Origin of the sequence: Corynebacterium sp. LK2590, assembly GCF_040946105.1 — a bacterium.
In the GTDB taxonomy this organism is placed as follows: domain Bacteria; phylum Actinomycetota; class Actinomycetes; order Mycobacteriales; family Mycobacteriaceae; genus Corynebacterium.
Genome location: NZ_JAYWMH010000001.1, coordinates 512851 through 569026, shown reverse-complemented (window position 1 = coordinate 569026; position 56176 = coordinate 512851). Strand labels below are relative to the sequence as shown.

At 66.4% G+C, this 56176-nt stretch carries 54 protein-coding genes, 1 tRNA gene and 1 riboswitch (1 of these 56 cut by a window edge); of the genes, 28 read left to right on the top strand and 27 right to left on the bottom strand.

Features of this window, described 5'->3' with window-relative positions; all coding sequences use genetic code 11:
- From recN to VVR85_RS02630, 7 genes are all read left to right on the top strand, one after another.
- Positions 1–53: the 3' end of a DNA repair protein RecN gene (gene recN / locus VVR85_RS02660; RefSeq protein WP_368519400.1), read on the top strand. 1684 nt of this gene lie to the left of the window's left edge; only the last 53 of its 1737 coding nucleotides appear in the window; the start codon falls outside the window, past its left edge; it ends in the stop codon at positions 51–53.
- A 26-nt stretch (positions 54–79) separates the two neighbouring features.
- Positions 80–1273, top strand: coding sequence for a putative cytokinetic ring protein SteA (gene steA, locus VVR85_RS02655; RefSeq protein WP_368519399.1), 1194 nt, complete (start codon positions 80–82; stop codon positions 1271–1273).
- The gene (locus VVR85_RS02650) at positions 1270–2202 is read left to right on the top strand and encodes a copper transporter (RefSeq protein ID WP_368519398.1); all 933 of its coding nucleotides are present in this window, start codon (positions 1270–1272) and stop codon (positions 2200–2202) included. Before steA ends, VVR85_RS02650 begins: the two co-directional genes overlap by 4 nt.
- Positions 2203–2217: 15 nt before the next feature.
- Complete coding sequence (locus VVR85_RS02645) at positions 2218–2856, top strand: NUDIX domain-containing protein (protein ID WP_368519397.1); 639 nt, start codon at positions 2218–2220, stop codon at positions 2854–2856.
- 31 nt (positions 2857–2887) lie between these two features.
- Positions 2888–3796, top strand: coding sequence for a site-specific tyrosine recombinase XerD (xerD, locus tag VVR85_RS02640; RefSeq protein WP_409338168.1), 909 nt, complete (start codon positions 2888–2890; stop codon positions 3794–3796).
- A 144-nt stretch (positions 3797–3940) separates the two neighbouring features.
- Entirely contained in the window at positions 3941–4822 is an 882-nt protein-coding gene (locus tag VVR85_RS02635) for a ParA family protein (RefSeq protein WP_368519434.1), read from the top strand.
- A gap of 40 nt (positions 4823–4862) precedes the next feature.
- Positions 4863–5657: a ScpA family protein gene (locus VVR85_RS02630; protein ID WP_368519433.1), complete on the top strand. Its 795-nt coding sequence runs from the start codon at positions 4863–4865 to the stop codon at positions 5655–5657.
- 32 nt (positions 5658–5689) lie between these two features.
- On the opposite strand, the gene VVR85_RS02625 is transcribed toward VVR85_RS02630, so the two are convergent.
- Positions 5690–6259: a GNAT family N-acetyltransferase gene (locus VVR85_RS02625; protein ID WP_368519395.1), complete on the bottom strand. Its 570-nt coding sequence runs from the start codon at positions 6257–6259 to the stop codon at positions 5690–5692.
- Positions 6260–6368: 109 nt separating this feature from the next.
- Here VVR85_RS02625 and scpB point away from each other — a divergent pair, with 109 nt between their 5' ends.
- The 4 genes from scpB (at position 6369) to der (ending at position 10237) form a co-directional block, all read left to right on the top strand.
- Positions 6369–6923, top strand: a complete 555-nt coding sequence (gene scpB, locus VVR85_RS02620; RefSeq protein WP_368519394.1) for an SMC-Scp complex subunit ScpB — start codon at positions 6369–6371, stop codon at positions 6921–6923.
- 97 nt (positions 6924–7020) lie between these two features.
- A complete protein-coding gene (locus VVR85_RS02615; RefSeq protein ID WP_368519393.1) occupies positions 7021–7956 on the top strand; it encodes a pseudouridine synthase in 936 nt (311 codons plus the stop codon).
- Positions 7957–8655: a (d)CMP kinase gene (cmk, locus tag VVR85_RS02610; protein WP_368519392.1), complete on the top strand. Its 699-nt coding sequence runs from the start codon at positions 7957–7959 to the stop codon at positions 8653–8655.
- Positions 8645–10237: a ribosome biogenesis GTPase Der gene (der, locus tag VVR85_RS02605; RefSeq protein ID WP_368519391.1), complete on the top strand. Its 1593-nt coding sequence runs from the start codon at positions 8645–8647 to the stop codon at positions 10235–10237. Before cmk ends, der begins: the two co-directional genes overlap by 11 nt.
- Here the strand turns inward: der and VVR85_RS02600 are convergent.
- Positions 10234–11043 carry a class I SAM-dependent methyltransferase gene (locus VVR85_RS02600; RefSeq protein WP_368519390.1) on the bottom strand — a complete coding sequence of 270 codons (810 nt, stop codon included), beginning with the start codon at positions 11041–11043 and terminating at the stop codon, positions 10234–10236. The genes der and VVR85_RS02600 overlap by 4 nt on opposite strands.
- A gap of 49 nt (positions 11044–11092) precedes the next feature.
- Between VVR85_RS02600 and VVR85_RS02595 the strand changes: the two genes are divergently transcribed.
- The 3 genes from VVR85_RS02595 to VVR85_RS02585 are packed head-to-tail and all read left to right on the top strand — an operon-like array spanning position 11093 to position 15221.
- Positions 11093–12529, top strand: a complete 1437-nt coding sequence (locus VVR85_RS02595) for an ABC transporter transmembrane domain-containing protein (protein ID WP_368519389.1) — start codon at positions 11093–11095, stop codon at positions 12527–12529.
- Complete coding sequence (locus tag VVR85_RS02590; protein ID WP_368519388.1) at positions 12529–14271, top strand: ABC transporter ATP-binding protein; 1743 nt, start codon at positions 12529–12531, stop codon at positions 14269–14271. The genes VVR85_RS02595 and VVR85_RS02590 overlap by 1 nt, the downstream gene beginning before the upstream one ends.
- Positions 14268–15221, top strand: a complete 954-nt coding sequence (locus VVR85_RS02585; RefSeq protein ID WP_368519387.1) for a PHB depolymerase family esterase — start codon at positions 14268–14270, stop codon at positions 15219–15221. Before VVR85_RS02590 ends, VVR85_RS02585 begins: the two co-directional genes overlap by 4 nt.
- Positions 15222–15377: 156 nt before the next feature.
- Here the strand turns inward: VVR85_RS02585 and VVR85_RS02580 are convergent, their stop codons facing one another.
- Positions 15378–16634 carry a septum formation initiator gene (locus VVR85_RS02580; RefSeq protein ID WP_368519386.1) on the bottom strand — a complete coding sequence of 419 codons (1257 nt, stop codon included), beginning with the start codon at positions 16632–16634 and terminating at the stop codon, positions 15378–15380.
- Between the two features lie 371 nt (positions 16635–17005).
- Between VVR85_RS02580 and VVR85_RS02575 the strand changes: the two genes are divergently transcribed.
- A complete protein-coding gene (locus VVR85_RS02575) occupies positions 17006–17200 on the top strand; it encodes an Rv0909 family putative TA system antitoxin (RefSeq protein ID WP_368519385.1) in 195 nt (64 codons plus the stop codon).
- 139 nt (positions 17201–17339) lie between these two features.
- A complete protein-coding gene (locus tag VVR85_RS02570; RefSeq protein ID WP_368519384.1) occupies positions 17340–18719 on the top strand; it encodes a hypothetical protein in 1380 nt (459 codons plus the stop codon).
- Positions 18720–18726: 7 nt separating this feature from the next.
- Here the strand turns inward: VVR85_RS02570 and VVR85_RS02565 are convergent, their stop codons facing one another.
- From VVR85_RS02565 to VVR85_RS02550, 4 genes are all read right to left on the bottom strand, one after another.
- Positions 18727–20424, bottom strand: a complete 1698-nt coding sequence (locus tag VVR85_RS02565; protein ID WP_368519383.1) for a hypothetical protein — start codon at positions 20422–20424, stop codon at positions 18727–18729.
- 133 nt (positions 20425–20557) lie between these two features.
- A tRNA-Pro gene (locus tag VVR85_RS02560) sits at positions 20558–20631 on the bottom strand.
- A 98-nt stretch (positions 20632–20729) separates the two neighbouring features.
- Positions 20730–21125: a YchJ family protein gene (locus VVR85_RS02555; RefSeq protein WP_368519382.1), complete on the bottom strand. Its 396-nt coding sequence runs from the start codon at positions 21123–21125 to the stop codon at positions 20730–20732.
- Positions 21122–22279 carry an alpha/beta fold hydrolase gene (locus VVR85_RS02550; RefSeq protein WP_368519381.1) on the bottom strand — a complete coding sequence of 386 codons (1158 nt, stop codon included), beginning with the start codon at positions 22277–22279 and terminating at the stop codon, positions 21122–21124. Before VVR85_RS02550 ends, VVR85_RS02555 begins: the two co-directional genes overlap by 4 nt.
- Positions 22280–22370: 91 nt before the next feature.
- Here VVR85_RS02550 and secA2 point away from each other — a divergent pair, with 91 nt between their 5' ends.
- From secA2 to VVR85_RS02525, 5 genes are all read left to right on the top strand, one after another.
- Positions 22371–24668 carry an accessory Sec system translocase SecA2 gene (gene secA2, locus VVR85_RS02545; RefSeq protein ID WP_368519380.1) on the top strand — a complete coding sequence of 766 codons (2298 nt, stop codon included), beginning with the start codon at positions 22371–22373 and terminating at the stop codon, positions 24666–24668.
- Between the two features lie 75 nt (positions 24669–24743).
- Positions 24744–25178 carry an oxoglutarate dehydrogenase inhibitor Odhl gene (odhI, locus tag VVR85_RS02540; RefSeq protein ID WP_368519379.1) on the top strand — a complete coding sequence of 145 codons (435 nt, stop codon included), beginning with the start codon at positions 24744–24746 and terminating at the stop codon, positions 25176–25178.
- Between the two features lie 185 nt (positions 25179–25363).
- On the top strand, positions 25364–26095 hold the full coding sequence (locus VVR85_RS02535) for a MerR family transcriptional regulator (protein WP_368519378.1): 732 nt from the start codon (positions 25364–25366) through the stop codon (positions 26093–26095).
- A 45-nt stretch (positions 26096–26140) separates the two neighbouring features.
- Entirely contained in the window at positions 26141–26854 is a 714-nt protein-coding gene (locus tag VVR85_RS02530; protein ID WP_368519377.1) for a bifunctional nuclease family protein, read from the top strand.
- Between the two features lie 168 nt (positions 26855–27022).
- The gene (locus tag VVR85_RS02525; protein WP_368519432.1) at positions 27023–27583 is read left to right on the top strand and encodes a MerR family transcriptional regulator; all 561 of its coding nucleotides are present in this window, start codon (positions 27023–27025) and stop codon (positions 27581–27583) included.
- Between the two features lie 191 nt (positions 27584–27774).
- Here VVR85_RS02525 and VVR85_RS02520 read toward each other — a convergent pair whose 3' ends face one another.
- The 4 genes from VVR85_RS02520 to gndA form a co-directional block, all read right to left on the bottom strand.
- Entirely contained in the window at positions 27775–28635 is an 861-nt protein-coding gene (locus VVR85_RS02520) for a VWA domain-containing protein (RefSeq protein WP_368519376.1), read from the bottom strand.
- A gap of 63 nt (positions 28636–28698) precedes the next feature.
- Positions 28699–29559: a 3-methyladenine DNA glycosylase gene (locus VVR85_RS02515; RefSeq protein WP_368519375.1), complete on the bottom strand. Its 861-nt coding sequence runs from the start codon at positions 29557–29559 to the stop codon at positions 28699–28701.
- 3 nt (positions 29560–29562) lie between these two features.
- Complete coding sequence (locus VVR85_RS02510; protein ID WP_368519374.1) at positions 29563–30942, bottom strand: DEAD/DEAH box helicase; 1380 nt, start codon at positions 30940–30942, stop codon at positions 29563–29565.
- Positions 30943–30980: 38 nt separating this feature from the next.
- Positions 30981–32441, bottom strand: a complete 1461-nt coding sequence (gene gndA, locus VVR85_RS02505; protein WP_368519373.1) for an NADP-dependent phosphogluconate dehydrogenase — start codon at positions 32439–32441, stop codon at positions 30981–30983.
- Positions 32442–32498: 57 nt separating this feature from the next.
- Between gndA and VVR85_RS02500 the strand changes: the two genes are divergently transcribed.
- Positions 32499–32972, top strand: coding sequence for a PaaI family thioesterase (locus tag VVR85_RS02500; protein WP_368519372.1), 474 nt, complete (start codon positions 32499–32501; stop codon positions 32970–32972).
- Positions 32973–32976: 4 nt separating this feature from the next.
- Here VVR85_RS02500 and VVR85_RS02495 read toward each other — a convergent pair whose 3' ends face one another.
- A complete protein-coding gene (locus tag VVR85_RS02495) occupies positions 32977–34050 on the bottom strand; it encodes a magnesium and cobalt transport protein CorA (protein ID WP_368519371.1) in 1074 nt (357 codons plus the stop codon).
- 88 nt (positions 34051–34138) lie between these two features.
- On the opposite strand from VVR85_RS02495, the gene VVR85_RS02490 reads away from it, so the two are divergent.
- A complete protein-coding gene (locus VVR85_RS02490) occupies positions 34139–34741 on the top strand; it encodes a class I SAM-dependent methyltransferase (RefSeq protein WP_368519370.1) in 603 nt (200 codons plus the stop codon).
- Positions 34742–34759: 18 nt separating this feature from the next.
- Here VVR85_RS02490 and VVR85_RS02485 read toward each other — a convergent pair whose 3' ends face one another.
- The 4 genes from VVR85_RS02485 to VVR85_RS02470 form a co-directional block, all read right to left on the bottom strand.
- Positions 34760–36346 carry a bifunctional hydroxymethylpyrimidine kinase/phosphomethylpyrimidine kinase gene (locus VVR85_RS02485; protein ID WP_368519369.1) on the bottom strand — a complete coding sequence of 529 codons (1587 nt, stop codon included), beginning with the start codon at positions 36344–36346 and terminating at the stop codon, positions 34760–34762.
- 89 nt (positions 36347–36435) lie between these two features.
- On the bottom strand, positions 36436–37077 hold the full coding sequence (gene thiE, locus VVR85_RS02480; RefSeq protein WP_368519368.1) for a thiamine phosphate synthase: 642 nt from the start codon (positions 37075–37077) through the stop codon (positions 36436–36438).
- Positions 37074–37877, bottom strand: a complete 804-nt coding sequence (gene thiM / locus VVR85_RS02475) for a hydroxyethylthiazole kinase (protein WP_368519367.1) — start codon at positions 37875–37877, stop codon at positions 37074–37076. The genes thiE and thiM overlap by 4 nt, the downstream gene beginning before the upstream one ends.
- Positions 37866–37968, bottom strand: a riboswitch (TPP riboswitch). Its footprint overlaps the gene before it by 12 nt.
- 219 nt (positions 37969–38187) lie before the next feature.
- Entirely contained in the window at positions 38188–39543 is a 1356-nt protein-coding gene (locus VVR85_RS02470) for an NAD(P)/FAD-dependent oxidoreductase (RefSeq protein WP_368519366.1), read from the bottom strand.
- 245 nt (positions 39544–39788) lie between these two features.
- On the opposite strand from VVR85_RS02470, the gene VVR85_RS02465 reads away from it, so the two are divergent.
- Together VVR85_RS02465 and VVR85_RS02460 are read left to right on the top strand one after the other, a co-directional pair.
- Positions 39789–41114 (top strand): class I SAM-dependent methyltransferase, encoded by a 1326-nt coding sequence (locus VVR85_RS02465; protein ID WP_368519365.1) that lies wholly within the window; start codon positions 39789–39791, stop codon positions 41112–41114.
- 90 nt (positions 41115–41204) lie between these two features.
- Positions 41205–41732, top strand: coding sequence for an SRPBCC domain-containing protein (locus VVR85_RS02460; protein ID WP_368519364.1), 528 nt, complete (start codon positions 41205–41207; stop codon positions 41730–41732).
- A gap of 588 nt (positions 41733–42320) precedes the next feature.
- Here the strand turns inward: VVR85_RS02460 and VVR85_RS02455 are convergent.
- The 3 genes from VVR85_RS02455 to VVR85_RS02445 all read right to left on the bottom strand — a co-directional run bounded on the left by VVR85_RS02455 (position 42321) and on the right by VVR85_RS02445 (position 43499).
- Positions 42321–42494, bottom strand: a complete 174-nt coding sequence (locus VVR85_RS02455; RefSeq protein ID WP_368519363.1) for a hypothetical protein — start codon at positions 42492–42494, stop codon at positions 42321–42323.
- A gap of 126 nt (positions 42495–42620) precedes the next feature.
- The gene (locus VVR85_RS02450) at positions 42621–43328 is read right to left on the bottom strand and encodes a YceI family protein (RefSeq protein WP_368519362.1); all 708 of its coding nucleotides are present in this window, start codon (positions 43326–43328) and stop codon (positions 42621–42623) included.
- A 6-nt stretch (positions 43329–43334) separates the two neighbouring features.
- A complete protein-coding gene (locus VVR85_RS02445) occupies positions 43335–43499 on the bottom strand; it encodes a hypothetical protein (protein ID WP_368519361.1) in 165 nt (54 codons plus the stop codon).
- Positions 43500–43811: 312 nt separating this feature from the next.
- Here VVR85_RS02445 and VVR85_RS02440 point away from each other — a divergent pair, with 312 nt between their 5' ends.
- The gene (locus VVR85_RS02440; RefSeq protein WP_296203648.1) at positions 43812–44192 is read left to right on the top strand and encodes an RNA polymerase-binding protein RbpA; all 381 of its coding nucleotides are present in this window, start codon (positions 43812–43814) and stop codon (positions 44190–44192) included.
- Between the two features lie 92 nt (positions 44193–44284).
- Here the strand turns inward: VVR85_RS02440 and VVR85_RS02435 are convergent, their stop codons facing one another.
- The 4 genes from VVR85_RS02435 to VVR85_RS02420 all read right to left on the bottom strand — a co-directional run bounded on the left by VVR85_RS02435 (position 44285) and on the right by VVR85_RS02420 (position 48612).
- The gene (locus tag VVR85_RS02435; protein ID WP_368519360.1) at positions 44285–45457 is read right to left on the bottom strand and encodes an ABC transporter ATP-binding protein; all 1173 of its coding nucleotides are present in this window, start codon (positions 45455–45457) and stop codon (positions 44285–44287) included.
- An 89-nt stretch (positions 45458–45546) separates the two neighbouring features.
- Positions 45547–46443, bottom strand: a complete 897-nt coding sequence (locus VVR85_RS02430) for a polyprenol monophosphomannose synthase (RefSeq protein ID WP_368519359.1) — start codon at positions 46441–46443, stop codon at positions 45547–45549.
- A gap of 16 nt (positions 46444–46459) precedes the next feature.
- Entirely contained in the window at positions 46460–48013 is a 1554-nt protein-coding gene (gene lnt / locus VVR85_RS02425) for an apolipoprotein N-acyltransferase (protein ID WP_368519358.1), read from the bottom strand.
- Positions 48013–48612 (bottom strand): FxsA family protein, encoded by a 600-nt coding sequence (locus tag VVR85_RS02420; RefSeq protein ID WP_368519357.1) that lies wholly within the window; start codon positions 48610–48612, stop codon positions 48013–48015. The genes lnt and VVR85_RS02420 overlap by 1 nt, the downstream gene beginning before the upstream one ends.
- A 95-nt stretch (positions 48613–48707) precedes the next feature.
- Here VVR85_RS02420 and VVR85_RS02415 point away from each other — a divergent pair, with 95 nt between their 5' ends.
- Positions 48708–49544: a hypothetical protein gene (locus tag VVR85_RS02415; protein ID WP_368519356.1), complete on the top strand. Its 837-nt coding sequence runs from the start codon at positions 48708–48710 to the stop codon at positions 49542–49544.
- Here the strand turns inward: VVR85_RS02415 and VVR85_RS02410 are convergent.
- Both VVR85_RS02410 and VVR85_RS02405 read right to left on the bottom strand, forming a co-directional pair.
- A complete protein-coding gene (locus VVR85_RS02410) occupies positions 49541–50350 on the bottom strand; it encodes an SDR family oxidoreductase (protein WP_368519355.1) in 810 nt (269 codons plus the stop codon). The genes VVR85_RS02415 and VVR85_RS02410 overlap by 4 nt on opposite strands.
- On the bottom strand, positions 50347–51501 hold the full coding sequence (locus VVR85_RS02405) for a M24 family metallopeptidase (protein WP_368519354.1): 1155 nt from the start codon (positions 51499–51501) through the stop codon (positions 50347–50349). Before VVR85_RS02405 ends, VVR85_RS02410 begins: the two co-directional genes overlap by 4 nt.
- 21 nt (positions 51502–51522) lie before the next feature.
- Here VVR85_RS02405 and VVR85_RS02400 point away from each other — a divergent pair, with 21 nt between their 5' ends.
- Positions 51523–52257 (top strand): serine protease, encoded by a 735-nt coding sequence (locus VVR85_RS02400; protein ID WP_368519353.1) that lies wholly within the window; start codon positions 51523–51525, stop codon positions 52255–52257.
- Here VVR85_RS02400 and VVR85_RS02395 read toward each other — a convergent pair.
- Together VVR85_RS02395 and tatC are read right to left on the bottom strand one after the other, a co-directional pair.
- The gene (locus VVR85_RS02395) at positions 52254–55031 is read right to left on the bottom strand and encodes a DEAD/DEAH box helicase (protein ID WP_368519352.1); all 2778 of its coding nucleotides are present in this window, start codon (positions 55029–55031) and stop codon (positions 52254–52256) included. The genes VVR85_RS02400 and VVR85_RS02395 overlap by 4 nt on opposite strands.
- A gap of 21 nt (positions 55032–55052) precedes the next feature.
- Positions 55053–56036 carry a twin-arginine translocase subunit TatC gene (gene tatC, locus VVR85_RS02390; protein ID WP_368519351.1) on the bottom strand — a complete coding sequence of 328 codons (984 nt, stop codon included), beginning with the start codon at positions 56034–56036 and terminating at the stop codon, positions 55053–55055.
- Positions 56037–56176 lie beyond the last annotated feature (140 nt).

The following is a 56176-nucleotide window of genomic DNA, read 5'->3' as shown; positions in this document are numbered from 1 at the left end:
CGGAATTATTTGACAAAGCGCAAGCGGAAGTCGCATCTTTCCGCGCGCCTTGACCACTTTTGCCCCGGGACAGGGAACAATGCCACACATGAGTTTGTTTTCCCGCAACGACGACCTGCCGGGGCTGCAAGGCGCATTGCGCGATTGCACCCCGGGCGGCAAAGGCATGAAGAAGTTCCATGCCGGTGATATTGCCGTCATTAGTGCCGCAGATATCTCCCGCCAGGAGGCCCAGGCCCTGGTGGATATTTCCCCTGCTGCCGTAATCAATCTCAACAAGTTCACCACGGGCGCGATCCCGAATTATGGCCCGCACATGCTGCTCGACGCCGAGGTTGTTCTCCTCGAGGACCTGGGCGAGGCCTTCATGACGGAGTTCCGCGACGGTAAGAAGGCGCGGATCACCGACGACGGGACCGTGTACCTCGGCGACAAAGCGATCGGCACGGGCAAGCTTGTCGAGCGTGCCGCGGCCGAGGACGAGTTCGCCAACGCCCAGCGCGGTCTCATCGACCACATGGAGGCCTATTTCGGCAACTCCATCGAGTTCATTCACTCCGAGGGCCCGCTGCTTATCGACGGCCTCGGCGTTCCGGACGCGGGATCCGAAATGCAGGGCCGGAAGGTCGTCGTGGTCTCGGACACTGAGGGAAACCGCGGCAAGGTCAAGGACCTACACAACTTCATCCGCGAATACGAGCCGTACCTCATCGGCGTCGACGCCGCCGCCGACACCCTGGTGGAGCTCGGCTACAAGCCGGATCTCATCGTGGGCAACCCGGCGGGTATCGCCGCCGAGACGCTGCGCTCCGGCGCGCGCGTGATCCTGCCGGCCGAGCCGGACGGGACCGCCGAGGGCCTGGAGCGCATCCAGGACCTGGGCATCGGTGCGATGACCTTCCCGGCGGCCACCCAGTCGGCGACGGACCTGGCGCTCCTGCTGGCCGATTACCACGACGCCCAGATGATCGTGCAGGTCGGCAACGCCGTGGATCTGGACGACGTCTTCGCCGACCGGCCGCACGCCACTCCGGCCGCACTCCTGTCGCGGGTCAAAGCGGGAACCCGCGTGGTGGATGCGGACGCCATCATCAACCTCTACACGGTCTACCGCGGCGGCGGGAGCGCGTGGCTGTGGGCCATCCTGGGCATCCTGGTCGCCCTGGCGGTCATCGTGCTGGTGGTCGGCCTCGGCGGCGACGCCGGCTTCACCGACAACCTCGTCGACACCTGGAATAACCTGGCGCTGACCGTCCAAGGGTGGTTCAAGTGAAAGGCTCTAGCGCAGTTCCCGGCGGCGTCATCGCCGGGCTTGGTTTCGGCGTAGCCGCCGGCGTTGCCCTGGGCGCACTGGTGTTGGCCCCGTCCATGGATACCACCCAGGCCGGAGGCGGCACTAGCGATAGCAGCGACTACGAGAAGGCCGTCCAGGACAAGGAGATCGCTCGTGCCCAGGCCAATTCCTCTGACTCGGTCGTGCGGGAATTTAGCGCGGATACGGTGCGCGAGACCCTGAGCGATCGCCCGGTGCTGGTCATCAGCACCCCGGACGCCGCCGACGGCGATCTGCGCGGCCTGCAGTCCCTGCTGCACAGCGCCGGCGCGCCGAAGGCCGGCCACCTCAAGCTAACCGAAGACTTCTTCACCCAGGACAAGGCCGACGAGCTCAAGTCCATCGTGGCCAACACCCTGCCCGCCGGGGCGGAGCTGAGCGAGGACAAGATCTCGCCCGGCACCCACGCCGGCCAGGCCCTGGGGGCGGCCATGCTCATGGACCCGGACGACGCGCAGCCGCTGGCCAGCGTCGATGATCGGGCACAGCTGCTGCAGGCGCTGCGCAAGGCCGGCTTCATCGACTACGAGGACGGCACCATGCGCCCGGCGCAGGCGGTGCTGCTGGTGACCGGCTCGGAGAAGGAAGGCTACGCCACGGAGACGCTGGGCACCTTCGCCGAGGCGCTCGAAGAAGTAGGCGGTAATACCGTCGTGGCCGGCCGTGTGGAGCAGGCCGCCCCGGACGGCGTGATCGGCTCGCTGCGCGGTTCCGATTCGCAGGTGTCCACCGTGGACTCGGTGGACCGCTCCTTCGCCCGGATGGCGGCGGTCCTGGCGATCGCCGAGCAGCTCGACGGCGGACACGGCGCTTACGGCTCCGCGGCCTCGGCGGAAGCCGCCGCGCCGGCCAAACCCGAATCCAACTAGCACGAGAGGGGTACCGTGGCCCACGAATTTACAACGCTCGATTCTGAGCTCCTTCTGGACGCTCCGATCATCGCCGTCCGCAAGGACCTGGTCTCCATGCCGGATGACCACCAGGCCTACCGCGAGGTCGTCGAGCACATGGGCGCGGTCGCCATCGTGGCACTCAACGATAAGGGGCAGGTAGCGCTCATCCGGCAGTACCGCCACTCGGTGGGGCAGCGCCTGTGGGAGATTCCCGCCGGGCTGCTCGACGTCAAGGACGAGCCCGCCTTCGACGGCGCCCAGCGAGAGCTGCAGGAAGAAGCCGGCCTCACTGCCGAGGACTGGGCGGTCCTGGCCGACATCGTGACCTCACCCGGCTTTTGCGAGGAGGCCAGCCGGATCTACCTGGCTCAGAACCTGCGCGAGGTGGAGCTGCTGGACGCGGTGGGCGACGAGGAGGCGGACATGGAACGCGCCTGGGTCGACCTGGGGGAGGCCGTCGATATGGTCTTTTCCGGCCAGGTGGTCAACTCCATCGCGGTCGCCGGCATCCTCGCGGCCTTCGCCTACCAGCAGGGCGGGCGTACCCTGCGCGGGGTCGATGCCCCCTTCGAGCTGCGCCCGACCTCGATCGCGGCGCGCAGGCCCGGCCCCGATCTCAAGAAGCTGTGAGTAAGCAGCGGTGAGTGAGCACCACAGCCCGCTGCGCGAGGTGGCGGATACCTGGCTCAACCACCTGGCCGTCGAGCGCGGCGCCGCGGGCAATACGCTGAGCAACTATCGCCGGGACGTCAACCGTTACCTGGAATGGCTGGAGCAGGCCGGGGTCAGTGATCTTCGGGAGGTCACCACCAGCCAGGTCGAGGCCTATATGGCGGATCTGCGCCGCGGCTATGCCGGGCACAAGCCGCTGGCCGCCTCCTCGGCCAACCGCGCGCTGGTGGTGGCCCGCGGGCTGCACAAATTCGCGGTGACCGAGGGGGAGGTGGCCGTCGACGTGGCCGCGGAGGTCTCGCCGCCTGCGACGGGCACCCACCTTCCCGCGACCCTGTCCGTGGACGAGGTCGCCGCGCTCATTGATGCCGTGCCGCACGGACCGGAGGCCACAGCGCTGGATCTGCGCGATCGCGCGCTGCTGGAGATGCTCTACGGCACCGGCGCGCGCATCTCGGAGCTCATGCGCGTGGACGTGGATGAGGTATCCGGTGGCGAAGGCATCCTCAAGCTCGAGGGCAAGGGCGGCAAACAGCGCCTAGTGCCGGTCGGCTCGATGGCCCAGGCCGCCGTAGACGCCTACCTGGTGCGCGGGCGCCCGGCTCTGAGCCGCGGACTAAGCCCGGCGGTGTTCTTGAACACCCGCGGCAAGCGCCTGTCGCGCCAATCCGCGTGGGCGGTGATCCAACAGGCCGTGGGGCGGGCCGGGTTGACCAAGAAGATCTCACCGCATACCCTGCGCCACTCCTTTGCCACTCACCTCCTAGAGGGCGGCGCGGACGTGCGCACCGTGCAAGAGCTGCTGGGGCATTCTTCGGTGACGACGACGCAGATCTACACCCACGTCAGCGCGGATTCGCTCCGCGAGGTGTGGCGGACGGCCCACCCACGTGCGTAAAATCAACCAGATAGCCTTGACTGTGACGGTTGGGTGTCGCCGCGTTACGGTCTAAGGGTAATGTGTTAATTACAAGCGTGTAATTGCTAGTTGCGGTACCGGCGTTGCGTGGCGCGCTAGCTAGTCAAGGAAGCAGGTGTGACTGTGAGCGACGATGGTCTGTTCGATGCCTCTGAGGTCGAAGTGGGCTTGACGGGCCGGCCGGTTCGTGAGCTGCCCGAGCCCGCACCCCTTGATTCCCATGGGCCCGCGACCATCATCTCCATGTGCAACCAGAAGGGCGGGGTCGGCAAGACCACCTCGACCATCAACATGGGGGCGTGCCTCGCGGAGCTCGGCCGCCGCGTGCTCCTCGTGGACCTAGACCCGCAGGGCGCGCTCTCGGCGGGGCTGGGGCTGACCCACGACGAGATTGAAGACACGATCTACGACGTCATGCTGGATAGCCAGACCTCTATCCACTCCGCCATCAAGCACACGGCGGTCGACGGCCTGGACCTCGTGCCCGCCAATATTGACCTGTCCGCGGCGGAAATCCAGTTGGTCAACGAGGTCGGCCGCGAGCACACCTTGGCCCGCGCTCTGCGCCCGGTGCGCCGCGACTACGACTTCATCATCATCGACTGCCAGCCTTCCCTTGGCCTGCTGACCGTCAACGCGCTGGCCTGCTCCCAGGGCGTCATCATCCCGATGGAGTGCGAGTTCTTCTCCCTGCGCGGGCTGGCCCTGCTGACGGACACCGTGGAGAAGGTCTCCGACCGCATCAACTTCGACCTGGAGATCCTGGGCATCCTGGTGACCATGTTCGACCGCCGCACCAAGCACGCCCGTGAGGTCATGTCGCGGGTGGTCGAGTACTTCGGCGACAAGGTCTTCGACACGGTCATCACGCGCACCGTCCGCTTCCCGGAGACCTCCGTGGCCGGCGAGCCGATCACCACCTGGGCACCGAGCTCGCAGGCGGCCTCGCAGTACCACAACCTGGCGCTAGAGGTCATTGAGCGCACCAGCCCGTCGCGTGGCTAAGAACGAAGCCGCGGTAGCCGAGGCGCCGGCGGGGGAGCCGGTGCAGCCCGAAATCACCGGCTTCCGGATCGCGCTGGATAACTTCGAGGGCCCCTTCGACCTGCTTTTGCAGCTCATCCAGTCCAAAAAGATGGAGGTCACCGACCTCGCGCTGTCTGAGGTGACCGACGAATTCGTCGAATACACCCGCGCTCTGGGGGTGGACGCGGACTTGGACGAGACCACGGAATTCCTCCTCGTCGCCGCCACGCTGTTGGATCTCAAGGCCGCGCGCCTGCTCCCGCGCGGGGAGGTCGATGACCTGGAGGACCTAGAGCTTCTCGAATCCCGGGACCTGCTTTTCGCGCGCCTTTTGCAGTACAAGGCCTACAAGCAGGTCGCGGACCAGTTCGCGGAGTGGCAGCGCCACGCGCAGCGGCGCTACCCGCGGGCGGTCAGTATGGAGGAGCGGTTCGCGGATCTGCTGCCCCCGGTTCGGCTCGGCCACAGCCCGGCTAGCTTTGCGGAGCTGGCCGCCAGCGTCTTCCGGCCGAAGCCGCCGGAGGAAGTGGGCATCGGGCACGTGCACCAAGTGGCCGTGTCCGTCCCGGAGCAGGCCGGCAAGATCATGGACACACTCAAGTTGCTGGGCCAGGCCCGGTGGATGAGTTTTTCGGCCCTGACCCGGGACTGCACGGTATCCATGCAGGTGGTCGGCCGCTTCCTGGCGCTGCTCGAGCTGTATAAGGCCAAGGCCGTCGACACCGAGCAGCCGGAGTCGCTCGGTCCGCTCTCGGTGAGCTGGACCGGGCTAGACGTAGACCCCGCCGTGGTTGCCGCGGCCAACTGGGACTAGGCGGCAACCACAGCGGGGTATTAGGGGCGGTACTAAGGACGCTGCTGAATGAACTCGAGCACCTCGGCGGACAGCTGGCGGTCAGCGTAGACGCGCACGTCCGGCTCGTCCGGGTTGTCCTCGGTGCCGACACGGCGGCCCTCCCACATCTTCTCCAACCCGAATTTCTCGGCGATGTGCGAGGAGGCCGGGTGGTTGGTGGTCACGCGGATGGTGATTGGCGCATCCGGGTTGACCCGGCGGGCGGAGTCGATAGCTTGCTTAGTCAGCTCCGTCGCGATGCCCTGGCCCCAATGCTCCGGCAGGAGGCGGTACTTGATGTCCCAGAAGCCACCGGCGCCATCGACGTATTCGGCGCCGCCGACGCCCAGGAACTCGCTGGGTCGGTCGCGGAAATAGGCGCTCCACGGGCCGAGCTGGTGCTCGGACCAAGAGTTGCTGGCTACTTCGGTCAGCGCGCGCGTGGTGCGGATGTCCATGTGGCGCGCGTTCGGGCGGTGGGTCCAGATGCGGCTGTCACCGTAGACCTTGTGGGCTTCTTCCACGTTGGCCGTCGACAGCGGGATCAGGAGCAGGCGGTCAGTTCGTGTGATCGTATCCATGACACCATGTTATTCACGTCACACGTAGTGTCAAGTGTGATTGGGTAAAGGTTAGATAAACTTTCGGCCCGCGCGGCCTGCGGCGCACCATGCGTCTAGACTGTGGCGCATGGATTTGCCGATGATTTCCCAGCAGCGCTCCCGCCTGGAATCGATCCTGCTGGTGCTGGACGCGCCCGCGCCGGTAGAGCAGCTGGCCGCGGCACTGGGCGAGGAGACCGCGGTAGTCAGCGACTTGCTGCGGGAGCTCGCGCAGGAATACGACGCGCGCGGCTCCGGCATCGACGTGCGGGAGACCGCCGAAGGCTGGCGGCTGTACACCCGACCTGCCAACGCCGCGGTGGTGGAGCGCTTCGTACTCGACGGCGCCCAGTCCAAGCTCTCCCGCGCCGCGCTGGAGACCCTGGCGGTCGTGGCCTACCGCCAGCCGGTCACCCGCGCCCAGGTCGCCGGCGTGCGCGGCGTCAACGTCGACGGCGTGATGCGCACGCTCACCCTGCGCGGGCTCATTCGGGAGCTACCGGAGGAGGACTTCGAGGGCTCCGCCCACCGCTACGAGACGACCGAACTCTTCCTCGAGCTTTTGGGCATCGACTCTCTTTCCCGCCTGCCCGACCTGGCCCCGCTGCTGCCCGACGTCGACGCCATCGACGAGGAGTACTAGGCCCGCGGCCCGCTCGCGGCGTTTAGCGTGGTCTGCGGGCGCTGGGGTAGCATGGCGGGGTACCTATTCAACTGCATATATCGAAAAGGATGCACCTGTGAATCCACCCGCTCGCCGCGATGGCACACCGGACAAGAAGGAGCGCGTCGACGAGATCATCGTCTCGAACGCGAAACCGGCACGCCATCAGCACGTATCTAAGAAAGACCGCGCCGCTACCGCGCAATCGGTAGCCGCGGAGCTCGGCGCTGACTGGCTGTATGCCGACGAAGACTCCGCGGATTCCGCCGCGCCCGCCCAGCAGGGCGAGCGCCTCCAGAAGGTCCTCGCCAAGGCCGGGGTCGCCTCGCGCCGCCACGCGGAGGTCCTCATTGAGAAGGGCCGCGTCGAAGTCAACGGCAAGAAGATCACCCGCCAGGGTGTGCGCGTGAACCCGAACGTGGACATCATCCGCGTGGACGGCACCCGCGTCAACGTCAACGAGGACATGGAATACTTCGTGCTCAACAAGCCGCGCGGGGTACATTCCACCATGGCCGACGAGATGGGCCGTCCCTGCGTGGGCGATCTGATCTCCGAACGCGTGGCCGCCGGCCAGCGGCTTTTCCACGTCGGCCGCCTCGACGCCGACACCGAGGGCCTGCTGCTGCTGACCAACGACGGGGAGCTGGCTAACCGCCTGATGCACCCCAAGTACGAGGTGCGCAAGACCTACCTCGCCACGGTGCTGGGCGAGGGCGACAAGAAGCTGGTGCGCGCGCTCAAGGAAGGCATCGAGCTCGACGACGGAGTCGCCAAGGCCGATTTTGTCCAGGTCGTGGACAAGAACCAGGGCTATTCCCTGATCCGCCTCGAGCTGCACGAGGGCCGCAAGCACATCGTGCGCCGGATGCTCAAGGCCGCCGGCTACCCGGTCCAGCGTCTGGTCCGCACCAAGATCCACACGGTGCAGCTGGGCGAGCTCAAGCCGGGCAAGATGCGCGCCCTCAACGACAGTGAACTGACCAGCCTGTACAACGAAGTGGGGATGTAGATGTTAAGCAATATGCCCAACGACGGCCTGCTGCTGGCCGTAGACGGCCCGTCCGGCACCGGCAAGTCCAGCACTTGCCGCGAGCTGGCCAAGCGGCTTGCGGCCAAGTACGTCGACACCGGCGCCATGTACCGCGTGGCGACCCTGGCGGTCTTGCGCGACGGCGTGGACCCGGCCGATGCGCCGGCGGTCATCGAGGCCACGAAGGACCTCCCGCTGGAGGTCTCTGATGACCCGGACACGACCGCCGTCTTCCTGGGCGGCGAGGACGTCTCAGGCGAGATCCGCGGCGACGAGGTCACCCGCAACGTTTCGGCGGTCTCGGCCATCCCCGAGGTTCGCGACAACCTGGTAGCCCTGCAGCGCAAGCTGGCCCACCAGGCCCACCGGGCAATCGTGGAAGGCCGCGACATCGGCACCGTCGTGCTGGCGGATGCCCCGGCGAAGGCCTACCTGACGGCCAGCGCGCAGGTGCGCGCCCAGCGCCGCCACGACCAAAACCTCGCCGCCGGCCGCGATTCCGACTTCGACGCGGTGTTGGCCGACGTGGAGCGCCGCGATGCCGCTGATTCCTCGCGCGCGACCTCGCCGTTGCGCCCGGCCGACGACGCCGCCGTCATTGATACCTCCGAGCTCACCCTCCCCGAGGTAGTAGAGCGTTTAGTGCAGCTAGTAGAGGAGTCCCGCCATGACTCATAACCCCAACGACAACGACACCGAGTTTTTCTACCCGCACGGGCAGACCCCGGACGCGCAGCCGGCCGAGGACGGACTCGAGCGCGACCCCCACGAGGGCTGGGCGGCGGCCGACTTCGACGCCGAGGACTTCGACTACGAATTCGACGACTCTGAGTTCGGCGACGCCGACTACGGCGAGGACGAGGACCCGGAGACCCCGCTAACGGAAGAAGAGTGGGCCGAGATTGAGGCCGCCTACGGGATGGGCGGCCAGCAATATGACGCGGAGGCCCTGTGCACCGTGGCCATCGTCGGCCGCCCGAACGTGGGCAAGTCCTCGCTGGTCAACCGCTTCCTGGGCCGGCGCGAGGCCGTCGTTGAGGACCACCCGGGCGTGACCCGCGACCGCGTGTCCTATATCGGCGACTGGAACGGCCAGCGCTTCCTCGTCCAGGACACGGGCGGCTGGGATCCCAACGTGAAGGGGATCCACGCGGCCATCGCCCGCCAGGCGGAGGTCGCCATGGAAACCGCCGACGTCATCGTCTTCGTGGTCGACACCAAGGTCGGCATCACGGAGACCGACTCGGTCATGGCGCGGCGCCTGCAGAAGTCCGAGGTCCCCGTCATCCTGGTGGCCAACAAGTTCGACTCGGACAACCAGTACGCCGACGTCGCGGAGTTCTACGGCTTGGGCCTGGGCGATCCGTGGCCGGTTTCGGCCCAGCACGGCCGGGGTGGCGCGGACGTGCTCGACGAGGTCCTGCGCCTGTTCCCGGAGACCCCGCGCTCGCACTCGATTACCGCCGGCCCGCGCCGCGTGGCGCTGGTGGGCAAGCCGAACGTGGGCAAGTCCTCGCTGCTGAACAAGTTCACGGGCGAGAACCGCGCGGTCGTCGACAACGTCGCGGGCACCACCGTGGACCCAGTCGACTCCCTGGTCCAGCTGGACCAGCAGCTGTGGCGTTTTATCGACACCGCCGGTCTGCGCAAGAAGGTCAAAAACGCCCAGGGGCATGAGTACTACGCCTCCCTGCGCACCCGCGGCATCATCGACGCGGCCGAGGTCTGCGTCATGCTCATCGATGCCTCGGAGGAGATCTCCGAGCAGGACCAGCGCGTGCTCAACATGGTCCTCGAGGCAGGTAAGGCCCTGGTCATCGCCTTTAACAAGTGGGATCTGATGGACGAGGACCGCCGGTACTACCTGGATCGGGAAATCGACCAGCAGCTGGCGCACCTGCCGTGGGTCACCCGCATCAACATCTCCGCGGAGACCGGGCGCGCGCTCCAGAAGCTGGAGCCAGCCATGATCGAGGCCCTAGAGAGCTGGGACCAGCGCGTGACCACCGGCCAGCTGAACAACTGGATGCGCGAGGCGATCGCGGCCAACCCGCCGCCGATGAAGAACAACCGCCTGCCGCGCGTGCTCTTCGCCACCCAGGCCTCGACCCAGCCGCCGACCATCGTGCTGTTTACCACCGGCTTCCTGGATGCCGGCTACCGCCGCTACCTGGAGCGGAAGTTCCGCGAGCGATTCGGCTTCCACGGCACCCCGGTCCGGATTGCGGTGCGCGTGCGCGAGCGCCGCAAGAAGCGCTAAGCGCGACGCAGCAGGAAAGCGTCGGTGTGGTAGCGCAGCTGCACCGCGTCCTCGTCGCGCAACCCGGTGTGCTCCCGCAGGTACCAGTTGAGGTTGTGCGTCATCCGCTGGTGGATCTTCTCCCCGTTGCGCAGCCAGTAGGCCCGGGTGTGCATGAGCTGGTGTAGCTGCGGCGGAAAGAGCTCCTGGTAAAACGTCGTGCGCAGCTCGCGCTCGATGACCCAGGGCGCGGCCAGGGTCGGCAGAAATCCCGGCTTCTGGACGTCGCCGCTGTGCATAATGCGGGCGAGCCGCAGCAGCCACGGATCGTCGGTGACGTCCAGGGTGTTCCACACCAGCAACACGTGACCGCCGGGCCGGACGATCCGGTCGAATTCCGCGCAGGCGGCCGGCACGTCCACCCAGTGCCAGGTCTGCGCCGCCGCGACGGCGTCCACGCTTGCCTCCGGCAGGGCAGTGGCCTCGGCCTTGGCACGCCACGTAGGGACGGCGAGGCGCTTATTGAGCACCCGCGCCATGTCGGCGGAAGGATCGACGGCCCAGACGCGCTCCACGCCCGGCACCGCCGCCAGCAGCTGGGTCAGCTTCCCCGTGCCGGCTCCGACATCGACCACGGTGGGGTGACCGGCCAACAGCTGCGCGACCTCAGCCGGATACGACGGGCGCACGTCGTGGTAGGTGCCGGCGCCGTGCCCGAAGGCGCGGGCGGTGGCCGTGCGGTGGGCGGCACCACGGAACTCGGGGCCTTCTTTTTCCGAGGGGCGGCGATAGGACGGAAAATTGCGCGGGTCAGGCTGAGTGGACATCGCTAATAAGCTTACCTGTTTCTCAACTTCCCTTATAGAATGGATGCCTATGTCTAGTCTCCCAGCTCCCGGCGACCAGCGTTGGCTGTTGAAGACTGTCTTCTCGCAGAAGCGGCGCACTATCCCGGCCGCGGTGCTGATGGCCGTGACCTTCGTGTGCAACGGACTGACCCCGGTGGTCATCGGCAAGGCCGTCGACGACGCCATTGCCCGCAGCTCGCTGAGCGCCTTGGTGGTCTGGATCGCGGTGCTGGTCGGGCTCTTCGCCGTGAATGCGGCGGCGAGCTGGACCTCGCGGGGCCTGTTTAACTGGGCGATGTTGCTCATCGCGCATGAGCTGCGCATGGCGGTCACGGACCGGATCACCCACCCGCGGGGCATCGGAGGCCGCCGCCGCACCGCCGGCGAGCTGCTGTCCATCGCCTCGACGGACACGCAGCGCGTAGCCAATGCGGTGTTCATGACGGTCTTCCCCGTCGCCGAAATCGTCTCCATCATCTACGTGGCCATCATGGTGGGGGTCATCTACCTCCCGCTGGGCCTGGCCGTCCTTTTGGGAGGGCCGATTATCGTCTGGTGCTCGCTGACGGCGGCCCGCCCGCTGCGCAAACGCTCCAGCGTCCGCCAGGCCGCCCTGGCCCAGGCGGCCGCCACGGCCACCGACGTGGTGGAGGGGCTGCGCATCATCAAGGGCATTGGCGCGGTGGATCCGGTCCGGCGCCGCTACGCGGAGGCCTCCGATAACGCCTACGACAAGACCATCTACGCCAATGCCGCCCAGGCGCGCCTGAACGCGGTGACCAACGGCATCGGCAGCCTCTACGTCATCGTCGTCGGCTGCGTGGCCGGCTGGCTGGCGCTGCAGGGGCATGTCAGCGTGGGTGAGCTCATCACCATCATCGGTTTGACCCAGTTCATCATCACCCCGATGACCATGCTGGGCCGCAATATCGCCTCGCGCTGGGCCGCCGCCCAGGCCAGCGGATCGCGGATCGTCGACCTACTAAGCCAGCCCGCGGAATTCTCCGCCGCCGACACCGCGGAACTGCCGGCGCTGAGCCCGGGCATCCACGTGGTGACCGGTGAGGTCCCGGACTACCTGGTCCGGCTGCCGCGCGAGCGCTACCTGGTCGCACCGCACCAGGCCGATATCTTCGACGGCACCGTTCGCACCAATGTTTCCGGAGAAGACGAGGCCGCCGCCCGGGCCCTGTGGGTGGCCGCGGCCGAGGAGATTCCCGGTGGCATGGACCGCGAGGTGGGCGAGAACGGCGGACACCTCTCCGGAGGCCAGCGCCAACGCGTGGCCTTGGCCCGCGCCATCGCGGCGGACCCAGAAGTCCTCGTGCTCATCGAGCCGACCTCGGCGGTGGACTCGGTCACCGAGGCCACGATCGTCGAGCGCGTTGCCGCCGCCCGCGCCGGCAAGCCGACGGTGGTCTACACGTCCTCGCCAGCCTGGCTGGCCCAGGAGGTGAGCGCCTAATGCAGTTCCCGAACGCCACGTGGCCGCAGGTACGCCGCTGCGTGACCGAAAACGTGAAGGCCATCCCCGGGGCTGGCTGGCGGCTGATCCTGGCGCTGGTGGTCTTGAGCGCCGGCGCGGCCGCCAATATCCTCATCCCCATCTGGCTGGGCCGGATCGTCGACGTCGTCATAGCCGGCCAGCCGCAGCACTTAGGCCAGCTGGCCGCGCAGTTGCTGTGCGCGGCGGTTGCCGCCGCCGGGCTGGCGGCGCTGGGCTTTTACCTCATTTCGCGGGTCACGGAGAAGATCATCGCGCAGCTGCGCCTGCAGATGGTCTCCACGGCCGTCGGCCTGCCCACCCACCGGGTCGAGGACGCCGGCACGGGGGACCTGGTCTCACGTTCTACCGACGACGTTGCTGAGCTATCTGCTGCCGTCACGGAGACCGCGCCGGTGCTCAGTAACTCCGCCTTTTCCATCGTCGCCACCGCCATCGCCCTGGTGACCCTGGACTGGCAGTTCCTCCTGGTCGTCGCCTGCGCCGCCCCGCTGTACTTCTTCGCCGCGCGGGCTTACCTTCGGGTCGCACCCGGCCGCTACGTGGCCGAGCGCGAGTCCATGGCCACCCGCGCGCGTCGCGTCCTCGAGGTCATCCGCGGCAGCGCGACCGTGCGGGCCTTCCGCCTGGAAGACAAGATGCACGACAAGGTGGGGCAGGCCTCCTGGCAGGTCGTCGAGCGCGGCTATAAGGCCCGCCGCACGATGATCACCCTGCAGTTCTGGATGACCATGGTCGAGCTGGTCATGCTCTGCGCGGGGCTTATCGCCGGCTACCTAGCCACCCAGTCCGCCGGCCTCAGCGTCGGCGCGGTGACCGCCGCCATGCTGATGCTCATCCGCCTGCGCGGCCCGTTGCTGGGGCTCATGCGCATTCTGGACACCGTCCAGTCCGGATACGCCTCGCTGTCGCGCATCGTGGGCGTGGTCATCGATCCGCCGCGGCCGGTGACCGCCGCGGGTGCGCCGAGCAGCCGCGGCGAGGTCAAGATGGATAGCGTGAGCTTCGGCTACGGCGACGGCTGGGCGGTCGAGGACGTGAGCCTGCGCGTGCGGCCGGGCCAGAAGATCGCCCTGGTGGGCGCCTCCGGCGCGGGCAAGACGACCGTGGCCGCCTTGGTCGCGGGCCTGCGCGTCCCAGACGCCGGCAGCGTCACCGTCGACGGGGTAGAGGTCTCCGCACTGTCGGACCGCGAGCGCGTGGCCCGGCTGGCACTGATTTCCCAGGAGGTCCACGTCTTCTCCGGCACGCTGCGCGACGACCTGGCGCTGGCGGCCCCTGAGGCCAGCGATGCCGAGATGCAGGCCGCGCTTGACCGCGTCGGTTTCCCCGAGCTGGTGGACGGCCTCGATACTCAGGTCGGCGCTCGCGGGCAACAACTGGACCCGGTCGCGGCGCAGCAACTCGCCCTGGCTAGGATCCTTTTGTTAGATCCAAAGGTGGTTATCATGGACGAGGCAACCGCGGAGGCCGGCACCTCGGGCGCGGCGGTGCTCACCGACGCGGCCCAGGCGGTCACGCAATCCCGATCCGCGCTCGTCGTCGCCCACCGCCTCGATCAGGCCTGCGATGCCGACGAGATTCTCGTCATGGATGGCGGCCGGATCATCGAACGGGGCAGCCACTCGCAACTAGTCGCCCGCGGTGGGCAATACGCCCGCCTGTGGGCCGCATGGAAGAAAGGCCGGGATAAAGCGCAGTGAAACCCATCCTCCGCTCAGTAGCAGCGGTGACCGCCGGTGCCGCCTTGTTGGCCGGGTGCTCGACCGAAGGCACCCCGGACGAGGAGGCGCCCGCTACCAGCTCCCGGGCGTTTAGCGACCTGGGTATCCCGCGTTCAGCGCCGCTGGACGGGCCGGAACCCGGTAGCTTCAAGGAGATCAACCTGCCCTCGGGGCGGACCTACGTCCTCGCGGTGCCGGAAGACTACGACCCGGGCAAGAAATGGCCGCTGTTGATGTCCTTCCACGGTTGGAAAGAATCCAGCTGGAATAACTTTAAGTACACCGATTTCCGGTACGCGGAGGCCATATCCGTCTACCCGCAGGGCAAGAACGGCGCGTGGTCTCCGGCCCCTTACGCGGACACGAAGGGGACGGAGGACATCGCCTTCGTCGAGGAGATCCTCGACACCGTGCGCGCCACCTACACCATCGACGACGAGCGGATCTACGCTACCGGCATGTCCAACGGCGGCGGCTTCGTGGCGTATCTCGCCTGCCAGATGTCCGGGACCTTTAAGTCCATCGCCAGTATCTCGGCCGCCTACTACGAGGCGATCCACAAGGACTGCGCCGACGACCCCGTAGGGCGCTTGGACCTGCACGGCACCAACGATCCGGTGGTCAAGTACTACGGCGGCAAGCGCCACGGCACCCGCTACAACTCGGTGGCGGATGTCCTGGCCCACGACGAGGAGCGCAACCGCTGCAGCTCCCGCATCCGGACCGAGCGCCTTGCCAACTCGGCCCTGTTGCAGACCTGGAGCGGCTGTGAGGAACCGCTGCAGCACATCCGCATCGGCGGCGGCAAGCACGTCTGGCCCGGCGGCGCCTACGACAAGGACGCCAAGGTGGGCAAGGGCTTTGCCACCGACAAGGTGCTCGACTTCTTCGGCATCCCCGGCCGCCCCGAGGGCACGCGGGAGACCTAAGCGCCCCAAAGCCCGCGACGCCACGCAGAGTCGCACAGGGCGCGCATCGATCGCTAAAGGGCCCTAGGCGAACCTAGGGCCCTTGGGTTTTTCGCAGCGCAGTCTTCTTGCCCACGCGGTGACAGCGAAGCTCTGTCTTAGGGGAGAGGGGCTGTTTTAGGTGAACAGGCCCCAGACCGCGGCGGAGATGGTGATGATACCGAGGACCACCACGAACCAGTTGGTCCAGCGGCCGCGGAAGCGCTTGAGGGCGTCGATGCGGTAGATGGCCCAGATGGGCATCAGGTAGAGGATAGCCGCGATGAACGGGCCGCCGATGCTCTCGATAAGGCCCAGGATGTCCGGGTTCAGCACGGCCGCAATCCACGTGGTGACGAAAATGAGCGCGTAAGCGATGTTGGTGATTTGCTGGTGCGTGGTGCGCTCGGCCAGGGACGGCGAGATCTTCTTGAGGATGTAGCGCGCGCCCTCCGTCGTACCCAGCACGTGGCCGAAGTAGGAGGAAATAATCGCGAGGATGGCGATGACCGGGGAGAGGTAGGCCAGCACCGGCACACCGGAGATATTCGCCAGGTAGGACAGCACCGGGATGTTCTGCTCGCGGGCCTCCTGCAGGCCGTCGGCGCCCAGGGCCAGGGTGCAGGACCAGACGAAGAACATGGTGAACACGGTCAGCATCAGGGCAGTGGCCAGCAGGACCTTGGAGGCGTTCTCGTGGGACTTGATGCCCCACTGACGCTGCATGGCCAGGGAGAACTGGGAAATGGCCGGGGAGTGGTTAAAGGAGAAAACCAGCACCGGCAGAATCATGATGATGCCGCCGATAAGCGCCAGCGAGTTGCCGGAGTCGACCTCCATGAAGCTTTGCAGGTCCCACTGCGGAATGAGGTAAATCGACACGCCCGCCAGGCACAGGATGAGCGGGTAGACGATGAACTGGGTCAGGTACAGCATGAGCTTCTCGGAGAAGGCGAAGACCAGGGTCATCGCGCCAATGAGAAGGAAGGACAGCAGCACGCGGTTGATCTGCGGCCCGTTGAACTGGTTGACGATGAACGAGTCCACCGTGTTGGTAATGGATACGCCGTAGATCAGCACGATCGGGTAGATCGCGAAGAAATACAGCACGGAAATAACCAGCCCGATCTTCTTGCCGAAGTAGTCCGTGACGACGACCGTGATGTCCTCGCCTTGGCGCGGGGAGACGCACATGATGCGGGCGAGCGCGCGGTGGGACAGGTAGGTCATGGGTGCGATGAGGATGGTCGCAATCAGCAGTGGCCAGAAGCCGAAGCTGCCCGCGTTAATCGGCAGGAAGAGGATGCCCGCGCCTACGGCGGTGCCGAAGAGCGAAAAAGCCCAGCTAGTGTTGACGGTCCGGCCGGATGCCTGGGCCGGGGCAGAAGAGGTCATGAATAGATCTCCTTGTAGGGGAGGTAAAACGGTGCAAAACGACATCAGCAGCGTAGGAGCCAATACCTTGGGAATTACGCTAACACTTGGGAATGGGCGTGTTTGGTCTTTGGAAACAGAAGGAAACTCACCCCTCAATTTGGGGGTAAATAATGTCAAGCTTTCCGAGTTCGGCAACCGCCCGTAGCCAGGGCTACACCCGAGGGTTAGGTGCAATTTCGGGCCGACAGTTATGAATTTGTTGCGGCGCACGGTGGGCGAGAGCCAAAGAAGTCTGTACGATCGGTAGCGGCCGGTCAAACGGTCCAGATAAGTGAAAATTTAAGCAGTCGAGATACTCGAAACTATTAGGAGTAAATACAATGGGTTTTATGGACAATGCTAAGGACGCACTGAACTCTGACAAGGGCAAGGAAGCTACCTCCCAGGGCCTGAACAAGGCAGAGGACTTCGCCAAGGACAAGCTGGGCGAGGACAAGTCCGACCAGATCTCCGACGTCCGCGGCAAGGTCGAGGATCGCCTGGGCACCGGCAACGACGAGCAGAAGGGTGAGGACGAGAAGTAAATCGTCTCGCTCAACAACCGCCGTGGCAACGTGGTTCCGCGGCGGTTTTTTCATGCGCAGCCGACATGTTAACTATGTTACTTTTTGCTAACTACTGGGTGGACCCGTGGATTTAACCGCTAGGCTAGAGCTTGTGGCTATGTCTCGGGATTCATCCGAAGTCGCAGCCTTATCGAAGACCGCTATTGTCCGACAGGCGCTGCGAATCACCGCGCACCTCGGCGAAGCTCAGCTCTCGCTCGAGCGAGCGGCCTCCTACGCGGGCGTGGATCCTGCCACGGCGCAAGCGATCTTCCAGGACACCCCGGGGCTCATTCGCGAGCTCAACGACCACCTCAACTCGCGCCTGCGCGCCCTGTGCACGGAAGAGGACGCGCGGTTGCCAGAAGGAGCGTGCGCGGTCGAGCGACTGCGGGCGAACATGAACTCCTATTTCCGTTTCGGCCAAGAAGAGCCCGCCGGTTTCGCCGCGTTTATCGCCCTGCGCTGGGACGGCGAGCCGGCCATCCAGTTCGAGGAGAGCCCGAACCAGGCCGAGTGGCAGTGGTCCTACGCCGAGATGCTTCGGCGCACCCGCGCGGTATTGGTCGAATACGGCGCGCCCCGCAGCGTCGACTTGTTGAACCGCTATTCTCTGACGGCGCTGGCTGTCGTCCATGGGGCTTCCCACATGTGTGTCTTTGGCGCCGCGCGGCACCTGGCCCCGGCCGGACGCCGGCACACGATGACGCGGGTTTTCGATGTTTTCATCACCGGGCTGGAATACGAGCTCGACGGCCACACGCAGTGCTGCATCGAACCGGTTAATTTCCGTCCCTCCCAAGCTTTTTCCCCGGTGCCACCGGCCCGCCAGTTGCCGCGATCGACCGACCAGGAAAGGACTGTAGCGCTTTACCGCGGCGGGGTCGAACTGTTGGCGGCGTCCACCACGTTTGACGTCTCCATCGAAGAGGCCGCCGAACAGGCGGGTCTCGATCCGGCCGAGGCGCGCCGGCTCGTCGACGGCGACAACCGCTTCGACGCCCAGATCGAACGCTTCCTGGACCACCAGTGCCGCGAGGCAACAGAGGTATTCCTGAGCAATCTCCGCGCGGACGCCAGCCCCTTCAACCGCATCAAAGCCCTGGGCGCCGGCTACTTGGGCCTCGCGCTGTCGGACCCGGCCGGTTTCCTGGCCATGTCGTGTATCGGCTCCGGCTCCATCATCCCGTCCACCTTCGGGCTGGATGGGAAGGCCGAAAGGCTAGGTCCCACGCTGCGCTTCCTCGTGGAGCAGGTGCGCGACGCCATGCAGGACCACCCCGAAGCGAGAAATACCTGGGCGCTCTACACCTATTCCATGGCGCTGTGGTGCGCGGCCCACGGCATGGCGCACCAGTTCTCGGTCGGTTCCTTCCGGCACTTATCGCTGGAAGAAAAGCTGCGTTCCTCCAGCCACATCATGGATCTGGCGCTCATCGGCGTGGCTAAATCCATCGGCCTCGAAATCCCCGCAACCGCGTGCCATCGGCACGACTAAGAGGGCGCTAACCCGCCGGCCAGAGGGTGCCCACGCGGCTGGTCTGCACGCAGACGGGATCCGCTCCCTCCGGCAGGTCGACCGTGAGCTCGGTCCCGCCGCCAGTGACCTGAACAAAGACTTGGTGGAGCCCGGCGCGCAGCGGCACCTCGGTTCGCTCGCCGCCTAGCGACATCCCCGCGGTGGCCTCCTTGCCGGCCAGGTAGTTCAGCTCCACGACCCACTCGCGGTCCAGCAAGGGTCCGTCCAAGTCCATCGTCAGCTCATGCCCAGAACCCAGCTCCTGCCCGCACTGCTCAATGCCGGCGTGCCCGGCCCCTGGGGCGGGGCCGGGCGTGGTGTTGCGGGCGGGATGGAAATCGGCCGGGACAATATGGCCGTCGCCGCCGACGACACCTGGCTGCTCAGTCCACGCCGCGATGTTTGCACCGGGCAGGATCCTGCTCAGACGGTTGTGCGGGTAGGCGACCGGCAGCAGGACCTGGGTGTCGACCTCTTGGTCGAGCTGCGGGCTGTCACGTCCCGCCAATTCCTGTTCCAGACTGGCGAAGTACTCGCGCGCGGGCTGCTGCGACCACGCCGCCGAATAGGTCAGGGTGCTGGCCACACTCAGGCAGGCCGCGACCGCCCCCAAGGCCAGGAGCATTCTTCCCAGCCCAGTAGCTATCCGCAACCCGGGGAAGGCTAGCGCGGCGGCGATGACGAGGAGGACGCTGGCCTCCGAGAAATGCCGCAGCGTCTGCACGATTTCCAGGGCGGTGTCCTGCCCGCCGCGCCCCAGGCTCACTGCGGCTAGGCAGGCCCCGACGTAGCCGCCGCACAGCAGAAAACCGATAAGGCCGCGGCGGCTGCGGGTGCTAAGCGCCAGGATGATTGCTGCCGCGAGTGCCCCGAGGGCAACCATGGCGACCGTGGGAGACGCAAAGGGCGGGCCCGGGTGCCACCTGTCCCAGGACAGGGGCCCACCGGCCGCGGCCGGCAGGAAACCGCGCAAGAAACCGTGCTGCAGGGTCTCTACCAACCCGAGGCTATCGGTGCGGGGGAAGTCCACGCGTAGGGCGTAGACGGCGGCCCAGGCTACGCCGACGCCCAGCGAGGGAAGAATACTGCGCCGGCACCCCAGGAGGAACCAGAAGGCCGCGAGGAAGGGGAGGGCCAGTAGCATGCGCTCGCTGAACAAACAGCCGACCAACACACAGAGTGCCGCGGCCCAGCCGGGCGCCCACGCCGGCCGGCGGCTGTGATCCCCGCCCGCGCGAGCACCGCCGAGCACGCACGCGGTCGCGGCGGCCATCGCCGCTTGCAGCGGGAGGAGGTTGATCGCCGCGGACAGCCAGCTCGTGGCCGGCAGGTTGAGCGGGCACAGGCAATAGAGGACGAAGGCGAGCAAGACCGGCCACCCGCCACGCAAGCGATGGACGAGGTAGCCCACCGCGCCGAGGACCGCGGCGTTGAGCAACCCCAGGACGCAGAGCGCGGCCACCCAATTGAGATCGCCGGCCGCGGCCACCAGCCGCATAATCCCGCGGGCGCCCGGCATCAGGTGCCCGTCGTGGGGCGCAAAAAGGCCGGCCTCCGGAGCCTGCGCCAGGAGGATGAAATCGTCCCAATAGAACCAACCGCGGGCGGCAACGGCCATGCGCACGATCCATCCCAGGATCCCGATGCTCAAAAGAGCCCAGAGCTGGTGGCGGCTAGTACGCATAATGACGGTCATTCTAACCGGCTGCTGTGCTGCCGCCCCGGAACGTGGCCGTCCAGCGGGCAGGAAACTGAGTCAATAATCCCGGCCGACATGACAAAGGCCCGTGCGAAAGCACGGGCCTTTGTGGTGTTTGTCGGACTAACAGGATTTGAACCTGCGACCCCTACACCCCCAGTGTAGTGCGCTACCAAACTGCGCCATAGTCCGCCGTTGCTTGTTGCAACGTTGACTAAGGTTACAACAGTGTCATTGCGCTAGTCGAATCGCCTGCACATCCGGGGTGGGCGCTGGGCAAGCTCGCGGGCCTAGTTACCGCTGGAGTATATCCAGCGCCCGTTCTGGCGGCTAAAGCTGGAGCGTTCGCGCTGCTTGCCGGTGGCCGCGCCCTTGTAGAAAGCCTCGAATTCGACGACCCCGTGATCGTCCAAGGGACCGCCGGCCACGGTGTCCAGAATGTCCAGCCGATAGAAGCGGATGGAATCATCGGCGAGGTTGAGTTCGCTGGGGCGGGTGAAAGGATCCCAGGTGGCCAGCAGGTAATCCTCGTTGCCGGTGACGAAGGCGCTAAACCTAGATCGCATGAGGGTCTCCGCGGTCGGCGCCGGCTTACCAGCGTGGTACTGCCCGCAGCATTCGCCGAAAGTCAGCCCGGTGCCGCAGGGGCAGCGGGCGTCGTCGGCTAGGGGACGGTGAAGGCTCACTTGTCCTCATCCACCAATCGGGCGTTGCCGATGAGTTTAAGGATCTCCGCCTGGCGGGCGGCGGCCAGCAGCGCCTTCTCCTGGCCGGCGTCCAAGTCGCCGAGAAGCTTGATGGAGCGGGTGAAGGTCGCCCCCTCGCCCTGGGTGACGGTCACGTGGACATCGTCGAGCTTCATGCCGCGGGCCGCGGCCTTGATGGCCTGGGCTGTGCCGGCGGCGACGGCGGACATCAGCAGGCCCTCCGGGGTAAAGCCCTGGCCCTTGCCGCCGTCGGCCTTGAGACGGTCGGAGGTCACGGAGCGCTCGTTGTGGCGCACGACCACGCCCATCTTCGTGCCGTAGGCCAGGTGTGCTTCGGCGGCATCGGCGGCCACGACTGGAGGCTGGTTATCCGGCACGATGAACTGTTCTGCCCACGCGCCGATGAGATCGGCGGCGCGCTGGGCGGCCCCCTGCTTGGTGATGAGGTGGTCGGCCTTGTCGAGGGCAACCAGGGACTTCGGGTAGCGGGTCACGCGGAAGATGTTCTGGGCGTTGTCGATGCCGACGGTCTGGTCGATGGGCGAGTGCAGCACCATGAGCGGCTTGCGCAGCTTGCTCAGGTAGTCGACCGGATTGGTCTCCGCGAGGTCCTCGAGGAAGCCGCGGGAGATCGTCAGCGTGCGCCCGCCCAGCACGACGTCGACGGCCCCGTTGGCGTCGACCTCACCGATCTTGTCGGCATAGTGGAGGACCGAGTGGGCGGGATCGAAAGGCGCGCCGATGGTGGCGACGGCGCGCAGGGACGGGATACCGGTGGCGGCAGCCGCCAGGGAGGCCGCCCCGCCGAGGGAGTGGCCCATGAGCAGTTGCGGGGCGTGGTAGTTTTCCGCCAACCATTCCGCCGCGGCCTGGATATCGGCGACGTTCTGGTGGAACGTGGTATCCGCGAAAGCGCCTTCCGACTGGCCTAGGCCGGGGAAATCGAAGCGCAGGGTGGCGATTCCGAAGTCGGTGAGCTTCTTGGAGGTGCGGGACGCGCCCGGGGTGTGGCGCGAGCCGGCGAAGCAATGGGCAAAGATGGCGAAGGCTTCCGGCGGGGTGTCGGGGAAGTCTATAGTCCCGGCCATCTTCAGGCCGGTGGACGACGGTAAGGTGACGTTCACTGATTGCATGCCTATAAGGATAACGAGGCGACTGCGCACGAGCTACTGCGGGTTTATTAGAGTTGAAGGGACCGACGTTCGAGGAGGATGCCACAAGACCATGGGCGCATTTGATTGGTTCTGGAAAGCGATGGGCGCGCAGTCTGAGCGCAACGATAAAAAGTCGAAGGCGGTAGTAACGAGCGCGGAAGATTCCGTCGCCTCGCTGCGCGAGCTGGACGACGCGGCGGTGGCACAGGCCGGCCGCGACGCCATCCGCGGTGGGGAAGTAGCCGACAAGCCGGCCTTCCTGGCCGCGCTTGCCGTAGCCGCCGAGCGCCGCCTGGGCATGTCTCCTTTTAACGTCCAGTCCCAGGCCGTGCTGCGCCTGCTGGAAGGCGACGTCATCCAGATGGCCACCGGCGAGGGCAAGACCCTGGTGGGTGCCATGGCCGCCACCGGCTTCGCGCTGACCGGCAAGCGCGTGCACGTGGTCACCGTGAACAACTACCTGGCCGGCCGCGACGCCGAGTGGATGCGCCCGCTCGTCGAGTTCTTCGGCCTTTCGGTGGCGCCGGTGACCGAGAAGATGACCTCTGACGAGCGCCGCGCCGCCTATCGCAGCGACGTCATTTATGCCCCGGTCAATGAGCTCGGCTTCGACGTGCTGCGCGACAACCAGATCACCGAACGCGAGCAGACGGTCCAGGCCCGCCCGGACGTCGCGCTCGTGGACGAGGCGGACTCCGTGCTGGTCGACGAGGCCCTGGTCCCGCTGGTGCTGGCCGGTTCCGAGCCGGGGCAGGCCCCGACCGGGCAGATCACCGACGTGGTCGGGCACCTGACCGAGAACAAGGACTATATCGTCGCTGAGGACGGCCGCACGGTCTCCCTGACCGACGAAGGGGCCCAGCGCATCGAGAAAGCCCTGGGGATCGACTCGCTGTATTCGGAAGACAACATCGGCACCATCCTGGTCAAGGTCAACCTGGCGCTGCACGCCAAGGCGCTGCTCATCCGCGACATCCACTACCTGGTGGCCGACGGGCAGCTGCAGCTTATCGATGCCTCCCGCGGCCGCGTCGCCGATCTCCAGCGGTGGCCGGACGGCCTGCAGGCCGCGGTCGAGGCCAAGGAGGGCCTCGAGGTCTCCGAGGGCGGGCGCATCCTCGACACCATCACGCTGCAGGAGCTCATGCGTCGCTACCCGACGGTCTGCGGCATGACCGGCACGGCGGTCGAGGCCACCGACCAGCTGCGGCAGTTCTACGACCTGCGGGTCTCGGTCATCGACCGGAACAAGCCGTTGATCCGGGAGGACGAGCCCGATCGCATCTACTCGACCATCGCGGAAAAGAACCGCGCCATCGTCGGCGAAATCCAGCGCCTCCACTCCGCCGGCCAGCCGATCCTGGTCGGCACCCACGACGTCGCCGAATCGGAGGCGCTCGCCGCGGCCTTGGAGGAGCTGGGCATCCCGGTCAACGTCCTCAACGCGAAGAACGACGCGGAGGAAGCCCGGATCATCGCCGAGGCCGGCGAACGCGGCCGGGTGACCGTGTCCACCCAGATGGCCGGGCGCGGTACGGATATCCGCCTGGGCGGGGCGGACGAGGCCGACCACGACGCGGTCAGCGAGCTGGGTGGCCTAGCCGTCATCGGCACCTCGCGGCACCGCAGCTCCCGCCTGGACAACCAGCTGCGCGGCCGCGCCGGCCGCCAAGGAGACCCGGGCCGCAGCGTCATCTTCGTCTCGCTCGAGGACGACGTGGTCCGCCAGGGCGGCGAGGACGAGTCCTTGTCGGCCCGCCCGGATGCGGACGGACGCATCGAGTCCAAGCGGGTACGCGATTTCGTGGCCCACTGCCAGCGCGTGACCGAGGCGCAGCTGCTAGAAATCCACGCCCAGACCTGGAAGTACAACCAGCTGCTGGCCGACCAGCGCATCATCATCGACGAGCGCCGCGCAAAGTTGCTGGACACCCCGCAGGCCTGGGAGGAGCTTGCCCAGCGGGCGCCGGAACGGGCCGCGGAGCTTTCCGAGGCCGGCGTGAGCGAGGCGGCTCGCGTGCGGGCGGCCCGGGAGATCATGCTCTACCACCTGGATCTCGGCTGGGCGGACCACCTGGAGCACCTCGACGACGTGCGCGAGTCGATCCACCTGCGCGCGATTGCCCGCGAGACGCCCATCGATGAGTACCACCGCATCGCCGTGCGGGAATTCAAGGACCTCGCGCAGCGGGCTGTCGAGCAGGCAGTCGAGACATTCCGCACAGTCCCGGTCGACGAGGCCGGGGCGCACCTAGCGGACGCGGGTCTGGCACGCCCGAGTGCCACCTGGACATATATGGTCTCGGATAACCCCCTCGCGGGGGCAGGCAACTCCGCCTTGAGCAGCATAGGTAATCTGTTTAGGTAGAAGGCCGCTCGCGCGCCGCGCGAAGTCGCTATTATTGGAATAGTTAATTGAGAGCCACCAACCGGAGGTAAAACAATGAGTGAGAACAACGGCACCTCGGAGCCGCAGGTCGAGACTACCTCGGTCTTCCGCGCTGACCTGCTGAAGGAAATGGAAAACGGCGCGGCGGCAACCTCGGAATCCGGCGCCACCGGCGCGGACCAGCTGCACGAGGGCCAGGCCTTGTTGGTGGTTAAGCGCGGGCCGAACGCGGGCGCCCGCTTCCTGCTGGACCAGGACACCACGACCGCCGGCCGCCACCCGGAGGCCGACATCTTCCTGGACGACGTCACGGTCTCCCGTAAGCACGCCGAGTTCCGCAAGCAGGACGGCCAGTTCGAGGTCGTCGACGTGGGATCGCTTAACGGCACCTACGTCAACCGCGAGCCGCGCAACAGCCAGGTGCTCGAGGTAGGCGACGAGATCCAGATCGGCAAGTTCCGCCTAGTTTTCATTGCTAACCAGGACTAGTACCCGGACCACCGTCGGGACTCAGTCCACACCGCGCAGGCGTTAGGCTCCCGGGCCACAGCCAGGGAGCTTCCGCAGCGCCGGCTTGTAGTGTCACGCGGAGCGGACCGCTCCCGTGGCCCAGAAGACGGCTGCGAACGCGCGGTATCAACCGTTTGTTTTAGGGAATTGGCGAGTAAGGCACAGTGAGCGCAGTACCAAAGAAGACCCAAGCAGCAGGGCAAGCTGCCAAGAAGGCGAAGACCATGTCCATCGGCGTGGTCCTGGGGAAGTTGAACCAGGAATTCCCCGAGGTCACCGTCTCCAAGATCCGTTTCTTGGAGGCAGAGGGACTTATCACGCCGCAGCGTACTGCGTCCGGCTACCGGCGCTTCACCAATGACGACGTGGAACGCCTGCGTTACATCCTGACCACGCAGCGCGACAACTACACCCCGCTGAAGGTCATCCGCCAGCAGCTCGAAGCCATGGACTCGGGCGAGGTCACCGCGATCGTCAGCGCGGGCCAGACCGAGACCCTCGTCAGCCCGGACAAGTTCCGCGCCCCGGTTGTTACCCGTCTGACCGACGGGGACGTGGCCTCGCAGGCCGGCTCCGATCAGAAGACAGTGGCTCACCTGGTCAAGCTGGGCCTGCTCGCGCCGGACGAGTCCGGCTATTTCACGGCTGACGATGTCGCGGTGGTCCAATCGGTCGAGGCGCTGCGCGCCTTCGGCCTCGACGACCGCCAGTTCAAGAGCCTGCGCAACAATGCCCGTCGCCAGGCCGATCTGATCTCCCAGGTCACTAGCCCGGTGGCCAACTCGAAATCGGACACCGCTAAGCTGCGGGCGGAAGAAATGTCGCAGCAGATGACCGCGCTGGTGGTTTCCCTGCATGCCACCTTGGTAAAAACGGATCTGCGCAAAGAGTTTTAGTCGATCGGCGCCGCGGGATTCGCGGCGTGCGGACAAGGAGGACGCGTGGCCCGGATAGCCCTAGAGTTTTTGGGCATACACATGCTCGAGCCGGAGGAATTCCTCTGTGCTCTGTTCCGCTGGAACGCGGGGGAGCGGGTCGTGCCGGTGTGGATGTCGCCGATTGATGGCGCCCGCGTGGCCGCGCACCTGGCCGGGGCGCAGAGCCGCCGGCCGGATACCCATGAGCTTCTCATCGAAGTCCTGAATGAACAGGGCGGCCTGGAATCTGCGGTGGTGACTAGCTACCACGAGGGCGTATTCATCGTGGAGCTGACTACCGGCGACGGCGCGGTGCTGGACTCGCGCATGTCGGACGCGCTCATTTTGGCCGACCACTTCGACGTTCCCATTGAGATCGAGGAAGAAGAGCTTAACCAGGTCGCAGTATTTGTGTCCGCCGAGGACCTGCATCACTACGTGGGGGTGGAGGAGACTACCCCCGGCGGCTCGACCTCGGAAAACTTTGACGAAGCCTCGGACGGGCCGGATTCGGCCTCCGGTGACGCGCAAGCCGACGCCGATTTTTCCGCGATGATGCAGCAGCTCGGCATGACGGAGGACGATTTCCGCGCCCTGGATCCGGACGACTTTATCGAGCCGGGTAGGGATTCCGCCGGTGAGAGCTCCGAAACCAGTGGGAATACTGGTGTAGGTGAGACTGAAGATACTGATGTGACTCGTGATGAAGAGGATGGCGAAGGAAACAGCGGTTCTTAAGTAACTGATGTGAAATAGGGTGCTCCCGAGTTAAGGGAACGTCTAAAGTTAAACTCGAGGTTTAAGTTTCGGCGTGTTACGCCAGATAACGCTTGACTCTTGCCTAGGCTTGACTTTAAATAAAGCATTAGGGCTTCCCCCAAACTTCAATGGAGTAATTACGTGAGCATCGAAGAAGACATCTACGCACACGAGGACAACGGAACTTACGTTCAGGAGTCCCTGTTCGACCTCGGCCCCGACGAGCAGGTCGGCTACCGCGTGCCAATTGCCTGCCAGGTCGCCGGCATCACCTACCGCCAGCTCGACTACTGGGCACGCACCAACCTGGTCAACCCGTCCATCCGCACCGCCCGCGGTTCGGGCTCCCAGCGCCTGTATTCCTTCCGGGACGTGCTGGTCCTCAAGATCGTCAAGCGCCTGCTGGACACCGGCATCTCCCTGCAGAACATCCGCCTGGCCGTGGATTCCCTCCGCGACCGCGGCGTCAACGACCTGGCGGAGCTGACCTTGGTCTCCGACGGCAAGACCGTCTACGAGTGCCGCTCTAACGACGAGGTCATCGACCTGCTCTCCGGCGGCCAGGGCGTCTTCGGCATCGCCGTCCCGGGCATCATGAAGGAGCTGTCCGGCACCATCTCCTCCTTCCCGTCCGAGCGCATCGACGTCGAAGACAACGTCGTCGGACTCGACGAGCTGGCCGCCCGCCGCCAGCGCAAGTCCTCCTAAGAAGCTCTCCTAGCCCGGCTTCATCCGGGCCACTCACTAGGCTCCCCAGCCGTCGCTCACGCGGCCGGGGAGCCTTTTGGCGTGTGCATAGAGGAATAAAGCCCCCGCCCGCCGGTAAGGCGGGGGAGGCTGCAAGTGGCAAGCGGGGAAGCGTGTTTAGTCTAAGCGCCTCGGCAGGGCGCTCGCGCTGGCTATTTCACGCCGGCGGCCGTGCCGATGGCTCGGTTGACGGCGTTGGCGTCGTCGGCGCGGTCGACCTTTTCGAAGTAGTCGGCGGCGTCTTCCAAGGCCTTATCGACCTCGCCGTCGCCCAGGTGCACCACGGAAATCTCCACGTTGCTGTCCTTGGCGGAGGCCAACTGGCTGGCGAAGTCCTCGTCGGCCAGCGCGTCGTCGGTGCCGGTGGTCACCAGCACGACGCGGGCGGGCGCATTGGATTCGCGGGCATAGTCGGCGGCGTTGTTCGCCGCGGCGACGATGGCGCTGCGGGTCTGCGGCACGCCGCCGGTGCCGAAGTTGTTGACCACGCTAGCGGTCTCGCCGGCGTCGCTAAAGCCCAAGTTCTGGCGGTATCCGACGGTAGCCGTGGCGGAAATCGGGGAGGAGTAGTTCCACAGGGACACGGCCTTGTCCTCGCCACCGACGCCCTCGGCGGCCCCGGCCACGCCGCCCGCCGCAGCGTCGAAGTACGGGGCCATCTGATCCGAGGTATCCAGCAGGAAGAGCGTGGCCTCCGGAGCATCCGGGGCAGTGGCGCCGGCGGCCGCGGCGGTGGACGCGGCCGCGCTTTCCGAAGCGGGCGCGGAGGATTCCGCGGAGCTTGGAGCCTCGCTGGCCGCGGAGGACTCAGAGGCGGCCGGCTCGTCGGTGGCGGTCTCCTCGGCGGCCTGGGTAGTTTCCTGAGCGGCCGTATCGGTCCCGTCGCCGGTGTCGTCGTTGCCGGTGAACAGGTAAAGAAGCAGGCCTAGCACCACCAAAATGACTAGGACAATGACGGCGATGAGCCATCCGGCGATAGCGAAGTTGTTCTTGTCGTTGGCATGACGGGCCATTTCGTCTTCCTCACTTGTGGTGCTTGCGGGGCCACGACGCTCAGTCCGCAGGACCAAGCGTGCTTAGCTGCCCAGTCTAGTGGCTTGGGCCTGCTCAATGAGTCCGACAAGCCGCTGGCGGATGGGTTCGGCCCGCTGGGCCAGCGCCCGCTGCCGGTGCACGTATTCTGCCTTGCCTTCCGGGGTCTCGATGGCGACGACGCCAAAACCCCAGGAACGGCAGTCGTACGGCGAGGCCTCCATGTCCAGCACGCGGGCATCGACGGCCAGATCTAGCGCGTCCAAGAAGACCTCCCCGGGGACGAGGGGCCCGAGCTTCCACGCCCACTTGTAGAGGTCCATCGTCACGTGCACGCAGCCGGCCTGGTCGTTGTTCGGCTGCTCCTGCCGGTTCAGCGGCCGGATGTTGAGCGGCCGGGCCGGGGGAGTAAAGAAGCGGAAGGCGTCGTAGTGGTTGCATTTGAGCCGGTGGGACTCCACCACCGCATTGGTGCCGTCGGCGCCCAAGCGCAGGGGCAAATCGTGCCGCGGGGAATCGGTGCGGTAGACCATCGCCCACTCGTGGAGGCCGAAGCAGTCGAAATTGACTGGGTTGCGCGCCGACTGAGTAAGCAGGCGGTGGATATAGGACACGGAGTCGCCCCGGCGGGCCCAGAACGCCTCGAGATTAAGCCCGACCGTACCCTCCGCGTCGCGGTGATAATCCCGCCATTCGGCGTGGGGCGGGTGGCCGGCCAACCGGGTACCCACCCCGGGATGCCAGGCCCGCAGGTGGCTGGGGCGGACCGGATAGTACTGGAAAAGGAAGTCGTAGACCGGATGGTAACTGCCCGGGTGGCGGAACCGCGCCATACGGTCATCCGCCCGTGCCTCATGGGCAGCGAGTAGTTCCTGCCACTGTTGCGGGGCAAGGACTTCGGCCATGGTCTACTTCCTCCTCGGGTTCTTCCTATCGGCGCCGGTGCGCTTGTTCGTCCGGGTGGAGCCGGCGGCCGTCTTCCGGCCCCGGCTGCCGCTGCCGCGGCGCGGGCGCGGCTTCTTGGTGCCGGGCTGGCGCTCAGCGGAGCTCTTGCGGGCCTTGCCCGAGCCTGCCTGCGGCTGCTGACCCGGCGGGGGCAGGGGAGTCCCAGGCGGGTTGGTGGCCCCGGTGACCTCTACCAGGCGCGGGTCGTGGGCGGGATCCGCGGAGTCGGAGAGATCGATGACCGTGGCGTCCACCCCGGCCTTGCGGAGCAGCTGGGTGATTTCGTCGCGCTGCTGCTCCATGCCCAGGGTGACCACGGTACCGGACTCGCCGCCGCGAGCGGTGCGCCCGGCCCGGTGGAGATAGGCCTTGTGCTCGGCGGGCGGATCGACGTGGACTACCAAGGATACGCCGCTGATGTCGATGCCCCGGGCGGCGATGTCGGTGGCCACCAGCACCGGCACGCTGCCGTCGCGGAAGCCCTCGATGGCGCGGGTGCGCGCGCCCTGGCCCTTGTCACCGTGCAGCGGCTGGGCGTTGATCCCGTTGCGGCGCAGCTTCTTGGTCTGGCGGTCCACGCCGTGCTTGGTGCGCATGAACATGATGGTCTTGCCGGCGCGGGCGGCGATGGTCAGGACCACGTCGTTGCGCTGGGGCCGATCGCCCACGTAAAAGGCGTAGTGCTCCATGGTGTCGACGGCGGCTTCCACCGGCGCGGTGGAGTGCTCAACCGGCGAATCTAGGAAGGTGTTGACGACTTCTTCGACGGCGGCGTCCAGGGTGGCCGAAAACAGGAGGCGCTGCCCGTCCGCCGGGGTCAGGGCTAGGAGCTTTTTCACCTGCGGCAAAAAGCCCATGTCGGCCATCTGATCGGCCTCGTCCAGCGTGGTGATCTCCACCTGGGACAGATCCAGGTAGCCCTGGTTGATGAGGTCTTGGGCGCGACCCGGGGTGGCGACCAAGACGTCGACGGGGCGGGCTAGCTGCCGGATGTGGTTGTTGATGTTGACGCCGCCGACCACGGCGAGGGTGCGGAGGTTGAGGCTGGCCGCCAGGCCGTCGAGGCGCTCCTGGATCTGGGTGGCCAGCTCCCGGGTCGGCGCTAGGATGAGCCCGCGGGGCTTGCCCGGGCGCGAGACGCCCTTGCCGCCCAGGCGGGCCAGCATCGGCAGCCCGAAGCCCAGGGTCTTGCCGGAGCCGGTCGGGGCGCGCCCTAGCAGGTCCTTGCCCGCTAGTACGTCGGGGATGGTGGCCGACTGGATAGGGAAGGGGCTGTCCATCCCCTGCTGGGCCAGGGTGTCGACGAGGGCGCGAGGTAAGCCGAGATCGGCGAAAGTAGTCATAAGGTGCTTTAGTCTAGCACCGCATGACTAAAAGACGACTAGTCCCACTGGCTCAGGCTGCGGTCACCGGACCACTCGAGGTGGTAGGTGCCCGGCTTGTCGGTGCGCTGGAAGGTGTGGGCGCCGAAGTAGTCGCGCTGGCCCTGAATCAGGGCGGCTGGTAGGCGCTCGGCGCGCAGGGAGTCGTAGTAGGACAGCGAGGAGGCGAAGACCGGTACCGGCAGGCCCAGCTGGGTCGCGGCGACGACCACTCGGCGCCAAGCGGAGATGAGCTTGCCCAGCTCGTCCTGGAAGTACGGCGCCAGGATGAGCGCCGGCAGCTGCGGGTCGGCGTCGTAGGCCTCGCGGATGCGGTCCAGGAACTTCGCGCGAATGATGCAGCCGCCACGCCAGATGGTGGCCAGGTCCCGCGGGTCGACGTCCCAGTTGTGCTCGGCGGAGCCGGCCTTGATCTCGTCGAAGCCTTGGGAATAGGCGATGAGCTTCGAGGCATAGAGCGCGCGGCGGACGTCCTCGATGAACTCGGCGCGGTCAAGGTCCAGCGACTCGAAGGTGGCCTCGGTACCGGCCGGCAGCCCCGCGTCCTGGGCGGCGGCGCGCTGCGCGGTGGACGAGGACAGTGCGCGAGCGAAGACGGCCTCGGCGATGCCGGTGATCGGCACGCCCAGCTCCAGACCGTTGATGGCGGTCCAGCGGCCGGTGCCCTTCTGGCCGGCAGCATCCACGATGACGTCGACCAGGGGCTTACCGGTTGCCGGATCGTCCTGGGCCAGGACCTCGGCGGTGATCTCAATCAGGTAGGAATCCAGGTCGCCGGAGTTCCACTCGCGGAAGGTCTCGGCGATTTCGTGCGGGCTCAGCCCGGCGCCGTAGCGCAGCAGCTGGTAGGCCTCGCCGATGACCTGCATGTCGGCGTATTCGATGCCGTTGTGGACCATCTTGACGAAGTGGCCGGCACCATCGGGGCCGATGTGGGTCACGCACGGGGTGCCGTCGACCTCGGCGGCGATGGACTCCAGGATCGGGCCCAGGGTCTCCCAGGACTCGGCCGGCCCACCCGGCATGATGGAGGGGCCGTTCAGGGCGCCCTCCTCGCCGCCGGAGATGCCGGCGCCGACGAAGTGGCGGCCGCGGGCGGCGACTTCCTGCTCACGGCGGATGGTGTCGGTGTAGTGGGCGTTGCCGCCATCGATGATGATGTCGCCGTCATCCATGGCGCTGGCCAGCTGGTCGATGACCGCGTCGGTGGCGGCGCCGGCCTTGACCATGATTATGGCCTTGCGGGGGCGCTCCAAGGAGGCCACGAAGTCTTCAATGGTCTCGGAGGCGATGAAGCTGCCTTCACCCGCGTGCTCGTCCATGAAGGCGCGAGTCTTTTCCGGGCTGCGGTTGAACACGGCCACGGTGTTGCCATTGTGGGCGAAGTTGCGGGCGAGGTTAGACCCCATCACGGCGAGGCCAACGACACCAATCTGGGCGAGATCCTTAGATTCAGTCATGCCGCCTAGATTACCGCATAGACCATCGGCACAGCCGAAAGACTAGATTGGGAAAGCATGAGTGCTAGCGGACAACCCTTAAACCCGACTCACGAGCTAGAACAGCTGCTGTACGGGGCCCACGAAACTGCCCTGGATACCGCCCAGCTGGCCACGATCAACCGGCAGCTGACCGGCCTCGACGCCACCCTGGGGATCACCTACACGGTCATTCGCAACGGCGAGGTGCGCGCCACCATGGCAGTCGATGCCCGTCACCACCAGCCGTGGGGCGTGGCCAACGGGGGCGTGTACGCGTGCTTGACGGAATCGGTCGCCTCGGTGGCCGGCGTGGTCGCCGCGCGCCGGCCCGTCGTCGGCGTCAACAACAACACCGACTTCCTGCGCCCGGCCAGCTCCGGCACGCTGACCGCCACGGCCACGCCGCTGCACCTGGGCCGGCGCACTCAGCTGTGGGGCGTGGACATCTGCGACGAGCAGGGCCGGCTGATGGCCCGCTCCCAGCTGCGGACGATGCCCCTGGGAGGCTAGCGCCCTAGAGCCAGTTGTTGCGGCGGAACCACCAGAACATCAGCGCCACAATCCCGATCATGACCAGCAGAGCGATGGGGTAGCCGTACTCGGTGTGCAGCTCCGGCATGTGGTCGAAGTTCATACCGTAGATACCGGCGACCATCGTGGGCGCGGCGGCCATGCCGACCACGGCGGAGATGGTGCGCATGTCGGAGTTTTGCTGCATGGACACCTTCGCCACCGAGGCATCGATTAGCGAGGTCAGCCGCTCATCGAAGGAGGCGACCTCGTCGCGGACCACCAGCTCGTGGTCGTTGACGTCGCGCAGGTAGGAACGGATCTTTTTGGGGATCAGGTCCTTGTGGTCGTTGACCATGGCCTGCAGGGCCGTCGACAGCGGCGCGACGGCGTGCTTCATCTCCAGGATCTCGCGCTTGAACATGTAGATGCGGTCGATGTTGAACTGCGCGCCCGGGGTGAAGACCTCCTCCTCGACCTCATCGACCTCGGTCTCGAGCAGGGTAGTGATCTCCTTGTAGCGGTCGACCATCATGTCCAGGACCTTCCAGGCCAGCGCGATGGGGCCGAGCTCGACCAGGTCCTGCTCGTCGTTGATGCAGTGGGCCAGGTTGGGCAGCTTCGCACCGTGGCGGACGGTGATGAGGAATTCGTAGGCGACGATCATCTGGATCTCGCCGGTGGTAATGATCTGGCGCTTGTCCTTGACCTCGTCGTGGTCGCGGTAATTGACCGAGCGGGCCACCACGAAGAGCTGATCGTCGTAACGCTCCAGCTTGGGGCGCTGGTGGGCCTGGACCGTGTCCTCCACGATCAACTCGTGGATATTGAACTTGCTGGCTACCTGGGTCATCTGGCTTTCGTACGGCTCGTGCATGCCGACCCAGATGAAGCCACGCCCGTATTCGCGGAGGGCTTCTTGCGCTGAGCGCGGGGTGTACTCACCCGGCAGGGCCTCGCCATCGACGAAGACGCGGCAATGCTCGATTGCCTCTTCGACGGGGACCTTGAACTGGGTGACCTCGGGTTGCGACAGCTTTTTCTTGCGGGGCCGAAGCGGGTTGGGCACATTTGCCATGGCGGCCTCCTCCTCGTGGTCGGGCAGTAGTAGCCGCTCTGTGCGGCGAATAAAGTGTAGCGCGAAACCCCGCCCTATAATGAAACCTATGCCTACGTGGAAAGAACTGACGACAGCCAACCCCGCTCATTCCCACAACTACGCGCGGCGTTGGAAGCTGATGCAGGCCCAGGGCAAAGACATCAACGGCGAAGCACGCCTCATTGATGCCATGGCTGAGCGCGAATCCAAGATTCTCGACGCTGGTTGCGGCACCGGCCGCGTCGGCGGCGAGCTGGTCCGCCGCGGCCACGACGTCCTGGGCGTCGACGTCGACCCCGTGCTCATCGAGCACGCGGAGCACGACTTCCCGGAGGGCCGCTGGGTGGTAGGGGACCTCTCCGCCGAGGAGATCCCTGAGTCCGGCTTCGATCTGGCCGTCTCCGCGGGCAACGTCATGGGCTTTCTGGCGCCGGAGGGCCGGGAGCCGGCACTGCGCCACATCTTCGAGGCGCTGCGCCCCGGCGGCCGCCTGGTGACCGGCTTCGGCGCCGGCCGCGGTTGGGAATTCGCCGATTTCATCGCCCAGGCCGAGCAGGTCGGTTTCCGCGTGGACAACCAGTTCAGCTCCTGGGACCTCAAGCCCTTCGGCCCGAACTCGGCCTTCCTGGTCGCCGTCTTGACCCGACCGGGCGCCGACCTCATCCAGTAGCGGTTCTACCGCCCCCGGTTAGAAGCGCCGGTCGGCTTGGTCGAAGAAGGCCAGCTCGGCCAGGCTGGCACGGTAGAAGGCGTCGAAGGCGCGCTGGCGCTGGCCCTCGGTGGCCTCCTCCAGGGCGTCCTCGACCATCTGCAGGGCACGCTGGGTGCCTTCCACGAAGTCGGGGCCCGAGTACATCTGCAGCCACGCGTGGAAGGGGTGATCCGCGCGATCCTGGGTCAGCAGGTGCCGCCCGACCTCGGCGTAGAGCCAGTAGCACGGCAGCACGGCCGCGGCGGCGACCGCGTAATCCTCGGTATAGGTCGTGGCCACCAGGAAATCCGTGTAGGCGCTGGTGACCGGGGAGGGGCGGTCGGTGGTTTCCCCGCCCAGCCAGTCACGGTGTAGCTCGGATTCGGCAACCAGGACCTCCGCCGCCCCGGCGGCCCAGAACTGGCGGTCCTGCGGGTCCCGGGCGAGCGCGCCGAGCCGCCCCAGGGCAGTAGAGTAGTGGCGCAGATAGATCGCGTCCTGGGCCACGTAGACGCTGAAATCGTCAGCGTCCAATGTGCCGTCGCCCAGGCGGCTGATAAACGGCAGATCAACTAAATCCTTCCACAACCCCAGGGTTCCGGCCCAAAGCGCCGCCGTGTGCGGTCCGGCCGCCGGGATGACCGGCTGCGGGGCGGGCTGGGAATCCGCCGCGGCATAGGCGGCGGCAAGGTCCACGGCCGGCACCGGCTCGGCGCTCGCCGCCCGGGCCAGGCGGCGCTGCCTGTGCCCGTGGTCGACCGGCCCGTGGCCGCGGCCCACCGCCAAGGCGTCGGCGTTGGCGATCGCCTCGTGCAGCCAGCGGGTGGACCACTCCAGACCCGCGGCGAGCCCCTCGCCTTGGCCCAGCCGAGTGGCCAGCGCCGAGGACAAGGAGCAGCCGGTCCCGTGCGTGTTCTTGGTCGCCACCCGCGGGCAGGACACGCGGTGGATAAGGCCGGTGCCATCGACCACGGCGTTATCCGCACGGTTGTCGCGCAGGTGCCCGCCCTTGACGATGACCGTGGTCCCGGTGCGCTGCGCCCAGCCCTGGGCCATGGCCACCGCCTGGTCCACGTCGGTGGCTTCCTCCTCGGGGCTTAGCCCGCACAGGACCGCCAGCTCCTTGAGGTTGGGCGTGACGCAATCGACCCGGCCCGCCAGATCGAGAATCGCGGCTTCGGCTTTCTTTTCCAACAGGCGATCCCCGGAGGTAGCCACCATGACGGGATCCAGGACGACCGGCGTGCTACCCAGCGTGGCGATGAATTCGCGGACGATGTCGATAGTCTCCGGGGTGCCCAGCATGCCGATCTTTACCGCGTCGATGTCCACGTCGGCGGCCACGGAGGCCAGCTGGTCGCGCAGCACCTGCGCCGGCGGGGTGAAGATGGAGTCCACACCCTGGGTATTCTGCGAGACGATCGCGGTGGTCACGGCCATGCCGTAGCCGCCCGCGGCGCTAATCGCCTTCAAATCGGCGTGCAGGCCCGCCCCGCCGGTCGGGTCGGTCCCGGCGATAGACAGGACGCGGGCAACGGGCAGCGGCTGGCTAGGCCGAGTGCCAAGTGGGTAGACGTGAGTCATGGTTGTACTCCTATCGAGCAATAAATTGAGCGCAGCATTGAACGCTGGGCGTGCAAAAGCCGTGCGCAGTGCGGCAGAGGGCGGATTGACTAACGGCGAAAGGCGGCGACGAGTTCGCTCGCGGCGGAGGCCGGGTCCTCGGCGGCCATGATGGCGGAGACCACGCAGACTCCGGCGAAGGCGCTGCCTTTCAGCTCCGCGACGTTGTGGGCCTTCAGCCCGCCGATGGCTACGGCGGGCATCCCAGCCTCCTTGGCGCGGCCTGCCAGGGTTGCGGCAGCCTCGACCCCGATGCCGGCGGGCGCGTTCGCCTTGGTGGCGGTGCTAAAGACGGGCCCGATGCCGAGAACGTCCGGGCGGGCCGCTCCCGTGGCGCTGAGTGCGGCGTCGAGCTCCTCCTCGGAGCCGACGGACAGCCCCACCAGTGCATCGTCGGCCAGCAGCGAGCGGGCTTCGGCGACACTGAGATCGTCTTGGCCGACGTGCAGGTGGCAGCCGAGCTCGGCGGCCAGCTCCACGCGGTCGTTGATAAACAGCGGGATCTGGCCCAGCTCTTCCTGCAGGCGGCGGGCGTAGGGGAGCAGCTCGGCGTCGCTGGCTTCCTTGTCCCGCAGCTGCACCACGGTAGCACCGCCGCGGCAGGCGGCCACGGCGATGTCGGCGACGTTGTCCCGGCCGCCGGCTAGCCCCGGGTCGGTGACGAGGTAGAGGCTCCAGTCGATCGGGCTCATGCCAGTTCCACGGGCTGGAGGGCGCTGTAGGTGATGAGATCCTCGGGGCCTAAGTCGTAGAGGGCGTCCATCCAGGCGACGGCGAAGCTGCCGGGCGACTGGGCCTGTTGGTAGGCCAGGGAGCCGGCCACGGACACGTGGGCGTGCGCGGCGATGACCGCGGCGAGCGGCGGCTGACCGGTGCCCAAGTAGGCGGCGGTGATAGCGCCCAGGCTGCAGCCGGTGCCGATGACCCGCTGGAGTAGCGGCACGCCGCCGGCGAGCTCCCAGGCCTCTTCCTGGGTGACGAGGACGTCCTTCTCGCCGGAGATAGCCACCACGCCGCCGGTGCGCTGTGCCAGCGCCTGGGCGGCGGGCAGGGCGGCGGTCGCCGTGTCGGTGGCATCGACGCCGCGGCCGCCCTCGCCCAGCTGTGCCAGCGCAATGATCTCGGAGGCGTTGCCACGAATGGCCGCGGGCTTCGCGCCTACTACTGAGCGGGCGAATTCCGTACGGGTGGACAGGCCGCCGGCGGCAACCGGGTCGAGCACCCACGGGTTTCCGGCCTCGTTGGCACCGGCGATCGCCTCGCGCATGCCCTCGTACTGGGCCGCGGACGGGGTGCCGATATTGATGAGGATGCCGTTGGCCAGGCGCGCGAACTCGCGGGATTCCTCCGGGGTATCGCACATGGCGGGGCTGGCGCCGATCGCCAGCAGCGCATTAGCGGTGACATTCGTGACGACGGTATTGGTCAAGCACTGGACCAGGGGATTGCGCTCGCGCACAGCGGCGAGAGCAGCGCATACTGCTTCCTTCACAACACTTTCCTTCGCTAGTTCTAACTAAGAGCAGGTTCCATGGGTATGTTCTCAGCCGGAATCAGTCCTTCCGGCACCCCAATGTTGTGCCGTCCACCCTAACAGAGCCGGACCCGGAATTTTTCTGGTTTGGAAGAAAACACACCCAACGGGGAACGCGACCAAGGCCAGTGCAGGCTCCTCAGAACACAGCTACGAGCCGCTAGGGACAAAAAAGAACCCCGCCGCGGTACGCGCTGGTGAGAAACCAGCGCGCACTTGCGGCGGGGTTAAGGTGCGGGTGCTCGGCGGCACCGCACGCGGGGGCTCTTTAGGCCTCGGAATCCTTCGTCTTCTTGGCCAGCGCGTTGCGGGCGGTGCGCATCTGCTCGGTGATGGCGAGGTTACCGCGGTCGCGGGTAAACGCGTTGGAGATCCAGTTGATGAAGGTGACGAAGCGGTTGCGCATGCCGACCAGGTAGGTCGCGTGCAGCGCCAGCCAGCCCAACCAGGCGAAGATGCCGGTGAACTCGACCTTGCCCATCTTCACCACGGCGTTGAAGCGGGAGATGATCGCCATGGAGCCCTTGTCGAAGTAGTCGAAGGGTTCCTTCTCGTTGGCGGTGGACTCCTCGTCGACCTTGGCGTCGATGAGGCGGCCGACGTGGGTACCGCCCTGCATAGCGACCTGGGCCAGGCCCGGCAGCTTGTTCAGGTTGATCATGTCACCGATGACGTAGACGTTGGAGTACTCGCCCACGGTCAGGTCCTCGTTGACGGAGACGCGGCCAGCGCGGTCGGTCTCGACGCCGGCCTGGTCGGCGACCATCTTGCCCAGCGGGGAAGCGGACACACCGGCGGACCAGATCTTGGTGGCACCGGTCAGGGTGGTCTCGGAGTCATCCTTGGTGTTCTTGTAGGTGACGGTGTCCTGGTCGACGTTGGTGACCATAGCGTTCAGGCGGACGTCGACGCCGAGCTTTTCCAGCGTGCGCTGGGCCTTGCGGCCGAGTCGCTTGCCGAACGGCGGCAGCACCTGGGGAGCGCCGTCCAGCAGGTAGATCTTGGCCGAGGACGGGCCGTAGGTGGAGAAGGCGTCGGTGAAGGTACGGTTAGCCAGCTCAGCAATCTGGCCGGTCAGCTCCACACCGGTCGGGCCAGCACCGACGATGATGAAGGTCAGCAGGCGCTCGCGCTCAGCCGGATCCTCGGTGAGCTCGGCCTGCTCGAACGCGGAGACGATGCGGGAGCGCAGCTCCAGAGCGTCGTCGATGGTCTTCATGCCCGGGGCGAACTCGGCGAAGTGGTCGTTGCCGAAGTAGGACTGGCTGGAGCCAGCGGCCACGACCAGGGAGTCGAAGCCATAGGTGCGGTGGAAGTTATCGTTTTCCGCGGTCACCGTCTGGTTTTCCAGGTCGATGTCGGTGACGGTGGCGTTGACAAAGTTCGCGTTCTGCTGCCCGCGCAGCATCTGGCGGGTGGACGGGGCGATCTCGGAAGCGGAGATCATGCCGGTAGCCACCTGGTAGAGCATCGGCTGGAACAGGTGGTGGTTCTTCTTGTCGATGATGGTGATATCGACTTCCGTGCCTTTAAGCTGCTTTACGGCGTTGATGCCGCCGAAGCCAGCGCCAATAACGACGACGTGGTGACGTCCTCCATTGGGGCGGTAAGGGGTTGCTGACATGTAGATGACTACCTTCCTAAATGCTTGAACTAAGTACCTACCGTTGAACATTGTAAACGCTACTCCCCGGAACAGATAGTTTCACCCCGATATAAACCAGGGGTCTCGGCATGGCACCCGGGCCGCGGGTGGTTTCGGCATTAATCTAGGAACGATTGGACTGAACGCGAGGCCGCCTACACAGCGTTTTTGCCTGCAGTAGCAGGTGCTGTGCGGGCGGCGTCAGGATTGGACTTTTGAAGGAAATGGCCTTGGAGCATACTGCGGCGATCGATGCCGAGCAATGGCCAGGCGTAGCCCGCGTGCCCAGCGGCCGCCTGCTGGGGCTGCGGGCCCGCCACGCGGAGGCTGATTTTGCCCGCGCCTGCGACCGCGCGGGGCTGGTCCTCGATGCCGAGGATCCGGAAGACCTAGACCTGAAGGTCGAATACGACTCCTTGTTCGCGCGGATTGCGAGCTCTGGCTGGCTGGGCTTGGCCGAGTCCTATCTGGCCGGGGAGTGGACCACGCCCAACTCGGACAAGTTGGTCCACGTCCTTACCCGGCTGGTGCAGTGCGGTTATTCCCCGAAAACACCTACCGCGCCCGTGGCCGCCTACGAAGGCGGGGAGATCCCCCAGGAGTTGCTGGCTCTCTACGCTGGCGACAGCGTGAGCCACCAGGGCGGAATCTTCGCCACCGGCGTGCCGACCACCACCCGGCAGACGATCGACCGGCAGGGCAAACCCGTCGATACCGAGCAGCACAACCGCCGCGGCCTGCCGGCCGGTGCCCATTTCGTCGACGTGACCACCATGACGGAGCCCCAGGCGGTCGACCGCGAGGATCTCAGGTCGGCCCAGACGCGGGCGGCGAACTGGCTACTCGATGCCACCGGCGTCCGCGCCGGCTCGCATTGCCTGGTCTTTCCTTCCTCCGGCGCGCGAGCCGCAGTGGAGGCGGCCGGGCGCAAGGCGACCGTGGATCTGCTCTCTGCCGATCCGGACAGCCTGCGGCCGCTGGAGGAGTTCTTCCTCCTCGAGGGCGCGGATGACTCCGTGCATTGCCAGCTTATCGACGCCCCGATTCCCGGTCCTCGCCAGTGGCGCGGCCGCTACGATTCGATTATCAGCGTCGAGCTTTTCGAGGCGCTGACCCCGCGGCAGCGCGCCGACTATATCGGCACCCTGGCACGGCTGCTGATCAGTGGGGGAAAGGCAGCCGTCCAGTCCTTGGTCGCCACCGAGCACATGACTCCGGCCGCCCGCTCAGCGTGCCAGGTCCTGCGCGCCTATATCTGGCCGGGCCTGGAGTACCCGACGGTCGCCGACGTGCACAAGGCCTTTGAGAAGAACGGACATCTGCGGATCATCGGGGAGACCCACACCGGTTCGCATTACCGCGAATCCATCACGCAGCAGCGCTCGTTCTTCTCCGGGCGCCTGCGGGAGGCGGCCGCGGCCGGCTTCGATCCCGTCTACCGCCGGCTCTGGATGTTCCAATTCGCCCTCCGCGAAGCCCTCCTGAAGGCGGAGATGCTCGACTCGGTCCAGTTCGTCGCCACGCACCGCAGCCGTGGCGGACAGCGCTAGCTCACGGCCACCTATTGTTTACCCTTTAACGGGGTAGGCTGTCCGCAGCTAGTTGCGCGACGGCCTTAATGGCCAGCTAGGCTAAGATAAATGAGTCAAGAACTGGATTTTTACGACCCGACAGGGGAGATCGAGGACGCCGACGGCGGCCCGGAGCTAGTGATTGAGCGGGAATTTCACCAGGGCCCGTCCGTGATCTGGGGCTACCTGACGGACACCAAGGATCTGGGTCGTTGGCACGGGGAGTGGACCAAGGAGTCCGACAGCCCCGAGGGCCACCCGTGCTACTTGGTCGACCACGTCGGCCGCACCAAGGATGTCCACATCGAGGTCACCGAGAAGGTGAAGCCGGAATACCTGCGCTTTGAGGTCAGCTTCGCCAACCGCCCGAACGCCTGGATGGATCTGCGCCTGACGGACACCCCGGATGGCTCCGAGCTCGAACTGCGCCACGGCCTGGCCGGCCTCGAGGACCGCGCGGAGTTCATCGGACCGATGTGGGAGTTCCTGCTGGACCGCCTCATGGCCGCAGTCTCCGGCGACGACCCGGACATCCTGGAATGGGAAAGCTATTACCCGAACCAGTCCGAGTACTACACGCTCGACAACAACCAGTAGGCCAACCACTTGGGCGACTGCGTGCCGCAAGCCGCCGGCACGCAATATCGCCGTTTGTAGAAATGGCGGGGAGTGGCCCCGGATCTAAAATGACATAATGTACATTATCGGACAATAACGTATATCGGGCGTTCACCAAGGCTAGCCCGGTTCGGTTCTACGGACTCGTCAACGACGGTCGCTTGTTGCGACTCTCAGTGTCACTACGCCGACAACCTCTTCGTGGCACTCGACGCCGCCAATGCTCCTGTGGCGCTCGTTGGCCCGGCTAAGTCGTAAGCCATCCAAATTGGGACGCAGGGTCCTGCGGACATCTCCGTGCCTTACCGAGCCCGGGCGGCAGCCTTCTTAGCCCCTAAGCTCTCGTGGACAACCTCGGTCTCATGACCTATTCCGCAGGAGATCCGCAGATCTAGACCCCTTCACCCCTAGGGGGAAGTTCGCCCTATTAACGTCACTGTGACTTTAATAGCGGGAATATCAGGGAGGACGACCGATCACCCTGTCGGCGCCGGATCCCTATTTGATATCCGGGAGGCCTTCGGCATGCCTCCGGCAGATCTCCCGGGCCCCGGTATGGCGGGCGCGCTACTTTTTCTTCTTGTTCTGGTAGGCCTGCTGGAGCTGCCAGCCGGTCAGGCCAGCTAGCGCGATGGCGATGACCATGACGAGCCACATCTTCTGCGTGGCCACGAAGATGGCGAAGCCGATGACCACCACGAGGCGGAACCACAGCATCGGAATCATGCGTTCGGTCAACATTGTGGGTCCTCTCGTTCTCGTGTGGCGCCCGCAACTTATGCGGCGGGCTCTGACTGTGGTCGATGTATTGGGTTAAGTGGCGAAGAGCGGAGCTTTGTCCGTAAATTACTTAGTTTGCGAAAGGAACTAATCCTGCTTCTCGAAGGAGATAAGGATGTTCACGTCGCCCTCCTCGGCCACCTTGGCGGCCAGGAACTCCGGGGTTTTCACGTTGTAGTCAAGGCGGTTGATTGGGATGGTACCGCCGATAACCAGGTGCTCGCCGTCGCGGAGGACGTCGAAGTCCTGCTTGATTTCCTGGGTAGCGTCCTTGATGGTCAGCTCCCCTTCCATGGTGACCTTCCCCTTGGTGCCGTCCTCCGGCACGCCAGACAGGTCTACCGGCGCCGTCAGCTTGAAGAAGGCCTCGGGGAACTTATCGGTCTCGAAGAGCTTGGACTTCATGTTCTGGTCGCGCACCTTCTTATCGGTGGTCAACTCCTCCATGAGCACCTTGATGGAGCCCTCGGTCACCTCCTGGTCGGTGACCTCGATCTCGCCGTCGACGGCCGTGGTCGAGCCCGAAGTCAGGCGGCGTTCTGCCGGTAGCACCTCGTTGAAGCTAAAGCCCACGGAGGTAAGATTCGGGGCCGTTCCGTCGCCAACGCGCCACTGGCCGTTGACGTCGGTGCTGGCCTCCTTCGCCCGGGAGTCATCGAGCGGCTCGGTGGTCACTCCGGGGCCAGCGATCATCGAGTAGATCAGCGGGCCCAGGCCCACGATGGTCAGCCCGATAATGAGGATTACGAAGACGCTGATCACCAGAGTCCGGTTGTAGAAAAGCTTCTTTAACATGGCGTTTTACCTTAACTCCTCTAGGTGGCGGGCCAAGGCCACCATCTCTTCGCATAACTGGCTGATTTCGCTGGCTTCGGCACCCTCCTGGACGGCGGTCTGGATATCCTGCGCCCCGCAGCGCAGCTCGAACAAGCCATCGGCAAGTTCGGCCGCGCTCTTGGGCGACATGATAATCGCGTCCTCCGGGATTGTAGTCCCCGAGACCGCGTTGCGCTGCTCGTAAGCGCGCTGCTTGCAGGCCGCGCTGCAAAACTTCCGGGGTCGCCCCCTGCCGTTTTGGTCCATTTCCTTATTGCACCACTGACAAGTGATCTTTGTGCGGGAATGAGCCGAAGTACGCATCACGGTAATCCACCTTAGCCCATTAACCCCTACCTGGGAACAATCACACCGCGTTCTTCGTTATACTGTTAGGACTGGACGCGGGAATAGTAATCTCCCCGCACCTTCATAGGTAAATTTAGTAAAGGATGATGTTGCATGGCAGATCGCGTACTCCGTGGCAGCCGAATGGGCGCCGTTAGCTACGAAACAGATCGCGACCACGACCTTGCGCCCCGCCAGATGGTGAAGTACCGCACCGAAGATGGCGACATTTACGAGGTCCCCTTTGCCGATGACGCAGAAATCCCCGAGGAGTGGATGTGCAAGAACGGCAAGGTAGGCACCTTGGTCGAGGGCGAGGGCGTGGAGTCCAAGCCGGCTAAGCCGCCGCGCACCCACTGGGACATGCTGTGCGAACGCCGCTCCCTGGACGAGCTGGACGAGCTCCTCGAAGAGCGCATCCAGCAGCTGCGCAAGCGCCGTCGTTCCGCTGCCCGCCTGCTGCGCGAGCAGCAGGAAAAGAAGGATAAGAAGTAACTCCTCGCCCGGGCGAGCACTCCCCGAGCCATAGAAAAACCGCCTGCCACTGATCCAGAAGGGTTCAGGGCCGGCGGTTTTTCTTTGCGCGTCTATTTCACAGTGGCCGCGCTATTGATGCGCTTACCCGTAGTCACGCTGAAGCAATGCAATTGGTTGTGGTCCACGGTGGCCACGACCCGGCTGCCCTTTTCCGGCGCGGTCCGCGGCTTGGCGCGCATGACTAGCTCGTTGCCCGTGGGCGAGGCGGCCTCCTCTGTCGTGGCCCCCGAGCTGAGCTCACTGCCGCCCGGGATCTGGCCGTAGAGGTAGGAATCCGCGCCGAGTTCCTCGACCAGTTCCAGGTCGAACGGGATATAGGCGCTGCGGGAGGCCTCCTCTTCGCCCTGTGCGACCAACTGCAGGGCCTCGGGACGCACGCCCAGGATGACCTGCTTCTCTCCGGCATCGGCCAGGGCCTGGGCGGCATCGTCAGGCAGTTGGATCCAGGCCTCACCGGAGGACGCGCGGCCTTGGGCGTCGACGGTGAACCGGCCCAAGTTCATGGCCGGAGAGCCGATGAAGCCGGCCACGAAGGTGGTCTGTGGGGCCTCGTAGAGCTCACGCGGGGTGCCGACCTGCTCGAGCACGCCGCCGTTGAGGACGGCGATGCGGTCGCCCATGGTCAGCGCCTCCGTCTGGTCGTGGGTGACGTAGACGGTGGTCACGCCAAGGCGGCGCTGTAGGGCCGCGATCTGAGTGCGCGTTTGCACGCGCAGCTTGGCGTCCAGGTTCGACAATGGCTCGTCCATGAGGAAGACCTGGGGGTTGCGCACGATGGCGCGGCCCATGGCCACGCGCTGGCGCTGGCCGCCCGACAGCGCCTTCGGCTTCCGGTCCAGCAGATCGACCAGGCCTAAGGTCTGGGCGGCCTCGTCGACGCGGCGGTTGATCTCTTCCTTCGACTCCCCGGCCAGCTTCAAGGCAAAGCCCATGTTGTCGCGCACGCTCATGTGCGGATAGAGCGCGTAGTTCTGAAAGACCATGGCGATATCGCGCTCGCGCGGGTCAAGGCTGGTGACGTCCTTGTCACCGATGAAGATGCTGCCCGAGGTGACCTCTTCGAGGCCCGCCAGCATGCGCAGCGTGGTCGATTTGCCGCAGCCCGATGGGCCGACCAGGACGAGGAACTCGCCGCCGGCGATCTCCAAGTCGAAGTCGTCCACGGACGGCGCTTGTGCGCCCGGGTAGGTCAAACTGGCGTGTTTAAAGCTCACGGTAGCCATGGTGTCTCCTCCATCGGCAGGTACGTGCCGAACGATCCGAGTGGAAAATAACTTTTGACTAGACTACCGCGCCCATAGCAAGCCCCGCGCTAGCCGCGCCGCATGGCCTTCCACTGGTGCTTGGCCAGGTTGCCCAGCTCCTCGCCGAAGTCGCCGAGCCAACGCAGCTTGTTGCCCGCCTTGTGCGGCAGGTCGTAGGCGCCGATCTCCTTGAGAGTCTGCTGGGCGATGCGCCCGGTCTCGTGGGCGACGTCGCCGGCCTGCTCCGCGCGGTGCTGCACGCCCCACTTGGTGACCTCGAAGAGAGAATCCTTGACGAAGGAGCCGTCGAGCTTGGACTCGCCGTACTCGCGCTCGGTGAAGGTGATCGGCACCTCGCGGACGTCGAAGCCCATCTTGACGGCGCGGAAGGCGACGTCCACCTGGAAGATGTAGCCGGCGTTCGACAGCTCGTCGAAGTCGAGGGCCTCCAGCAGTTCGCGGCGGAAGGCGCGGTAGCCGGCGGTCATGTCCGACAGACCGGCGCCCAGGGCCACCGAGATGTAGATGTTGCCCAGGCGGGACAGGTACTCGCGGGAGGCCGGCCAGTTGACGGTCTCGCCGCCCGGGATGTAGCGGGAGCCGATCACCAGGTCGGCGCCGTCATCGATAGCTTCCAGCAGCAGGTGCAGCTGCTCCGGGGCGTGGGAGCCGTCCGCGTCCATCTCGCACAGGACCTGGTAGTCGCGCTCTAGGCCCCACTCGAAGCCGGCGAGGTAGGCGCCCAGCAGGCCGCCCTTGCCCTCGCGGTGCAGCACATGAAGGTTCTCATCCTTAGCGGCCAGCTCATCGGCCAGGTCGCCAGTGCCGTCCGGGGAGTTATCGTCCACAACCAAGACGTGGACGTCCGGGGTGGCGGAACGCACGCGGCCGGTGATGAGCGGGAGGTTTTCCAGCTCGTTGAAGGTGGGGATGATGACCAGCGTCGACGCTGAGTTAGCGGTCACGAGTGGGAGACTCCTTCTATTTCTTGGCCCGCGTGGAGCGGGTGTTCTTCTTCGCCCTTGCGGCCGTGGGGCTCGCGGCGGCCGACCGCCGGGATCCGGCAGAGATCAGGGCAGCCAGCGCTAATACTCCACCAATAATAACCATGGCCAGTTCCAGGATCGAACCAAAGCGTACCGCAAGCGTCTCGCCGCTGCGCAGTGGCAGGTCCTCGACCAGGTATTTGGCCTCGAAGATATTCGACTCCTGGCTGACCTTCCCGTCCGGGTGAACGATGGCGGAGACACCGGAGGTCGCCGGGACCACCACCGCGCGGTCGGTTTCCAGCGCCCGCATGCGGCTCATGGCTAGCTGCTGGTAGGTCATGTCGGAAAAACCGAAAGTGGCGTTGTTGGTCGGGGTGGTTAGAATCTGCGCGCCGGACTGCACCGCGGTGCGGAAAGCCTGGTCGAAGATGACTTCGTAACAGGTTGCCACGCCGACTGCGACTCCGGCCATGCTCACCACGCCGTTGCCGTTGCCGGGTTTGAAGTCGCCGGCGAGCTCGACGTAGTCGGACAGCTTGGCGAAGAAATCCCGCATGGGCATGGTCTCGCCGAATGGCTGCAGGTACTTCTTATAGTGCCGGTCGCCGGAGTGCCCGCCGGGCTCGAAGACCTGCATGGTGTTGCGGGCGCCAACCTCGTCGTAGGTCAAGGTGCCGACCATAATCGGTACGCCGACGGCCTCGACCGCGCCCTCGATGGCAGCACGCGCTTCCTCGTCCGTGAAGGGGTTGACGTCGGAGGAATTCTCCGGCCAGATGACCAGGTCCGGCTCGTGGCCGTCGTCGGCCAGCTGCTTGGTTACCCGCACGTGGTTGTTGAGGACCGCGCGGCGCTGGGCGTTAAAATCCAGGCCCATCCGCGGAACGTTGCCCTGCACGGCCGCCACGGTCACCCGCCCGGTCTCGTGGCCGGCCATGCCGCGGGTCCAGCCGGCAACGAAGCTGGCGGCAACAACCGCCACGATGACGCCTAGGGCCGTGAAACGAACGGCGTGGCGCCGCGACCAGACCGCCACGAGGCTCGTGCCAATCAGGCTGGCCGCCACCGTCACCAGCGCGGGTCCGCCCCACTGCACCAACTGCGCCAGCGGCCCGTTGACCTGCCCCCACGCCAGGCGCACCCAGGCAAAGCCGCCGAAGGGCACGGACGAGCGGACGAATTCCACCGCCAAGTACACGAAGGGGAAGGCGAGGAATCCGAAGCGCCAGCGAGCTACCGCTGCCCCACACAGCCCGGTCAGGATGGCATAGAGGCTCAGCGCCGCCGCCAGGGCCAGGTAGGGCGTGTTACCTACCAGCTCCCCGATCCACGGCAGCAGCAGCGCGTAGGTGGCGAAACCGTGGACGAACCCCAGCCCCGCGCCCAAGCGCAGCGAGACGCGCTCCCCGCGCCATGGGGACAGGCTGAAATAGAACAACGCGATGCCCACGCAGGCCATGGGCCACCAATTCAGCGGGGCATAACCGGTATAGACCACCGCCCCCGACCCGGCTGCCAGCAGCCACCGGGCGAGCAGTCGCCACACTAGCGCTTATCCCCCGGCTGCGAGCCGTCCTCGCCGCCTGTATTCCCCGAATCCGGCTCTCCAAAGTCGGACGGGTTAGCGTTTTCGGACCAGCGGCGGATCTCTTCTTCCTCGAGCACGGTCGGCTCGTGCGACGCGCCGGCGCCGCCCGCGGGCCCGCCGAAGCTGCCGTAGCTGTCATGCTGCTGCGACATCGGGCTGCGGTCATACAGGCGCACGCCGAAGTTCTCCACCGAACGCAGCAGGCGGAAGGCGATGAAGCCGCGCAGCAGCGCCCGGGTCGGCGGGAACAGGAAGAGCAGGCCCACCAGCGTGGTGAAAAATCCCGGCAGGGTGAGCAGGATGCCGCCGACCATGGTCAGGCCGACGTTGCCGGCGGTCTTGCCCGGGGTATCGTCCTGCATAACGGCGGTGCCGTCCTCTTGGCGCACCACCTTGGAGCTCATGATCCGGCGGGCCTCCCAACCGGCGATCGACATCCCGAAGAACATCGTGGCGAACAAAGCGACCAGCGCCCAGCCCACGCCAATGAGCGAGACCACAGCCCAAAACGTCAGGGTTTCTAAAACCAGGTAGGCAACAAACAGCAGAAACGGCATAATTCCCTAGCCTACCTGCCTGACTGGACAATGTGGAACAGGCGCGAAGGCGGCGATGAGACTCACCCACGGCGGCGGCAATTAGACTACTGCCTATGGCATTGCTGAATTTCTCCCACTCAGGTTCCGCGCCGTCCGCTGATACCCTCATCCCCGGCGGGCTTACCCGCTCGGACGACTGGTTTGCGCTCGGGAAAACGGCCTACGACTTTGCCGACGGCAAGGTTTACCTGGGTGCGTGGAGCCGCGTGGCCCTGCACGGCATCCAGGATCAGGAGGCCGTAGCGCACGGCCTGGGCCAGCTGTCGTGGCCGGGCAGCGCGCATCAAATTCTGGCTTCTCCCCTGTCTGATGCCGCCCGCGAATTCGCCCGCGGGCTCGCCGACCGCTTGGCCGAGGACGGGGCCGTTGGTCCGCCCGGTAGCGCCCGCGTGGCCATCGGCGCTGGGGACGAGCCGTTGCAGGTTGTGCCGGCCCGCTTCCGGGTAGCCTTAGCCGGGTCTTCCTTTACCGTCTTCCGCGGCGCTGAGGAACTGGCCAGCCACGCTGCCCAGGAGGATGCCTGGGAGCACGTCCGGGAGCTTCTTCAGCAAGAAGCCGCCGACGCCGCCGATATGGCTGGCGGGGCCGGCACGGGTGATGCCAACACGGATACCGGCTCGGTCGGGCCCATCGGTTGGCTGGGCGATCACCGCGACGACGGCCTCGTGGATCTGGGCACTGCCCTGCCCGAGGGTGTTTTGCCGGCCGAGTACGCCACGCTGCTGGGCCACCTGGGCGTGCCGATTACCGTCACGCCCTTCGGCGGGCTCGTCCTGCACGGCCTGGCCGAGGGCGACGCCGACGTCGTGCTGCGCGTCCTGGCTCCCCGCGGGTTCATCTTCGACGCCAGCGCGGTCAGCCCGGAGGGCATCATCAGCCCCATGGACTAGCGCGGCATGTGCCGCCAGATGGGGCGCGGTACCAGGGCCATCACCCACGCCAGGAGGCGCAGCGTGCCTGGGATCCACAGTGTCCGACTGGTCAAGGCGCCACCGGCTGCGGCCTTGTCCGCCTCCCCACCGATGGCGTCGACGACGTAGCGCGCCACCACGTCGGGGGTTACGGACAGCGGCGCGGGTTTCATGCCCTCGGTCATGGAGCCGATGACGAAGCCGGGCCGGGCCGTGATCAGCGCCAAGGGCCCGCCGTGCAGTCGGTCCGCCAGCCCCTGGCAGAAGGCGTCCAGGCCGGCCTTCGTGGAGCCGTAGACGTAGTTGGCCCGGCGGGCGCGCCAGCCCGCGATGGAGGAAAAGGCCACGATATGCCCGCGTTCCATTTCGTCGGCGAGCACGGTCAGCATGGAGACCTGCGCGGTGTAGTCCAGCTGGGCGATATGGGCGGCGTGGGCCTCGTCGGTCTCGGCGCGGTCCTGATCTCCCAAGATGCCAAAGGCCACCACCGCCGTGGTGATCTCGCCAGCGACTTCACGGGCGCGGCGCACCACGGCGCGGTGGTTGTCCATGTCCAGCGCGTCGAAGTCGAGGAAGTCCACCTCGCTCGCGCCGGCAGCCCGCAGCCGGGAGCACTGCTTATCGATGCCTTCGTCCCCGCGGGCGGCAAGCACCACCCGGCGCCCAGGGGCGAGCAGCGCGGCGATCTCCGTGCCGATATCCGAGCGTCCGCCCAGCACCAGGACTGCGCCCGGGATCTGGGGAGACGTACTTGCCTGGCCGGCGGTGTTGTTCTGCGCGCTCATCGCAGGCCGCGCTCGCCCTCGTTCAGGCTCTCGGCCACGCCGTCGCCGTTAATGGTGACGATGTCTTCCAGGCGCATGCCCCATTCGCCCTCCTTGTAGATGCCGGGCTCGATGGAGAAGGTCATGGACTCGGCCAGCTCCAGATCGTTGCCGGCGGCGATGAAGGGTTCCTCGTGGGTGGATAGGCCGATGCCGTGCCCGGTGCGGTGGGTGAAGTACTCGCCCCAGCCGGCCTCGGCGATGATCTGGCGGCAGGCGTCGTCGACGCTGCCCGCGGTGGCCCCGCGGCGGGCCTGCTCCATGCCGGCGGCGTGGGCCTGTCGCAGCACCTCGTAGGCGTCCTGGAAGTCCTCCGGCGCGCGGGAGACGTCGCCGCCGACAACGTAGGTGCGGGTGCAGTCCGAGTGGTAGCCGGCCCCGAAGGTGCCTCCGATGTCCACGACGACCGGCTCTCCCTCGTTAAGCACGCGCTCGGAGAAGCTGTGGTGGGGGTTCGCGCCGTTGGGGCCCGAGCCGACGATGACGAAGTCGACCGCGTCGTGCTCCTGCAGGATGAGTTCGGTGAGCTGGTCGGCGACCTGTTGCTCGGTCACACCGGGCTGCAGCAGCGAGGGCACGCGGGCGTGGACGGCATCGATAGCCAGCGCGGCCGCGCGCAGCTGCGCTATCTCCTCGCCGTCCTTGCGGGAGAACAGCGCGCCGATAACCTGGTCGGCCGCCACCCACTGCGCGGACGGGAACTGGGCCTGCAGGCCCAACAGGTGCGCGGCGTCCATAACGCCGGAAACCGCCAGGCGCGCGCCGTCTTCGGCTACCGCCGCGTGGGCTTGACGCAGCTTCTCCGCGGCCAGCGCGTGGGCGTTGGTGCCATCCTGCCAGCCGTGGAAGGCCAAGTTGAGCTCCGCGACCGGGGCGGCGGCCAGCTCCGCGCCATCGGTGGCCGGCGCCAGCAGGAAGGCCTCCCCCTCGGCCGGGATGGCCAGGGCGCTAAAACGCTCGTGCGAGCTCATCCAGGAGCCGGTGAAATAGGCGAACTCGGCGCCCGGGCTAATCACCAGCGCGGCCACGTCGTTGGCGCGCGCATGCTGCTGCGCCGCAGTGATCCGGTTTCGATAGACTTCGGAAGGGAAAGCAGAAGAATTTTCACTCATAGGACAACAGTGTAACCGCCCATGAATGACTCCTTCGACCAGTGGGAAGAAATTGCCAGCTCCACCACCGTGCGCCTTAACGAGCGCAACCGGGTCTGCACCGGCGTGCTCATCGCCGAGCCCCACAGCGGCACCGTTCATTCTGCCGCCGGGCCCAGAAGCACGCGCCTGGTGCTGACCTGCGCGCACTTCTTCCGCACTGCCCCGCGGCGCGGGTACCACGTCAACGGGTTTAGCGGCGGCAAGAAGTGGCGCCGCCGGATCTTGGCGGTGCGCACCATCGACGGCAGCGACTGTGCCCTCGCCCTCCTGCACCACCCAGTAGAAGTCCCCGCGCTGCTCGGCCTGTCTGCGGCTCGGCCGCACTGGGGCCAGGAGGTCACCACCTACGGCTTTGGCGGGCTGGGCGGGGCCACCGGGCGCCAGGAGGCCCAACCCCGCTGGGGACGGGTCCTCCTCGGCCTTCCCGTAGCGATCGGGCGCAACCTGCGTACCGTCGTGCGGCCCGCGGCCTTGGTGCGCAACGCTCCCCCGGCGGTCAAGGGCGACTCCGGCGGGCCGGTCATCGCGGACGGCACGATCGTCGCCACGCAGTCACTTATCGCGGATCCCTTCGGGACCCAACCTCGGAGTCGCGACCGTCAGCGTCCTCGCACCGCACCTGCCGGCCATCCGCGCCGCTGCCGAGGCTCTGTGCGCCGAACCACGGTTTGTATAGGAACCAAGCGCTGTAGTGAGTCGCTGGTGAGGCCTTAAGCGCCGATGGCCACCACGCCGCGCTGGATAGCGTCCATGGCCCGGCGGGCGTTGGCCCGGATACCGTCCTCGTAGCCGGTCTTGGCGACCTGCTGGAGCAGATCCACCACCTGGCGGCACCAGCGAACGAAGTCGCCGGGGGTCAACTCCGCGCCGCACTCGGCCGCCGCGGCCAGGCAGTAGCCCAGCGGGGCGCCGGCGGCCCACTGGTGCATCGCCAGGGCGAAGCCGGCCTCCGGCTCGCGCGTGACCGGCAGGCGGTGGCGCTGCTCGTCGGCGACCAGCTCGGTGTAGATGCGCCAGGTGGCGTTCATCGCATCGGCCATCGCGTCGGTGGCGGCTTCCGACTCGCCGCGGGTGGCCTTGCGGTTTTCAAAGGTGCACAGGGAGACCACGCCGGCCAGCTCCGCCGGGTCCAGGTCGTTCCAGATCCCGCGCTTGAGGCACTGCGCGACCAGGAGATCCGACTCGTTGTGGATCTTGGCCAGGCGCTCGCCCTCGTCGGTGATCTCCGAGTGCCGGTCCTCGCCCGCGCCGACGAATTCGACGTAGTCCATCTCGGACAGCAGGTCGACGATGCGCTCGAAGGTGCGGCCCAGGGTGTCGGTGGCCTGGGTGATCTTGGCGCGCAGCTTCTCCGCGTCCTTCTCGCGCCGGGCCAGCTTGTGGGCCATGCTGGCCAGCTGTTCCCGGTCCGTGGCGGGCCAGGCGTGGACTGGGTGCTGCCGGATGGCATCGCGCAGCTGCCCCACCTTCTTGTTGGGCCGGTGGCGCGGGGTCAGGCGCATCTTCTTTGGCCGCGGGTACTTGTTGCGCTGGAAGAGTTTCTGCACGTAGCCCGCGGACTTGCGCGGCGCCTTGGTCACGCGCCTAGGCAGCTTCATGTGGCCGACCACGATGGGCGGGTTGGCGATCCCGGAGGCATCGATACGGCCCGACCAGCCGCCTTCCGTGGTCACCCACGGGCGCGGATCCTTGGTCTGGTTGGCGGGCGTATTGACCACCGCCAGCAACGGCTGCTTCTTGGTGGCCAGGGCGATGACGTCGCCGACCTGCAGCTTGGCCAGGACCGTGGTGACCTCCTTGGAGCGTTCCTGCTTGCCGCTGACCTGGGAGGAGCGTTCCTCCGCGGTCAGCTCCTGGCGCAGCTGGATATAGTCCAGCAGCTCCTGGCGGGCGGTGGTGGCATCGCTGGCCGGCGGGGCCAGCGCACTGATTAACTCGTCGAGCTGCTCGCGCAGCTGGCGGGCGCGGTGCTCGGCCTTTTCGACCTCGCGGGTTTCCTCGACCACGGAGCCGTCGGCCTGGAACTGCGCGAAGGACTTTTCCATCAGGCGCAGCGAATCCTCGAAGCCGAGCATGCCCAGCAGGTTGATGGCCATGTTGTAGCCGGGCTCGAAGGTGGAGACCAGCGGGTAGGTGCGCGTGGAGGCCAGACCCGCGACGTAGTGCGGATCCATCGCCGGGGCCCACTGGACCACGGCGTTGCCCAGCGTGTCGATGCCGCGGCGGCCGGCGCGGCCGGTCAGCTGCGTGTACTGGCCCGGGGTGAGGTCCACGTGGGCCTCGCCGTTGAACTTGATGAGCTTTTCCAGCACCACCGTGCGCGCCGGCATGTTAATTCCTAGCGCCAGCGTCTCCGTGGCGAAGACCGCGCGCACCAACCCGCGGACGAAGAGGTCTTCGACGATGTGACGGAAGGCCGGCAGCATCCCGGCGTGGTGGGCGGCGAAACCGCGGCTCAAGGCTGTGCGCCAGGACTTAAAGTTCAGCACCTCCAGGTCTTCTTCCGGGATCCCCTCGACGCCGGCGTTGACCGTCTCGACGATCTCGGCGGCCTCCTCCGGGGTGGTCAGGCTCATCCGGGAGCGCAGGCACTGGTAGAGCGCGCCGTCGCAGCCGGCCCGGGAGAAGATGAAGGTAATCGCCGGCAGCATGTCCTTGCCCTGCAGGGCCTTCAGCACCTCCGGGCGGCCCAACGGGCGGTAGCGGTCCTGGGGGCGTCGTGCGCCGCTGCGGCCGCCGCCCGAGCGCGCCCGAAAGCCCTTCCCCGACTGGTAGTCCGCGCGGCCCTCGTCCGTATCGCCTGCCTCCAGCCGGCGGACGCGGCGGAGAAGCTCGTGGTTGACCTCCCCGTCGGTGCCGGGTTCGAAGAGAGAATAGACCTGACGGCCGATCATCATCCACTGATCCAGCGGCACCGGGCGGTGCTCGGAGACGATGACTTCGGTCTCGCCGCGCACGGCGCGCAGCCAGCGTCCGAACTCCTCCGAGTTCGACACCGTGGCGGACAGCCCGATGATGGAGACATACTCGTCCAGGTTCAGAATCACTTCTTCCCAGACCGCGCCGCGGGAGGCATCCGCCAGGAAGTGGATCTCATCCATGACCACGTGGCTTAGGCGATCCAGCGCGGGCGACTTCGCGTAGATCATGTTGCGCAGCACCTCGGTGGTCATCACGACTATCTCCGCGTCGCCGTTGATGGAGACATCCCCGGTGAGCAGGCCGACGGCGTCCTCGCCGTGCTGGTCGACCAGGTCGTGATACTTCTGGTTGCTCAGCGCCTTAATCGGGGTGGTGTAAAAGCACTTAGTCCCCCGGGACAGCGCCAGGGAGACCGCGAATTCGCCGACGACGGTTTTGCCGGCGCCGGTCGGCGCGCAGACCAGCACGCCGCTTCCGCGCTCTACCGCCTGGCAGCCGAGTAGCTGGAACTCATCGAGCGAATAGGACAGGTTGTGCGAGAAGTATTCCAGATGCGACTGCGTCATAGCCGCCCAGCTTACCCGGCCCTAGAGCACGTCGTCGAAGAAGCCGGCCTGCGGCTGCTGCGGGCGGGCCTGGCGGCTGCCTTGCTGCGGCTGGGCGCTTAACGGACGCGCGGGCGCCGGGGCGCTGGGATGGCTGCTCGGCGGGTTGACCGGGGTGGGCGCGGGTACCGGTTCGGCCGGCCCCACCGCCCCCGGGCCGGGGCCCAGCGGCGAGGCCTGCTCGTCGTCTAGGTCCATCCACTCCGGGCGCTGGCGGTTGCGGCGCTTGTCGTTGATGCGGCAGAACTGGAAAGCCGACTCGATGAGGATCCACAGGGCCGCGGACAAGGCAATGAGCGAGTAAGGGTCGGCCGGGGTGATAAAGGCGGAGATGATCATCACAATGATGAACAGGATGCGGCGCTTGCCCTTGACGTGCTCGTACTCGAGCACGCCGACCAGGTTGAGCGCGATGATGATCAGCGGGACCTCGAAGGCGATGCCGAAGAGGATGAGCATGGTCAGCATCAAACCGAAGTACTCGTTACCGGTCAGCGCGGCGGTCTGGTATTCCGCGCCGACGGACATCAGGAACTCCAGGCCCTCGGAGAGGACGAAATACGCCAGCGCGGCGCCGGCGACGAAGAGCACGCCGGCGACGCTGACGAACATGAAGGTGTAGCGCTTTTCCTTCTTGTGCAGGCCCGGCACGATAAACGCCCACACCTGGTAGAGCCAGACGGGCGAAGAGATGACCGCGCCGGCCAGGGCGCCGACCTTGATGCGCAGCATGAGCATCTCGAACGGGGTCGTGGCCAGCAGGCGGCAGGTGCCGTCGTTGGTGAAGTCGGCGCGCTTGTCCGCCGGCAAAGAGCAATAAGGCTCGCGGAGGATCTCGCCCAGGGTGGACCAGCCGAACGGGGCGTTTTGGTACCAGAGGAAACCAATGATCGTGCCGACCACCAGGGCGAGCAGCGAGTAGACAATGCGCCGGCGCAGCTCCTGGAGGTGCTCGATGAGCGTCATCTCCCCCGTCGGGTTCTTGCGCGCCCGGCGGGCCTCCTGTGCCTTCTTCAGGCGTGCCCACGCGCCTCCGCGCTGCCGTTGACGGCGCGCCGGTGCGCCGGCGCGAGCACTGGGTTGCGGTAGGGGCCGCGAACCTTCAG

Excerpts from the sequence above, each read along its gene's own strand:
- VVR85_RS02400 (WP_368519353.1), top strand. The coding sequence starts at position 51,523 with ATGAATGACTCCTTCGACCAGTGGGAAGAAATTGCCAGCTCCACCACC.
- cmk (WP_368519392.1), top strand. The coding sequence starts at position 7,957 with ATGTTAAGCAATATGCCCAACGACGGCCTGCTGCTGGCCGTAGACGGC.
- VVR85_RS02515 (WP_368519375.1), bottom strand. The coding sequence starts at position 29,559 with ATGGCCGAAGTCCTTGCCCCGCAACAGTGGCAGGAACTACTCGCTGCC.
- VVR85_RS02410 (WP_368519355.1), bottom strand. The coding sequence starts at position 50,350 with ATGAGCGCGCAGAACAACACCGCCGGCCAGGCAAGTACGTCTCCCCAG.
- VVR85_RS02590 (WP_368519388.1), top strand. The coding sequence starts at position 12,529 with ATGCAGTTCCCGAACGCCACGTGGCCGCAGGTACGCCGCTGCGTGACC.
- VVR85_RS02495 (WP_368519371.1), bottom strand. The coding sequence starts at position 34,050 with ATGGCAAATGTGCCCAACCCGCTTCGGCCCCGCAAGAAAAAGCTGTCG.
- VVR85_RS02580 (WP_368519386.1), bottom strand. The coding sequence starts at position 16,634 with ATGACCTCTTCTGCCCCGGCCCAGGCATCCGGCCGGACCGTCAACACT.
- VVR85_RS02445 (WP_368519361.1), bottom strand. The coding sequence starts at position 43,499 with ATGTCGCCCAAGAGCGCGGCCGAACTTGCCGATGGCTTGTTCGAGCTG.
- VVR85_RS02455 (WP_368519363.1), bottom strand. The coding sequence starts at position 42,494 with ATGTTGACCGAACGCATGATTCCGATGCTGTGGTTCCGCCTCGTGGTG.
- VVR85_RS02490 (WP_368519370.1), top strand. The coding sequence starts at position 34,139 with ATGCCTACGTGGAAAGAACTGACGACAGCCAACCCCGCTCATTCCCAC.
- secA2 (WP_368519380.1), top strand. The coding sequence starts at position 22,371 with ATGGGCGCATTTGATTGGTTCTGGAAAGCGATGGGCGCGCAGTCTGAG.
- VVR85_RS02595 (WP_368519389.1), top strand. The coding sequence starts at position 11,093 with ATGTCTAGTCTCCCAGCTCCCGGCGACCAGCGTTGGCTGTTGAAGACT.
- VVR85_RS02460 (WP_368519364.1), top strand. The coding sequence starts at position 41,205 with ATGAGTCAAGAACTGGATTTTTACGACCCGACAGGGGAGATCGAGGAC.
- VVR85_RS02500 (WP_368519372.1), top strand. The coding sequence starts at position 32,499 with ATGAGTGCTAGCGGACAACCCTTAAACCCGACTCACGAGCTAGAACAG.
- VVR85_RS02575 (WP_368519385.1), top strand. The coding sequence starts at position 17,006 with ATGGACAATGCTAAGGACGCACTGAACTCTGACAAGGGCAAGGAAGCT.
- VVR85_RS02520 (WP_368519376.1), bottom strand. The coding sequence starts at position 28,635 with ATGGCCCGTCATGCCAACGACAAGAACAACTTCGCTATCGCCGGATGG.
- VVR85_RS02415 (WP_368519356.1), top strand. The coding sequence starts at position 48,708 with ATGGCATTGCTGAATTTCTCCCACTCAGGTTCCGCGCCGTCCGCTGAT.
- VVR85_RS02420 (WP_368519357.1), bottom strand. The coding sequence starts at position 48,612 with ATGCCGTTTCTGCTGTTTGTTGCCTACCTGGTTTTAGAAACCCTGACG.
- VVR85_RS02485 (WP_368519369.1), bottom strand. The coding sequence starts at position 36,346 with ATGACTCACGTCTACCCACTTGGCACTCGGCCTAGCCAGCCGCTGCCC.
- VVR85_RS02510 (WP_368519374.1), bottom strand. The coding sequence starts at position 30,942 with ATGACTACTTTCGCCGATCTCGGCTTACCTCGCGCCCTCGTCGACACC.
- VVR85_RS02470 (WP_368519366.1), bottom strand. The coding sequence starts at position 39,543 with ATGTCAGCAACCCCTTACCGCCCCAATGGAGGACGTCACCACGTCGTC.
- VVR85_RS02465 (WP_368519365.1), top strand. The coding sequence starts at position 39,789 with ATGGCCTTGGAGCATACTGCGGCGATCGATGCCGAGCAATGGCCAGGC.
- scpB (WP_368519394.1), top strand. The coding sequence starts at position 6,369 with ATGGATTTGCCGATGATTTCCCAGCAGCGCTCCCGCCTGGAATCGATC.
- VVR85_RS02405 (WP_368519354.1), bottom strand. The coding sequence starts at position 51,501 with ATGAGTGAAAATTCTTCTGCTTTCCCTTCCGAAGTCTATCGAAACCGG.
- steA (WP_368519399.1), top strand. The coding sequence starts at position 80 with ATGCCACACATGAGTTTGTTTTCCCGCAACGACGACCTGCCGGGGCTG.
- VVR85_RS02570 (WP_368519384.1), top strand. The coding sequence starts at position 17,340 with ATGTCTCGGGATTCATCCGAAGTCGCAGCCTTATCGAAGACCGCTATT.
- gndA (WP_368519373.1), bottom strand. The coding sequence starts at position 32,441 with ATGACTGAATCTAAGGATCTCGCCCAGATTGGTGTCGTTGGCCTCGCC.
- der (WP_368519391.1), top strand. The coding sequence starts at position 8,645 with ATGACTCATAACCCCAACGACAACGACACCGAGTTTTTCTACCCGCAC.
- VVR85_RS02625 (WP_368519395.1), bottom strand. The coding sequence starts at position 6,259 with ATGGATACGATCACACGAACTGACCGCCTGCTCCTGATCCCGCTGTCG.
- VVR85_RS02550 (WP_368519381.1), bottom strand. The coding sequence starts at position 22,279 with ATGCAATCAGTGAACGTCACCTTACCGTCGTCCACCGGCCTGAAGATG.
- thiE (WP_368519368.1), bottom strand. The coding sequence starts at position 37,077 with ATGAGCCCGATCGACTGGAGCCTCTACCTCGTCACCGACCCGGGGCTA.
- VVR85_RS02395 (WP_368519352.1), bottom strand. The coding sequence starts at position 55,031 with ATGACGCAGTCGCATCTGGAATACTTCTCGCACAACCTGTCCTATTCG.
- VVR85_RS02435 (WP_368519360.1), bottom strand. The coding sequence starts at position 45,457 with ATGGCTACCGTGAGCTTTAAACACGCCAGTTTGACCTACCCGGGCGCA.
- VVR85_RS02600 (WP_368519390.1), bottom strand. The coding sequence starts at position 11,043 with ATGTCCACTCAGCCTGACCCGCGCAATTTTCCGTCCTATCGCCGCCCC.
- VVR85_RS02440 (WP_296203648.1), top strand. The coding sequence starts at position 43,812 with ATGGCAGATCGCGTACTCCGTGGCAGCCGAATGGGCGCCGTTAGCTAC.
- VVR85_RS02565 (WP_368519383.1), bottom strand. The coding sequence starts at position 20,424 with ATGCGTACTAGCCGCCACCAGCTCTGGGCTCTTTTGAGCATCGGGATC.
- tatC (WP_368519351.1), bottom strand. The coding sequence starts at position 56,036 with ATGACGCTCATCGAGCACCTCCAGGAGCTGCGCCGGCGCATTGTCTAC.
- VVR85_RS02450 (WP_368519362.1), bottom strand. The coding sequence starts at position 43,328 with ATGTTAAAGAAGCTTTTCTACAACCGGACTCTGGTGATCAGCGTCTTC.
- odhI (WP_368519379.1), top strand. The coding sequence starts at position 24,744 with ATGAGTGAGAACAACGGCACCTCGGAGCCGCAGGTCGAGACTACCTCG.